Raw genomic sequence first — 57671 nt, forward strand, 5'->3', positions numbered from 1 at the left:
ATGGTGCGATCGTCACGCAGGCGTTCCATCAGCAGGTTTACACCCTGCGCACCGATGGTTTCAGAGTGAATTCTTACCGTTGAAAGCGCCGGGTAAACAAAGCGCGCGGTAGGGATATCGTTGACGCTTATCAGAGCCAGTTGCTCTGGTACTTTAATACCGTGTTCGTGCAGAGCGCGTAGAACACCAATCGCAATAGAGTCGGTCGCCACAAACAAGGCTGGTGGGTAATCGCTTGATGATGCAAGCATTTTCATCGCGCACTGGTATCCGGCCTGGCTACTAAAGTCCCCATAGTAAACATCCTGCGGCTGAACAACTTTTTTACTACGCCCATAATCAACAAACGCCTGTTCGCGCTGATCGGCATACTGCGGGTCATCCCGGCCACCGATAAAACCGATACGCAGGTAACCACGTGAAATAAAGAAGTCTATCACCTTCTGGCTGATTTTCGCTAAATCAACGCTTACGCAGTCAAACCGTGGATCGTTAGTTACCCCATCGAGATACACCAACGGCAAATCCTGCTGCTCCAGCACCGCCTGTGTTGCAGGCTGGGGTTTACCAATTACCAGTAAACCGTCGGCTGCCACCAAGGGGCGATCGCCTTTGAAGTCGTAACAGGAAACCAGCGTAATACCCAGTTTTTCGCATTGAGTTTCAATGCCATAACGCATAGCCAGGTAATAGGGATCGTTGATTTCCAGCTCTTGCCCATGAGTATAAAGAGCCGCAAAGGTAAGACGCTGACCGGCCTGACGTTTGGCACTGGGGACTTTGTATTCCAGCCGCTCTGCCGCTTCGAGAATTTTCTGACGGGTCTGACTCTTCACGCTCAGTGTGGGATCGTCATTCAGGACCCGTGAAACCGTAGCCACAGATACCTGAGCCGCATGAGCGATTTCCTTCAATGTAGCCATAAGATCCCAATAATCAAGAGGTGAAAACAATAGCTTAATGGCATTGCGACTACGTGTATAGCCCTACTCGCATTGTGATCCACTTATCGCTTTACCGATTTAAGTATATATTTTAGTAAATATTTAACTAGTATAAGCGGCATTCCACGGATCGATAACCGCAATAACAACAAGGAGTGGATTGTATGGTTAAGATTTTATCTATGGCACCGCTGCTAACACTGTTCGCACCCGCAGGGGCATTGCTGGCAGCAGAAAGCGTTGTTCCGGCAGAACGCCAGACTCCGCAACCACCTTCGCTTACAGCAGATACTAGTAACACCGCCTTTCGTTTTTATGGCGAGATGGGCCTGGGTGGCAGCGTTTACCTTAACGGCGACGACAAGCATAAATACAGCGACGGGACTTATATCGAAGGCGGCCTTGAGGTCAAACACGGTAACTGGTTTGGTCTGCTATATGGGGAAGGCTGGACGGTTCAGGCAGACAATAATGGTAATGCCTGGGTTCCCGATCACAGCTGGGGCGGTTTTGAAGGTGGGATTAACCGTTTTTATGGCGGCTATCGTACCGATAAAGGCACCGAGTTTATTTTAAGTGCCCGTAACGATTCATCGCTGGACGATTTGCAATGGTGGGGAGATTTCACGCCGGAGTATGGCTATGTCATCCCCAATACCCGTGATTTAACCTACGCCGCTAAGATACAAAACCTGACTGGGAAGCTACGTTACAGTGTCACAGCAGCTCCAGAGAGCCGTGTCGACGAGAGCAAAGCGTGGTTGCACTTCGGCAAATATGACCGCTATTCAGATAAATATACCTATCAGGCGATGATCAACGGCTACCTCCAGTACGACATTCTTGATGATTTAACCATGTTGAGCGGGTTGGAAGTGACCGACGGCACCGGGCAGATGTATCTGCTGGGTTTACAGGGTAAACACCTCGCAGGACGAGTCTGGCACCATACCGGCAAAGGCGATGGTTATAACCCTGGTAGTGAGAGCGGGATGATGATCAGCGGCATGGTTGAACCTGCTAAAGGACTTTATCTTTCAACCGCCTGGAGCTACGCGCAGCATCTGTTAGATAACGCCGAAGACCAGACCACCTCTTACGCACAGTTTGGTATCTGGTACGAATACTTTGGTGGAAAACTCGCCACTGCACTCGACAGCCGTTTTTATCTTCATAACGACACCACGAACGCCAGCAATTCGATATTCGTGATGCAATATTTCTACTGGTAAGGATACTTCATGAAAACAATTTTCCGTCTTGCCCCGCTCGCGATGCTGCTTGTGCTCGCGGGTTGCCATTCAACAAAGCACGACACCACCACGTTAATGGCCAATGATTTCCAGAACGTTATCGATCGCACCGGTGCACCACACGCGATGCTTGATTACGATTTCGACGAACATCAACGATTTAATCCGCTTTTTGATGATGGTGCCTGGCATGGGCATTTGCTGCCAGCAAGTAGCGAAGGAATGGGTGGTTTCCCAGGCCCTGCTTTGCTGACCGAAGAGTACATCAACTTTATGGCGAATAATTTCGACCGCCTGAGCGTGTACCAGAATGGTAAAAAAATCGCATTTACAATGAAGGCATACAGCATTCCTGGGGCATTGATACAGACACTCACCTCCCCTGGTGTCACTGTGAAAATGACGTTGCGCTTTGTGACATCACGCACCTCCTTGTTGGAAACAGAAATCACCACTGACGCACCGCTGGAGCTAGTTTGGGATGGCGAATTACTGGAGAAGTATCATCTTCAGGAGCAAAAACCTCAGTCTGATGAAACCATTGAGCAGGCGTTTCCGGGCTACACCCGCACGCTACATGCCACATCAGATGGTCTGAATGTCACTTTTGGCAAAGTGCGTGCCGACTCAAACCTGATGACATCTGGCCAATCACAGTACCAAATCCATAAAACGCTGCCGATGCGCACCCAAATTGACGGCCACCGCTTTATTGCAAAAGCCAATATTGAAAGCTCGATCACCCTCTACACCACTTATTCTCATTTATTGACGGCTACTGAAGTACAAAAAGAACAAAGTAAAATCGCCGATATTCTCAAGCATCCTCAAACCTACCAGACAGCATCCGAGCAGCGCTGGGAAGGTTATTTGGAATCCGGGCTAAAAAACCCTGCCGCGACGGCGGCGCAAACCCGAGTGGCAGTAAAAGCTATCGAAACGCTGAATGGAAACTGGCGTGGCGGGTGCGATGAAATTTGACTCCGTCACACCTTCTGTAACTGGACGCTGGTTTTCCGGTAACCAAACCTGGCCGTGGGATACCTGGAAGCAGGCTTACGCTATGGCACATTTTAATCCTGACGTGGCAAAAGATAACATTCGCGCAGTCTTCGCCTGGCAGATTCCAACCGATGACCCATTACGCCCATGGGATGCAGGCTTTGTTCCAGATTTGATTGCCTATAACACCAACCCAGAACGTGGCGGTGATGGTAGCAACTGGAATGAACGCAATACCAAGCCAAGCCTTGCCGCCTGGTCTGTGATGGAAGTCTACAAAGCCACGGGGGATAAAGCCTGGCTTGAGGAAATGTATCCGCATCTGGCGGCTTATCATGACTGGTGGTTACGTAACCGTGACCACAACAGAAATGGTGTACCTGAGTATGGTGCCACTCGTGACAAAGCCCACAACACCGCAAAGGGTGAAATGATCTTTACCGTCAAACGCGGCAGCAAAGAGCAAAAAATGGTAGGGCTTGAGAACTACAACCAAGTTTTGCGTAGCGGGAAATATGACAGCATTGATATTCCGGCTCAGGTTGCTGCTTCGTGGGAGTCCGGGCGTGATGACGCTGCCGTATTTGGCTTTATCGACCCTGACCAACTGCAACGTTATCTGGATAAAGGCGGCAAACGCGAAGACTGGCAGGTGCTGTTTGCTGAAAACCGCGACTCAAGTGGGCGCCTTGTCGGTTTTTCACTTTTGCAGGAGTCAGTTGACCAGGCCAGTTACATGTACAGCGACAGCAGTTATCTGGCTGAAATGGCGAAAATTCTCGGCAAACCGCAAGATGAACAACGCTTTAGCCAGCACGCTAAGAAACTGGCCAGCTATATCAACACCTGTATGTTTGACGATGCCACGGGCTTCTATTACGACATTCGGATTGAAGATAAACCTTTGGCCAATGGCTGTGCCGGCAAACCAATCGTTGCGCGGGGCAAGGGACCGGAAGGATGGTCACCGTTATTTAATGGTGCTGCAACTCAATCCCATGCTGATGCCGTCGTGAAGGTCATGGAAGATCCAAAAGAGTTTAATACTTACGTGCCACTCGGGACCGCGGCACTGACGAATCCGGCATTTGGCGCTGATATTTATTGGCGTGGACGAGTGTGGGTGGATCAATTCTACTTTGGGCTAAAAGGAATGGAACGGTATGGCTATCGCGCCGATGCCGTGGAGATGGCTAATCGTTTCTTTGCCCACGCCAATGGCCTGATGAGCGATGGTCCTATTCGCGAGAACTATAATCCGCTTAATGGCGCGCAACAGGGGGCACCGAATTTCTCCTGGAGCGCCGCACATCTCTACATGTTATATAACGATTTCTTCACGCAAAAGTAGCAAACGTAAAACGGCCCCAAATGGGGCCGTTACAAAATAGGTAAAGACCTATCCTCTAAATAATTGGAGTTGCATCAAGGCGGCAAACTCAGGAATCCCCAGGAGCTTACTGGGGTGAGTGAGTGCAGCCAACGCCGAGACGACTTCAAGTATGACGAGGATAGTTAGCGACGAACCATACGGTAAATAACCAAAACAATAATCGCACCTGCTACTGCGACAAGGAAACTTGGCAAGTTAAAGCCCGTGACGCTGCCGCCGATATGAAGAAATGTTGCAATCCATCCACCAACGACAGCACCAATAATCCCTAAAATACAGGTCAGGATAAACCCGCCGCCGTCTTTACCAGGCATAATTAATTTTGCGATAACACCAGCTATCAAACCGAAAATAATCCAGGCCAGAATACCCATGTTGAACATCCTCTTCATTATTGTGTGTGGTAACAAGCCAGAATCCACATCAGTTTCGTCGCGGGTTCTGTCTGTCGGTACGCTAAGTATAATCAAATGTTAGGAAAATGTGACTAGCATCACTAAGTTATTGAATTTATCCGCATCGCGCCTTGAGATTTATCTTAAGTTTTTTACATTATTGCCGATAAGATTGCTTACCGCTTTCAAAAAACCACAACATGGACCTGGCCTTGAGTAACTATAACGAGCAGTTTCTGAAACAAAGTCCTCTGGCAGTATTAGGCGTGTTACGTGATCTCCATAAAAACCAAGTCCCGGTTCGTCTGAGTTGGCCATCGGGGCAATTTATCAGCAAAATCCTTGAGGTTACGGCGACTGGTTTGATCGTGGATTTTGGAAGCCAGGGGCATGAAAATCAGGCGGCGCAAAAAGCGACCAACATACAGTTCATTGCTGAGACTGAAGGGGCAAAGGTAGAATTTATAATGCCTAAGATGCAGGTAATAAGTTACCTGAACTTACCGGCATTCCACGCCCCGCTACCTCCCGCTTTGTGGTTCGTACAACGCCGGGAATACTTTCGCATCAGTGCCCCACTTCAGCCCTATTACCTCTGCAATACCACGCTCTCTAATGGCTCGCCATTCCAGTTCAGGCTATGTGATTTGTCATTAGGGGGAATGGGCGCACTGGTTGATGGGCCTCTGCCAGAAGGGTTGAGTACAGGAATGCGTTTCTCACAGGTGGAAATAGATTTAGTGCAGTGGGGTAAGTTTCACTTTGATATGCAGCTGATAACGCTTTCGGAACGAAAAGTCATCGACGGTAAAAATCAGACCATCAGCACCCCTCGCCTGAGTTTCCGCTTCCTGAATGTGAACCCGGCCGTTGAGCGCGAACTACAGCGCATTATTTTTTCGCTGGAACGATCGGCGCGTGAAAAAGCAGAACGAGTGAAGTAAACAGTTTAAGACAGACACTAAAAAATTCGAGTTGCATAAAGGCGAAAGGCCGCAGACCCCAGACGCATAGAAAACGATGTGACTGGGATGTGCGGTTGTGCTTTAAAAATGACTTGTTACATGGCGTTTAAAGCCCGCGACACCTTATATAGATAGCGCGGTGCCTGAGGTGCCGGGTGGTTCTTCGCAATGTAATCGTAAAACTCGTCAGGGCTCAGGTCATTAATCTCGTTAATGGCCTTTTTGCGATCCGATGAGAAGGTTCGGAGCAGAGCCCCTGCACCGTTAGCATAAGAGGCCAGCAACGCATATTGCATAGTTTGCGGATCTTCAATACCAGCCAGAATGCCATGTTCCAGAATGCTTAAATAAGCCGTGCCAATCGAAATATTACGGGCCGGGTCTTTGAGCTCGCTGGTTGACGGCTCGCCGCCCCATCCCAGGTGGCGATACACATCGCGGCCAGCGGTTGAGGCTTTAATCTGCATCAGACCAACCGCGTTGGACTTGCTGACGAGCGTAGGATTACCGCCTGATTCCACAGCAATAATCGCCGTAACCACTCGTGGACTTACTCCCCACTCTTTTGCGGCCTGATCGGTTATTGGCATCCAGGTTAATGCACGTTGTACCGGTTTTGTAGGGTCCCACTCGGGCTGTTTGGTGGTATGGCTTGAACAGCCTGCTAAAAACAAAACCAATACAATGAGCCATCTGATATTCACGCATCTATCCTTATAAAGTTACCCGGAATATTGAAATCTGTGGGGTAAACAACATTGATTCATCGCCGCCTGGCGGATGACAACCACCTTTGATAACGGCATGATAACCAATTCACTTTCAGCAAGGAAATGCCATGTCCACGATTCGTTTGATTGCTCCTTCAGGTTTCTGTGTTAATCAGGCTGCTGCTGCGCGCGGTATCGAACGCCTGAAAGCCGCGGGACACCGAGTGGAAAACCAATCCGTCGTTACCCGGCGCTTTCAGCGTTTCGCCGGAACTGACGATCAACGACTTGCTGATATTCAGGATTTATCCGCACTCCCGAATGAATGCGATATCGTTCTGGCGGTGCGCGGTGGTTATGGTGCATCCCGTTTGCTTGAAAATATTGACTATTCGAGCCTTGGGCACGCGTTCCACGAACGTACACCGATTATTTGCGGGCATAGCGATTTTACCGCAATCCAGTTAGCCCTCTTATCCCAGACAGGTGCCATTACCTTTAGCGGGCCGATGCTTGCGGGTAATTTTGGTGCCGATGAGTTAAACAGCTTTACCTGGCAGCATTTCTGGCAGGCAATTACTGAGCCGCAATTTACCCTCACCTGGCAAAGCTCAACGCCTGCATGTTCGGCAAGTGGGACGCTGTGGGGCGGCAATCTCGCGATGCTGGTATCAATGATTGGCTCGCCGTGGCTCAACGTGATTGATGGTGGCATTTTAGTGGTCGAAGATATTAACGAGCACCCTTTCCGCGTGGAGCGACTGCTATTGCAACTCCACCACGCCGGAATTTTAGCTCGCCAGAAAGCCCTGATTCTCGGAAGTTTCAACGGAGCAACGTTAAGTGACTACGACGGCGGTTACGATTTCGATGAAATGTGTCGCATGTTAGAGCAGCGGTTATCCATTCCCGTGCTGCGCGGTTTACCGTTTGGTCATGAACCAGAAACTGTCACTCTGCCATTGGGCGCTTTCGGCGAACTACAGCATGACGGGCAAACCGCCAGTCTCACCGTCAGCGGTCATCCGGTAATGAGACAAAATAAGTAGAATTTGCCCCTCAGAAAGCACAATGAATCAATGCTTTCCGTGTTAAAATTTGCTTCACGAATAGATACACACGCAAAGGAGAAAGATAATTTTGGACGCAGGGGCGATAGTCAGTCTGTTTATTTTAGGTTCCGTATTGGTAACTTGTAGCATCTTATTGAGTTCTTTTTCCTCGCGTCTTGGTATCCCCATCCTGGTTATATTCCTCGCTATTGGTATGTTGGCGGGGATCGATGGCATTGGCGGCATTCCGTTTGATAATTATCCTTTCGCTTATTTAATCAGTAACTTGGCACTGGCGGTGATTCTGCTTGATGGCGGCATGCGCACCCAAGCAAGCTCCTTTCGCGTAGCGCTTGGCCCGGCACTTTCGCTTGCTACAGTTGGTGTACTTATCACCTCAGGCTTGACTGGCATGGCTGCAGCCTGGCTGTTTAATCTCAATGTCATCGAAGGCTTGCTGATTGGCGCGATAGTCGGCTCAACGGATGCGGCAGCCGTGTTCTCGTTGCTCGGCGGCAAAGGGCTGAACGAACGTGTTGGTTCAACGCTTGAGATTGAATCAGGTAGTAACGACCCGATGGCGGTGTTTCTGACCATCACGCTGATTGAGATGATTCAGCATGGGCAAACCGGCCTGAGCTGGATGTTCCTGGTGGATATTATCCAACAGTTTGGTTTGGGCATTTTGCTTGGCCTCGGCGGCGGTTATCTGCTGCTGCAAATGATTAACCGCATTACGCTACCACAAGGTTTGTATCCGCTGCTGGCATTAAGCGGCGGGATTATGGTGTTTGGCATCACCACCGCATTAAACGGCAGCGGTATTCTGGCGGTCTATTTGTGTGGCTTCCTACTCGGAAACCGCCCTATTCGCAGCCGCTTTGGTATTCTACAAAACTTTGATGGTCTGGCGTGGTTTGCACAAATCGGCATGTTCCTGGTGCTGGGCTTACTGGTCAATCCAACCGATCTGTTGCCGATTGCTATTCCGGCGCTGTTGCTGTCTATCTGGATGATATTCTTTGCTCGTCCATTGTCTGTTTTCCTCGGCTTGCTGCCGTTCCGTGGTTTTAACCTGCGCGAACGTGTGTTTATCAGTTGGGTTGGCCTGCGTGGCGCAGTGCCAATCATCCTTGCCGTATTCCCGATGATGGCGGGCCTTGAAAATGCACGCCTGTTCTTTAATGTCGCCTTCTTCGTGGTCCTGGTGTCGCTGTTATTACAAGGCACGTCGCTCGGTTGGGCGGCGAAAAAAGCCAAAGTTGTGGTTCCGCCTGTCGGCTGGCCGGTATCCCGCGTTGGCCTGGATATTCATCCGGAAAACCCTTGGGAGCAGTTCGTTTATCAGCTTAGCGAAGACAAATGGTGCATCGGTGCCTCTTTGCGGGATCTGAAAATGCCGAAAGACACACGAATTGCCGCCCTGTTCCGTGACAATGTTCTGATGCAACCAGGCGACCGTACACGTTTGCAAGTGGGTGATGTGCTCTGTGTTATTGGACGTGAGCGCGACTTACCGGCTCTGGGTAAGATGTTTAGCCAGTCGCCACCAGTGGCACTCGACCAACGCTTCTTCGGTGATTTTATTCTCGAAGCCAGCGCCCAGTTTGGCGATGTCGCGACCATTTACGGCCTTGAACTTGATGACAACGTCAATACTCAACAAACATTGGGTGAGTTTGTGGTGGGCATGTTAGGCGGTGCGCCGGTGGTTGGTGACCAGGTAGAGTTCGCGGGCATGATTTGGACTGTCGCCGAGAAAGAAGATAACCAGGTGCGTAAGATTGGTGTGCGCGTCGAGAGTGAAGAGACTGAGTAATAAAACGATATGGCGGGTAAGGTAACTTACCCGCATATCAATACCGATGTGCAAAAGAGCGTTAATGCAACAACAGTCAGGATGTTGTAACTACAGGCACACGTGGTGCCAGAGCGCACATTAATTCGTACCCCACCGTGCCGGCTGCATGGGCCACATCATCAATTTTCACTTCATTGCCCCATAACTCGACCGGGCTACCAATACCGGTGTGCGGACATGGGGTGAGATCTACCGCCAACATATCCATGGAAATAGCCCCTACGGTATGCGTTAGCACACCATCAACACGCACTGGCGTACCATCTGGCGCATGGCGTGGGTAACCATCGGCATAACCACAGGCAACAATACCAATACGCTGCTCGGTATTTGTCCGGTAACGACTGCCATAACCCACCGCATCGCCCGGTTTAAGGTTCTGTACGCCAATAATCTCACTTTGCAGGCTCATCACTGGCTGCAGGCCGCTGGTGGCAACGTCGCACCATTGCCCGCTCGGTGATGCGCCGTACAGCACAATCCCTGGACGTACCCAATCGAAATGCGCTTCCGGGTGCCAGAGTGTTGCCGCCGAATTGGAGAGCGAGCGCGGGCAATCTAAACCTTCAGCCGCCTGATCTACCCGCTTCATTGGTTCAACAATGCCATCAGGTTGTTCTGCATCAGCAAAGTGTGCCATCAACGTAAGTTGACCGACATTCGGGATAACACGCAGTTGCTGCCAGATAGAATGCACGCGGTCCGGGCTGAACCCGAGTCGGTTCATTCCACTATTCATCTTCAGGTAAACATCCAGCGGCGCATTGAGTTTGGCATTAGCTAAAGCTTTTACCTGCCAGTTGCTGTGCAGGCTGGTGGTCAAACGATACTGGTCAAATAGCGGCAACTCGTCGGCGTGGAAGAAGCCCTCCAGCATTAAAATCGGCCCTTTCCAGCCTTGCTCACGCAGCAGGATCGCCTCTTCAATATTAAGCATCGCGAAACCATCGGTTTGCCTTAACGACGACCAGATACGTTCAATTCCATGACCATAAGCATTCGCTTTAACCACCGACCAGACACGCGAATGAGGAGCGGCCTGGCGAACAACATTTAAATTGTTACGTAGCGCGCTGAGATTCAGCGTCGCAACAACAGGACGGGACATTGTCCTCTCCTTGTTAGAATTTAATTATGGGCGTTATGCAGACGCGGTGATCCTGTCGGCCTGAACCCCGGGGAATAACGTGCAACCGAGAGGTCATCAAATGGAATCGCAGGCGTTCTCCCGGAAATTAAATCACTTAACATCTGGCCGGAACCGCAGGCCATCGTCCAGCCTAATGTCCCGTGCCCGGTGTTAAGCCATAGATTTTTGAACGGTGTACGCCCAACAATTGGCGTACCGTCTGGCGTCATTGGGCGCAGACCCGTCCAGAATGTGGCTTGCTCAACATGCCCTCCGCGCGGGTACAAATCACGAACAACCATTTCCAGGGTTTCGCGACGTGGTTGCAGCAATTCCGTATTGAAGCCGACAATTTCTGCCATTCCGCCAACGCGAATACGTTGATCAAAACGCGTGATAGCAATTTTGTATGTCTCATCGAGAATAGTCGAAACCGGTGCGCCTTGCTCATCCGCAATGGGGATTGTCAGCGAATAACCTTTGAGTGGATAAACAGGAATATCAACGATATTTTTCAATAGGCCAGTGGAATATGAGCCGAAAGCAACGACGTAAGCATCGGCCTTCACGACCTCTTTGCCGCACTGCACGCCGTAAATACTTTGGCCTTCGTACAACAGACGATCAACCGAAGTATTAAAGCGGAACTCAACACCGGCTTCTGCCGCCATCTGAGCCAGGTTTTGCGTAAACAGCTGGCAGTCGCCAGTTTCATCATTCGGTAAGCGCAAGCCGCCCGTGAGCTTATGAGCTACATCAGCCAACGCGGGTTCAACTTCGGCTAAACGGCTTGCCTCCAGCAATTGATATGGCACACCCGCATCTTCGAGTACTGCTATATCTTTGGCCGCATTTTCATACTGCTGGGCGGTGCGGAAAAGTTGTAGCGTGCCACCCTGGCGGCCTTCGTACTGGATATTGGTGGTGTGGCGCAATTCCTTCAGGCAATCACGGCTGTATTCCGCAAGGCGCACCATGCGACCTTTGTTTTCCATATAGTGGCGCATATCGCAATTGCGCAGCATTTGCAGCATCCACTTAAGCTGAAATTGCGTGCCATCAAGGCTAATAGCGAGCGGTGCATGGCGCTGGAACATCCATTTAATCGCTTTAAGCGGCACACCAGGAGCCGCCCATGGGGCAGCGTAGCCCGGTGAAATTTGCCCGGCATTCGCCGCGCTGGTTTCCTGAGCAGGACCCGGCTCCCTGTCGATAACAGTGACATCATGCCCTGCCTGGCGTAAATACCAGGCGCTGCTGACACCCACTACACCACTACCCAGCACCACAACTCGCATATCCATTCCACCATTTAGCTAAAAGAATAATCTTCTGATTACAAATTGATAACTCAGATGAAAATGTTATTCAACATATGGCTTTGTTATAGTGACTTTCCTCACATCCTGGCCTGTTATAGCAGGATAGTGATAATTAGAATCTCCTGCGCATGAAAATATTCTCAACAAAATATTATGCTGACTATCAGAGAATTAACGGGGCATTGGAATATGTAAATCGCGTGGAAAAAATTTTGCTTGCGGCAGCTAAGTTTCAGGAGTTGTCTATTCTTGAAAGTGAGGCTTTCCATCCAGAGAGAGTCGCCAACAATGAGGGCGCGCTGATGGCTATTGTTACCGATTCCGCCACAAAGGATTCTAAACGTCTAAGTGATGGACCTGACTGGACGTTCGAACTACTTGATGTCTACCTCGCAGAGATAGACCGTGTTGCCAAACTCTATCGGCTGGACACCTATCCTCATCAAATTGAAGTGATTACCTCCGAACAAATGATGGATGCCTATTCGAGCGTTGGGATGCCGATTAACTATCCACATTGGTCGTTTGGTAAGAAATTCATTGAAACGGAGCGGCTGTACAAACATGGACAACAGGGGCTGGCCTACGAGATAGTGATCAACTCCAACCCGTGCATCGCTTATCTGATGGAAGAAAACACTATTACGATGCAGGCTCTGGTGATCGCCCATGCCTGCTATGGTCATAACTCATTCTTCAAAAACAACTATCTGTTCCGCAGTTGGACCGATGCCAGTTCGATTATCGATTACCTGATATTCGCCCGTAAATACATTACCGAATGTGAAGAGCGTTATGGTGTGGACGAAGTGGAGCGCCTGCTCGACTCCTGCCATGCGCTGATGAACTATGGCGTTGACCGTTATAAACGCCCACAAAAAATTTCGTTGCAGGAAGAGACGGCGCGGCAGAAAAGCCGTGAGGAGTATCTGCAAAGCCAGGTAAACACGTTGTGGCGTACCCTACCACGTCGTGAAGAAGAAAAAACGGTTGCCGAAGCGCGTCGTTACCCTTCTGAACCCCAAGAAAACCTGCTCTATTTTATGGAGAAGAATGCGCCGTTGTTGGAATCCTGGCAGCGCGAGATTTTGCGCATTGTGCGTAAGGTCAGCCAGTATTTCTATCCACAAAAACAGACCCAGGTTATGAATGAAGGCTGGGCGACGTTCTGGCACTACACCATCCTTAACCATCTGTATGATGAAGGAAAAGTGACTGACCGCTTTATGCTGGAGTTCCTGCATAGCCATACCAATGTGGTATTCCAGCCTCCGTACAATAGCCCTTGGTACAGCGGCATCAACCCGTATGCACTCGGTTTTGCCATGTTCCAGGACATCAAGCGAATTTGCCAGTCGCCAACGGAAGAAGACCGCTATTGGTTCCCGGATATTGCAGGTAAAGATTGGTTAGAAACACTGCATTTTGCGATGCGTGATTTCAAAGACGAGAGCTTTATCAGCCAGTTCCTGTCGCCAAAACTGATGCGTGATTTCCGCCTGTTTACGGTGCTGGACGACGACCGCAATAACTATTTGGAAATTGCAGCAATTCACAATGAAGAGGGTTATCGCAAGATTCGTGCTGAGCTTTCTGCACAGTACAATCTCAGTAACCTTGAACCTAATATTCAGGTCTGGAACGTTGATTTACGCGGCGACCGCTCGCTGACGTTGCGCTATATCCCGCATAACCGTGCTCCGCTAGATAAAGGTCGTCGTGAAGTTCTCAAACATGTACATCGTTTATGGGGCTTTGACGTAACGCTTGAACAGCAAAACGAAGATGGCAGCGTTGAGTTACTAGAACGTTGCCCGCCACGACTCAATAGCTTGTAAGCATAAAAAAACGCTTCCCAAAGGAAGCGTTTTTCATTTTACAGATGGTGATGACATGGCCAGATTAACGGGTGTGCATTGCCAAATCACCCGGTAGGTTTTTCTGCATCCGATGCCAGATTTCACCACTTTCACGCCCGTAGGTACGAACAGTATCAAATACCTGATCGTGCAAACCTTGTTGGCAAATTTCCGCCAGACGATGGTAGAAACCTAACGCCAGACTGCGCGCCTCCGGACTTGAGAAGTAGTGACGCCCGATGCGGGTATACAACCCTTTCATTCCATTGAGGATCAGCCCGTAAATCGGGTTACCGGAAGCAAAAGCCAGACCACGGAAAATGTTGTAATCAAGCTTAGCGAACGCATCAGCGTGATCTTCAACGCTGTTTGCGGTAGCCAACACTTCTTGCGCTTTATCCGGATGCTGGCGAACAGCAGTACGAATAAAGATAGTGGAAATGTTAGTTCGCACTGACAGCAGGTTATCAATTAACTGCGGCACGCTGTCATGATCGAGACGCGCCAAAGTTTCCAGAATGTTTAAACCGGAGGTTTCCCAGAAGTTATTCACTTTGGTCGGCTTGCCATGCTGAATCGTTAACCAGCCATCACGCGCCAGGCGCTGAAGCACCTCGCGCAATGTGGTACGGGTCACACCGATTAGCTCGGATAACTCACGCTCAGCAGGAAGAATTGTTCCCGGGGCAAAGCGGTTATTCCAGATACTTTCGATGATGTATTCTTCCGCGAAACCCGCCGGGCTCTGCGCCTTAATGACCATAGTATGCTTTCCATTACACAGGTTTTGCTAAAGAGACTCATCATACCAGATGCCATGCGGCGCAGGTAGCAGCGAGGTGCGCCAAATTTGGAATCATGGTTTAATTTTTCAGACCATCGCACAACCAAAGTATATTCCTATACCTTGATTGATATCTTATGCGCGGGTAACCTGAAACAACTCAATTGACGCAACTTTATCTTTATCCGAAATATTTCTGTTTTAAGTTTTGGGGAGAAAAGATCAAATCTCCGGCACTTTGACATATTACGGATAAGTGGAGCATGAAAATTCTACGATGGAAATGTCTACCGGGCGTGCGCTTTTTCGCAACTTTTTAGGTCAGTCACCTAATTGGTACAAGCTGACTTTACTGACTTTTTTAGTCATAAATCCTTTAATATTCTGGTTTGTTAGTCCATTCGTTGCAGGCTGGATGTTGGTTGCCGAGTTTATATTCACTCTGGCAATGGCTCTGAAATGTTATCCGCTGCTTCCAGGCGGGCTACTGACTATTGAAGCCGTGTTCATTGGAATGACAACGCCAGACCATGTACGCGCAGAAATTGCATCAAATCTTGAAGTTTTGCTGCTACTGATATTTATGGTTGCGGGCATCTATTTCATGAAACAGCTTCTGCTGCTGCTATTTACTAAGCTCCTGCTAGGCATCCGCTCAAAGATATTGCTTTCCCTCGCTTTTTGTATCGCAGCCGCATTTTTATCGGCCTTCCTCGATGCTCTTACCGTGGTCGCTGTCGTTATCAGCGTGGCGGTTGGCTTCTATGACATCTACCACCGCGTTGCGTCGACTGGCGATCTTGAAGATGGTATTCAGGATGACACCCAACTTGATTCCGACACTCGCAGCACACTCGAGCAATTCCGCGCTTTTCTGCGCAGCCTGATGATGCATGCCGGTGTGGGCACCGCGTTGGGTGGTGTGATGACAATGGTCGGCGAGCCGCAAAACCTGATTATTGCGAAAAATGCTGGCTGGCACTTTGGCGATTTCTTCTTACGTATGGCTCCGGTGACCATTCCGGTTCTAATCTGCGGCTTACTCACTTGCGTGTTGCTCGAGTCCACCAAAATGCTCGGTTACGGTGAGAAACTGCCAGAAAAGGTGCGTGGGATTTTGCAGGACTATGACACTAAAAGTGCGCAAAAACGCACCCGTCAGGATAGTGTAAAACTGATCGTTCAGGCACTGATTGGTATCTGGCTGGTGATTGCTCTGGCACTCCATTTAGCCGAGGTAGGGTTAATTGGCCTTTCAGTGATCATTTTTGCCACCTCATTGTGTGGTGTGACTGATGAGCACCAGATAGGTAAAGCTTTTACCGAAGCGCTGCCGTTTACCGCACTGCTTACCGTGTTCTTTGCGGTCGTCGCCGTGATAATTGACCAGCATCTGTTTACGCCTGTTATTCAGTTTGTTTTGCAGGCCGAACCACATTCGCAACTGGCGCTGTTCTACTTGTTTAACGGCATCCTTTCATCGATTTCCGATAACGTGTTTGTCGGCACCGTTTATATCAACGAAGCGAAAACTGCACTCACCAACGGCATTATTGACCTCAAGCAGTTTGAGTTCCTGGCAGTGGCGATTAACACCGGCACTAACTTGCCGTCAGTTGCGACACCAAATGGCCAGGCAGCCTTCTTATTCCTGCTCACTTCCGCACTGGCTCCGCTGATTCGTCTTTCTTATGGCCGTATGGTGCTGATGGCTCTACCGTATACGCTGGTATTGACCATCGTTGGATTATTAGGTGTTGAATTTACGCTGGTGCCAGCAACCGAATGGATGCTGCATGCCGGCTGGATTTCCTCACCGGTGATGAACGCCATACCGCATTAAGTTATTCTTACGGGCGGTATAGCGCCCGTTTACCTTATTTGTCTGAATAACATTCAATTAGCGTGTTATTTTGATGTGCGTACTGGCGCAGAAATCGAATTCGTTTACACTGCCGACTCAACGCATGTTGCAGGGATACTGATTATGTTGCGATATTTAAACCAATGTTCCCTTGGGCGCGGTGCCTGGCTTCTTCTGGCATTAACAGCCTTTGCCCTGGAAATGGTGGCATTGTGGTTTCAGCACGTCATGATGCTGAAACCTTGTGTTATGTGCATTTACGAGCGCTGCGCACTGTTTGGCATTATGGGTGCAGGGATTGTCGGTGCCATTGCGCCAAAAACTCCGTTGCGTTACGCCGGAATTGCGCTTTGGATCTACAGTGCAGGGAAAGGTCTGCAATTAGCGTGGGAACACACCATGCTTCAGCTTCACCCTTCCCCGTTTGTGACTTGTGACTTTGCCGCACGTTTCCCAAACTGGCTGCCGCTAGATAAGTGGATGCCGTCAGTATTTGTGGCAACAGGTGATTGTTCTGTACGTCAGTGGGAATTTTTGTCGCTGGATATGGTGCAGTGGTTAGTGGGGATTTTTGCTGTCTTCCTACTGATTGCCGTCTTGGTGTTAGTTGCTCAACCTTTCAAACCAAAACGTCGCGATCTGTTCGGCCGCTAAGTTCGAAATTCAGATACACAAAAACCCGCCTTGGCGGGTTTTTTATTATTAGTGGTCGCGACGATAAAGCGTCCACTGATCTATTCGCTCGCCACTTGGCAATATGCAATCGCCACCTTCACCCAGATCGGTTTTCACCGTTCTCAACTCACCGCCTTTGTCTTTGCAGTAAACTGACGCCGGGTTCGGCATGCCGATAACCTGCGGCGGTTTAGGTGCCACGGGTTCAGGCGATGAACAGCCACTGAGGATGAGTGCCCCAATTAGTAATGTTATTTTTTTCATTATTCCTCCGTTATGGAGGCTGAATGTTAACAGTGCAGAAGTGGGGAAAGCAAAACCAGCGCAATTCGCTCTTAGCGAGCAGCTACACTATATTGATGAATCGCACTCATCGGACGATGAAGAAGATGCATCCCTGATTTACAGAAGATACAAACAGCGCCATGGGGATTTGTTTCTCGGACATCGTAAGGGGAGGTGCGATACTGTGAACCGCCACATGACGGACACTTAAATGTTAAGTACTGGATAAAAACCTACTTTTATTTGTTATTGAAAGAACACCGTATCATAAAGATTTCGTTTTGTACGATTTATTTTTGTGTTCTTTCTCGAAGCTGGTGGTTTAGTCTGCCCACTCAGGTTTGTTTAATATATGATCTTGCCAGTCAGTCACTTCAGACTCTTTCACTGCAATATGGCGCACAGAAATGCGTTCACCATGCATTGCGGCTTTTGAACCTGTCAACAAGGGATGCCATACCGGCAAGTCCTTGCCTTCAGCTAAGAGACGGTACGCGCACGAATGCGGTAACCACTCAAAGGTTGGCAAGTTATCACGAGTCAATTTGATACAGTCCGGCTCATACTCAAAGCGGCGTTCGTAATTTTTACACTGACAAGTTTTGATGTTTAATTGCTTACAGGCGACATTGGTGAAGTAAATTTCATCCGAGTCTTCATCCATCAATTTATGCAGACAACACTGGCCGCAGCCGTCACAAAGTGATTCCCACTCAGTGTCACTCATTTCGTCAAGAGTTTTGCGCTGCCAGAACGGTGCTGTAGTCATGATGTTTGTCCGGTAATAAAAAACAAGCGCACCTTATAAACAGTCTGAGCCGCAGATGCAAGTTTTGCCGCCCTCAGGCGGCAAATTGATTATAGAACGCGTGTGGTCAAGTTGCGGTCTGCGAAGCTGACTTCGAGTTCGTCGCCACTCACAAGCGGCCCCACACCTTCCGGTGTTCCGGTCAGGATCACATCACCGGCTCGTAAGGTGAAAAAGCGGCTCATATAAGCAATCAAAGGCACGATTTTATGGATCATGTCTGAAGTACTGCCCTGCTGGCGAACTTCGCCATTGATCTTTAATGCAATAGGCGTATTTTGCGCATCGCAGTTAAACTCGCTGGCTGGAATAAACCCAGAAATCGGGCAGGAATTGTCAAACCCCTTCGCTTTTTCCCAGGGTTGGCCCGCTTTTTTTAATTTCCCCTGCAAGTCACGAAGCGTCAGATCAAGTGCTATACCATATCCTGCAATGGCCTTAGTAACATGCTCATCTGTTGCCTGTCTCAGCGTAGATCCAATCAGAATCGCAAGCTCAACTTCATGATGCAGCGAACCCAAACCATGTGGTAGAACCAGTGGCTGGCGAATATCACACAATGCACTTTCAGGCTTAATAAACAACACCGGCTCTTCCGGCGTTGCACTGCCCATCTCTTTGATATGTTTTGCGTAGTTACTGCCTACACACACTACTTTGCTGACCGGAAAATCCAGCAGCGCACCCTGCCAGTTATGATGCTGATACATGCCTTTCCTCTGCGTCGTTGTGTTAATTACCTTTGATACTAGTGAAAAAAATCGCGGCTGAATACTGATGAGTATCAGTTATCGTACGATAGCGTCAGCCATCGTCGCGATGCTTATCGCAAAGTAGTAAGAACGATTCCAGTGCATGATGGTGCGAAAGTTATTGTAGACAAGGAACGAGCGCCCCAGGTTGTCATCGGGTGTGATAATCCAGGCTTTTTGCGAAGGTGGAGGTGGTGTGGTTGCGTCTTTTAACGTGATTCCTAATTTTTGCCATTGGCTAACTGTTTTACCCTGCTCTGTTTTGGTTCCGGCAAGCGTGCTATCGAAACCTTCGGGAAGCGTGACTTCTCTGCCCCATTCTCCGCCCGCCTTCCAGCCTTCAGTCTCAAGATAATTAGCGGTTGAAGCAAAAACGTCACTGGTGTTAGTCCAGATATCGACTTTCCCATCACCATCACCATCCGCGCCATAGCGCAAATAGGAACTTGGCATAAATTGGCTTTGCCCCATTGCCCCCGCCCATGAACCTTTCAGCTCTTGCACGGTGATATGGCTCTGGTCGAGAATTTTTAATGCAGCCATCAACTCTTTGGTAAAGAATGCTTCACGCCGCCCTTCAAATGCCAGTGTTGCCAGTGCAGAAACAATGTCCTCTTTACCCTGGATTTCGCCAAAATGGCTTTCCATCGCCCACAGAGCAACGATGTACTGACTTTGAACGCCAGTACGGGTGCTGATAGCTTCTAATTCATTTCGGTGCTGCTGATACTGCGCGCGCGCTTGTTCAATCTTTTGTGGCGTAATCACCCGAGACAGGTATTCATCCAACATAATTTTCTTTTCGAGCTGGCTCTGGTCGGATTTGATGACCCGATCAACAAAATGAATGCTAGCGAATGCGTTGCTGATAGTACTGTCGCCAATTCCCTGAAGGCGGGCTTGCTCTTTTAGTGTCTCAACAAAAGCTGGAAATTCGGCGGGGTTTCGCCCTTGCTGCGCAAGCGTTGTAGGTGCAGGCGTACTCTCAGGCTGCGTCGCAACTGAGGGATTAACAATGGATTGCGCCTGTTCGTCAGAAGATAAAGCGCTAAAACTGGTCAACATAAAGGTGATGACGGTTAAACAAATTGCTGGAGTGTTCATCTTTTTCCCCGCGGTTATTTGTTCTAAATATCATCTACCTTTATGTTCAGGAAAGATTTGGCAGTAGTCTGAAACTTATTTTTTCGGACTGTTTTCGAGATGCATTTTTAACAAACTTTCAGGTGGTGGTGGCAATTGTAAATAATAGCCAACATCTTTGAGAGCTTGTTTTACTTTATCAAAATCAGCATTAGCCAGTTTTTTACTCCCATCAAGCGGTAATACCATTGCCAATTGTGGGGTACCAAAACCTTTCATCAATTCTTCAGGTACGCGTGAGAAATCGTCTTTTTTTTCGACATAAAGATAAGTTTGGTCACGTTTACTACTTCTGTAGATCACACAAAACATTTTTTTTACTCTATTTTAGCCAGATGGTGGCTTGCCTGAATATATCTGTGACTATAACATGCCAGATGTACTTCGGAATATCGTCCCACACAGGTGGGGATTAAAACTGAATTGAGTAAGGCCAGGATGTCAAACACGCCAATCGAGTTAAAAGGCAGCAGTTTTACCTTATCAGTGCTTCATATACATGATGCACAACCCGAAGTCATTCTCCAGGCCCTTCAGGACAAAGTATCCCAGGCTCCGGCCTTTCTGAAAAATGCACCAGTGGTGGTGAATGTTGCCAGCCTCGATGGTTCAGTTAACTGGAAGAAAGTCCAGCAAGCGGTAGTTTCTTCCGGTTTGCGAGTAGTCGGTATAAGTGGTTGTAAAGACGAAGCTTTGAAGAGGGAAATTGAACTCGCTGGCTTGCCACTGCTGACTGAAGGGAAAGAAAAGAATTCGCGTTCCAGGGCCACTCCCGCTGAGGTTGCGGCACCAGTAGAACCAATTGTTAGCCCGATCACAAAAACGCGTTTGATTGATGCCCCGGTTCGTTCCGGTCAGCGCATTTATGCGCCAAACTGTGATTTGATTATCACCAATCACGTCAGTGCCGGTGCAGAACTTATAGCAGATGGTAATATTCATGTTTACGGCATGATGCGTGGCCGTGCTCTGGCGGGCGCCAGTGGCGATCGTGATGCACAAATATTCTGTACTAATCTTGCTGCTGAGCTGGTCTCAATAGCGGGAGAATACTGGCTAAGTGAACAAATACCAGCCAATTATTATGGGAAAGCGGCGCGCCTGAGTTTGGCGAGTGGTGCTCTCTCCGTTCAATCTTTGAATTAAGCCCTTTTAACAAGGAATTCCTTTATGGCACGCATTATTGTTGTTACGTCGGGTAAAGGGGGCGTCGGTAAGACCACGTCCAGCGCGGCCATCGCTACGGGTTTGGCCCAGAAGGGAAGAAAAACCGTCGTTATCGATTTTGATATTGGCCTGCGTAACCTGGATTTAATCATGGGTTGCGAGCGCCGCGTGGTATACGACTTCGTTAACGTTATTCAAGGCGACGCCACATTAAATCAGGCGTTGATCCGAGATAAGCGCACCGAACAACTCTACATTCTTCCAGCATCGCAGACCCGCGATAAAGATGCCCTTACCCGCGAAGGTGTGGCGAAGGTACTCGAAGATCTGAAAAATATGGACTTTGAGTTTATCGTTTGCGATTCACCTGCGGGTATCGAAACAGGCGCATTAATGGCGCTCTATTTTGCTGATGAAGCAATTATCACGACTAACCCTGAAGTTTCATCAGTGCGCGATTCAGACCGCATTCTCGGCATTCTTTCTTCAAAATCACGCCGTGCCGAAAACGGTGAATCGCCAATTAAAGAACACCTTCTGTTAACTCGCTACAACCCGGGCCGTGTAAACCGCGGCGACATGCTGAGCATGGAAGATGTGCTGGAAATCCTGCGCATTCCTCTGGTTGGTGTGATTCCTGAAGATCAATCTGTGCTGCGTGCTTCAAACCAGGGTGAGCCGGTCATTCTTGACCAGGAGGCTGACGCTGGTAAAGCTTATGCAGATACTGTTGAGCGCCTGCTTGGCGAAGATCGCCCTTTCCGCTTCATTGAAGAAGAGAAGAAAGGCTTCCTCAAACGCCTGTTCGGAGGATAAGTTATGGCATTACTAGACTTTTTTCTCTCACGGAAAAAGAACACCGCCAACATTGCAAAAGAACGTCTGCAAATTATCGTCGCAGAGCGTCGCCGTGGTGATAGTGAACCTCATTATTTGCCGCAGCTAAAACGCGATATTCTGGAAGTCATTTGCAAATATGTAAAAATCGATCCTGAGATGTTAACAGTCGTTCTCGATCAAAAGGATGACGATATTTCTGTTCTGGAGCTTAACGTCACGTTGCCAGAAACTCAGGAAGCAACAACCAAATCCGCGTAATACATTTTACGTAATAAGCCTCCTGGAATTACTCCGGAGGCTTATTTATTTTTACGAACTGACAATGTTTAAATGCGGACTATTCTTAAAGGTTAATGGATATATTCTATTACCATTTAGCAAAACACTGTGATTATTCACAGTAACCTTCCGCAAATATTAAAAATCAGCCAGCAACGTTTTTAAAGCTTCACCCATTACACGTCCACGCCAGCCACTGATTAATTCCGGCTGTGTAGTCTGGGTTTTTAATTGCCAGTGCCAATTCAGCAACTGGTTAATTTGTCGGCGTGAAGCGAGTAACTCTGCACTCAAACCACAAGTTTCACTCACCTGCTGAACCAACGCTTTGATAGCTTTAAATACGCGGCGATATCCCGGCATATCAATCAGATTACTCAGCGGTTCAGGTAGTTCATCATCAGATAACGCCTGTGCTTCAACAACCAATGCCAACAACGTTTTACCATGAAAACGAATTTCACTGCCGCTCAGGCCAAGGTGTTCAAGTTCACCTAACGATCCCGGCATATAGCGTGCAACCTGCCAGAGGTGTTCTTCGCGTACGACGAAGTTAACCGCCATATCACGCTCACGCGCTTTACGCAGACGCCACGATGCCAGTTTCTTCAGGCAAGCCAACTGGCGCGTTCTTAACTGCCATGCGTTACCAATTTCACGCCAGGCTTCTTCAGGATCGAGAACATCCTGACGACGGGAGGCCATTAGGTTGCATTCATCCAGAGCGGCTTCCATCCAGCCCGCAGCTTGTGTCTCTTCCATCAACTTGTGTGCAATTGGCAACAGATAGAGCACATCAGCGGCAGCATAATCACACTGACGCTCAGTCAGAGGACGTGCCAGCCAGTCGGTGCGCGATTCACTTTTATCCAGTGCAATACCGGTAAACGACTCAACAATGGTGGCAAAGCCACAGGAGAGTGGGCGCCCACTAAATGCGGCCAGAATCTGTGTGTCGATAAACGGGTCGGGCAACATGCCGAACGCATTGAGGAACACTTCCAGGTCTTCGCTGCCAGCGTGCAGGAACTTAATCACCGCAGTGTCTTGCAACAACGTTTTGAATGGCGACCAATCAGAAATCGTCAGCGGGTCGATAAGCGAAGCGGTTTCACCGTCGTACAGCTGGATCAAACCCAGTTGCGGGTAGTATGTCCGGGTACGAACAAATTCAGTATCCAGCGCAACAGCCGGAAATTGACGTGCAGCCTCACAAACGGTAGCCAGGCCTTCGTCGGTAGTAATCATTTGGTAAGTCAAATTCAGTTCTCTTAGGTTTGCGCCCATAAAAAACGCCGGCAGAACCGGCGTTAGGGCGACTGACTCGGAGTTCAGGCGTTATTGTTGCCTTTACTGACCGATTCGTCACGTAGTTCTCGTCGTAATATTTTGCCCACGTTTGATTTTGGCAGCTCTTCGCGGAACTCCACCAGCTTAGGCACTTTGTAACCAGTAAGCTGACGACGGCAAAAAACAATCAGCGCTTCTTCGGTGAGTGATGCATCTTTTTTCACGACGAAGATTTTTACCGCTTCGCCGGAAGCACCGCTCGGAACACCAACGGCTGCAACTTCGAGCACACCGCTATGTTGCATAACGACGTCTTCAATTTCGTTCGGATAGACGTTAAAGCCTGAGACCAGAATCATATCTTTTTTGCGATCGACAATGCGCATAAAGCCTTCGTCGTCCATCACCGCAATATCACCGGTACGCAACCAACCGTCTTGCAGAATTTCATCCGTTGCATCCGGACGCTGCCAGTAACCCAGCATCACCTGCGGGCCTTTCACGCACAGTTCACCCGGTTCGCCAGCAGGGACCTCTTCACCTTCATCGTCGATGAGTTTTACTTCGGTGGACGGTACTGGTAAACCGATACTGCCGCTGTGGTAATCCATATCGTGAGGATTGGCGCTCACTAATGGGGCACACTCGGTCAGACCGTAACCTTCAAGCAAGAAGCGTCCTGTTAGTTTTTCCCAACGCTCGGCTACCACTTGCTGTACAGGCATACCGCCACCCGCGGAAAGGTGCAGGCTTGAAAAATCAAGCTGCTGGAATTCTTTGTTGTTGAGCAACGCATTAAACAGCGTGTTTACGCCAGTCATGGCGGTAAACGGATACTTTGCAAGTTCCTTCACCAGCCCCGGAATATCACGCGGGTTAGTGATCAGCAGGTTCTGTCCGCCAAGTTCAATAAATAGCAGGCAGTTCATGGTTAACGCAAAGATGTGATAAAGCGGCAATGCCGTCACCACCAGCTCTTTGCGTTCGTACAACAGCGGGCTATATGCGGCTCTAACTTGTTCAAGATTCGCCAACATATTGCGGTGCGTCAGCATCGCACCTTTGGCAACCCCGGTCGTCCCGCCGGTATATTGCAGGAATGCGAGATCATCGTTGATTATTTCAGGCTTGATGTACTGAAGACGGTAGCCGTGTTGCAAAGCACTACGGAATGAAATGGCATCAGGAAGATGGTATTTCGGCACCAGACGTTTGACGTACTTAACAACAAAGTTAACCAACGTGCCTTTTGCCGCAGAGAGCTGATCGCCCATACGCGTCAAAATAACGTGCTTAACCTGGGTTTTATCAACCACTTTTTCCAGGGTGTGAGCGAAGTTCGAAACTATCACAATCGCACTGGCACCACTGTCATTAAGCTGATGCTCAAGCTCACGCGGTGTGTACAGTGGGTTAACATTCACCACCACCATACCCGCGCGCAGAATACCAAACAGCGCGACCGGATACTGCAACAGGTTCGGCATCATCAACCCTACACGGTCGCCCTTTTGCAGGCCCAGACCCTGTTGTAAATATGCAGCAAACGCACGGCTCCGCTCTTCCAGTTTACGGAACGTCATCACTTCGCCCATGTTCATGAATGCAGGCTGATCGGCATAACGTGCCGTTGCTTGCTCAAACATATCAACCAGGGACTGATAACGGTCAGGATTTATCTCAGCCGCAACATCGGCTGGGTAGCGGTTAAGCCAAACCTTCTTCAAGGATCCACCTCTGAATTTAATATTCGTCGTCATCACAACCCCAATATATAAACATGCCGTTAACATAATATTAACTCAGCGTACCAGTTTATTAATTAGACTGATTTAAGGTTGCGAAGCGCATCACTAATTATTTTTATTCCATGATAAAACGAAGAGGCAGCGGACATGCCGCTGCCTCTTCGTTTCAGTAAAGCAATTTGTTACTCAGTTACGATGGTCTGCACCTGTGCAGGGCCTGGATTATACCATCCGCCGCCCCACATACCGCCATAGCCGTAACGACCACGATAAGGATACGGCCCGCCCCAGAACCACGGGTCTATCGGTTGTGGTGGCATTACCACTTGTTGAGTGACACGCCAGCGTTTATAGCCATTCACCTGCATCACCATAAACTTGTACGCACTCTCACCCACTTTACCTTCAACTACACCAGTAATTGGGCCAACCACGGTAATCAATTGACCACGGAAGTCTACAGGGTCGAGGAAACCATTCACATCTGCGTAAATACGCCCTTTGGAAGGCTCACCTAACTCTGGACGCGCACCTTCATCGAGATTAACGGTGGCAATTTCCAGCCGTGTTCTGCCCTGCTTGTTATCAATATTCACCACTCGCCCGCCGAAGCGTGCTTCTTGCCCGATATAGAGCTGTGGTGCATTCATCACCCGGACTAAATCTTGTTGAGGCATGGCGCTGGTGCCTTTTATGGCATCAGGTATGCTGACACAACCGCTAAGCACAATGACTGCCGCGATGGCTAAAACCCGGGTAACAATCCTGACATGTAAACCAGCCATATCCTTTCTCCTTAACGCAATTTCGCTTCACGAAAACGTCGGGAACTACTCTCTGCCAGGCAATTTCTTCCAGGTCACTTCATTACGCAGATAAACCGGTTCGGCATGTTCAACCGCAACTGTCTGTCCGGCATTTAATGCCTGAATCGCCAAAGGCAACATATCTTCCGCCGCAGGCAAGGTGACTTCTCCATCACGGATTATCAGTTCACTGTCCTGCGCCATATCCGGCCAGGCCTGCCAACCCGTTCCAACAGTAGCCCACTCACCCTGTAGTTGTTTCAACCGCGCAGCAACCGCTTCAGGTTTTAATACCGCTTCAGTTTCTTCACCGTGCCAGACACCATTTTCATCACGCTGATATTCAGCCCAATAAACCTCTCCCATACGCGCGTCAATTGCGGCCAGCACACGGGTAGCGCCCGTCACACGCCATGCACCTTGCGCCATGGTGGCAAGTGTTGATATGCCAATCATCGGCAATTCAGCACCCAAGGCCAGTCCTTGCGCAATACCAATACCTATGCGCACGCCGGTAAAACTACCAGGACCACGGCCATAAGCAAGGGCGTTCAATGCGGTCAGACCAACGCCCCCTTCATTGAGAATATCGCGGACAAGCGGCAATATGCGTTGGGTATGTTCACGTGGGCAGAGTTCGAAACGGGCACAGGAAGTCCCCTCGTTATACAGGGCAACCGAACAAGCTTCTGTCGCGGTGTCGATGGCTAAAATTCGCATGATTTGCCAACCTCTGGCGGTAAAAAGTGGGGTCAAAAATCGGCGCGCATCATACCATAGTCTGGCACAAATTACTGCGCCGGACCGAAGTTAAGGAACTCAACTGCCCGATTTATATCCCGCGTTCGCGGCGTCGGTGGCAGGCTATTGAGGAACACGGCACCATATGGGCGCATCACCAGGCGGTTATCGCAAATCACTAACACACCACGGTCATCGACATCGCGAATTAAGCGGCCGACGCCCTGTTTTAAGGTGATAACAGCATCAGGAAGTTGCACATCCTCAAAGGGATCGCCGCCACGCAGACGACAATCTTCCATGCGTGCTTTCAGTAACGGATCGTCAGGTGAGGTAAACGGCAGCTTGTCGATAATCACCAGGGAGAGCGCATCACCGCGCACATCAACGCCTTCCCAGAAGCTGCTGGTTGCCACCAGCAAGGCATTACCCGCATCAACAAACTGCTGCAACAACTGACCTTTGCTGGTTTCACCTTGCAGTAAAACTGGCAGCGTCATTGTGGCGCGAAATTGTTCGGCTAAATCACGCATCATTGAGTGAGATGTGCACAGCATAAAGCAACGACCATTGTTGGCTTCAATTAGTGGCTTGAGCATTTTGGCAAGATGCCTGCCTGCTGCTGGTTGATTGGGTGTTGGTAGTCCACGTGGCACACACAATAATGCCTGGCTGGCGTAATCAAACGGACTGGCTAGTAACAACGTATCTGCGTTAGCGATCCCCAGGCGTTCAGTAAAGTGGCTAAGTTGATCATTTACTGAAAGCGTTGCCGAGGTGAAGATCCAGGTTCCTGCTTTTTGGCTGATAACTTCCTGGAATTTATCGGCCACCGACAACGGAGTCAGAGCAAGCGTGAAGTTACGCGCATTGCATTCATACCAGTAGCTATAGCCTGGCGTATCAACCTCTTTGAGTCGCTTGATACGCCCACGCAGAATTACCGCCCGCTCAAATGCGGCATCCAGTAATGCGGAGCGGCCAAGTGAAAGTTTTGCGACGTCGTAGCAAAGTTCAAGCGCATCATCGAGTAGCAGCAAGGCCCGTTGAATTGACGGTTCAGCCAGTAATTCGCGTAAGTTACCGCGATAACCGGGATCGCCCATTTGCAGACGAAAATCTTGTGTGCTCTGCGCCAGACGGTCCGCGCTTTTTTGCAATTGCTGCGCATCACGCACTTCAGTGCGATAGGCAATAGAGATGTCTTTAGCAATATCGAGCAACTGGCGGCTTGAGACTGACTGGCCGAAATATTGGCTGGCGATATCGGGGATTTGGTGTGCTTCATCGAAAATCATCACTTCGGCCTCGGGAATAAGTTCACCGAAACCGCCCTCTTTCACCACCATATCGGCCAGAAAGAGATGGTGGTTCACTACCACCACATCCGAATCCATGGCTTTTTTACGCGCTTTAACTACGAAACAATCTTTGTAGAGCGGGCAGTCTTGCCCAAGACAGTTATCGTTGGTACTGGTGACCATTGGCCAAACGGCTGAGTCTTCAGCAACACTTGCGCAGGTGCTGATATCTCCATCAACGGTTTCAATCGCCCAGCCACGCAGTTTAACGATATCGCTTAACGTCTGGACTTGAAGATCACCACCCGCCAGCGCATTTTGCTCCAGGCGCTCAAGACACAAATAGTTAGATCGCCCTTTAAGCAGCGCCAACCGCCCTTTGAAATCGAGTGCTTTTGCAACGGTGGGTAAATCACGGGAAAAAAGCTGATCTTGCAAAGCTTTTGAACCGGTCGAGATAATGACTTTTTTGCCTGAACGCAGAGCTGGGGCCAAGTAAGCGTAGGTTTTACCGGTGCCAGTTCCAGCTTCCACCACCAGCTCACGCTCGGAAGTAATAGCTTTAGTGACGGCTTGCGCCATCTGCCGTTGCGGTTCACGCGGTTTAAAACCTTTTATCGCCGTGGCGAGTTGGCCATCTGCTGCAAAATCGTCTGTCACAATACCCCCTGGGTTTATTGACAGTGATTATGTCAGTGTGAGCGGTGTTAATCCAGCAAGCCTGTGGAAGCCACCTGCGGATTGTGGCAGGCTGTCACGCAATATAAGTGAGCTGAAAAGGAAACAGTGATGAGTATTGTGCGTATAAAACCTGAAGCACGTTGGTCAGATGCGGTGATTCATAACAACACCTTGTACTACACCGGTGTGCCGGAAAATCTGGATGCGGATGCTTACGAACAAACCGCAAACACCCTTGCGCAGATTGACGCAATGCTGCTCGAACAAGGTAGCGATAAGAGTAAGATCCTCGACGCCACGATCTTCCTGCCAGAAAGTACTGACTTTGCCGCGATGAATAAGGCCTGGGATGAGTGGGTAGTCGCGGGCCATGCGCCGGTACGTTGTACCGTGCAGGCAAAATTGATGAATCCGCGTTACAAAGTAGAAATTAAGATTATCGCAGCAGTCTGAAACTACGCGGGCTGCGGCCCGCGTTACTTATCGTCGTCGTTTTCTTCGTAATGATCGACGTAGTGTTCTTCTTCGTCATCATCGTTAGCGGTGTCTTCGTCGTTTTCTGCGTCGCCGACATCATCATCCTCAAAACGGACTGCGACCATTTCACCGGTGTGATTGGCACGAATCTCTGCGGCCACTAAAGTAATAGCTTCGCCACTACTCATGCCGTTAGCCATCAGTTCCTGAATTCGCTCAACGGCTTTTTGCTGTTGCTCGTGGGATAATGAGGGTAATCCTGAAATCATTTTCGACTCCTGTTACATTGCCTGGGTTAATTATTTCACGCTGCTTTCATTGATTCCAGAGGGTTTCCAGGTAAGCAGGATGATCTGTCTCTTTTTTAGTTGTGGTTTATGACGTTGCAAACTCTAACTTTTCGCACTTTGCCATGGCATCCGAATGCCGTTCAACACACTTTCAAAGCTATTGCACTGCAACCATGGGCAATGCTGCTGCATTCCGGTTTTGCTGAACATCCCCATAATCGCTTTGATATTCTGGTGGCCGAGCCGCGTGCAACCTTAGTAACCCGTGGCGCTCAAACGACAATCTGCGTGGAAGGAGTCAGCTCGACCCATCATAGCGACCCACTACAACTGTTGCAGCAAACGCTGGATAGTTTTGGCTACCAATCAGCAACTCACCCGGAATTACCTTTCTTAGGCGGTGCGTTGGGGTTATTTGGTTATGATCTGGGTCGTCATTTCGAAAAAGTACCAGAAATTGCACAGGCCGATCTCAACACTGCGGACATGGCAATTGGCATTTATGACTGGGCTTTGATTGCCGACCATAAACTAAAAAAGCTCACGCTTATTTGCTGGGGTGAATGTTCTGCACGACTTAACTGGCTGGAAGCGCAAAAAGTTCCGGTTGTTGAGCCATTCCGCCTGACAAGCGCGTGGCGCTCCAGTATGACACGCGAGCAGTATGGACTTAAATTCCGGCAGGTACAGGAATATCTCAAAAGCGGCGATTGTTACCAGGTCAATCTCGCGCAGCGCTTTAACGCCTGTTACGAAGGTGATGAGTGGCAAGCATTCGAGCAACTGAATGCCGCTAATCGAGCACCATTTAGCGCCTTTATTCGTCTACCTGAAAGCGTAATTCTTAGCCTGTCTCCTGAGCGTTTTATTTTGCTCGAAGGCAAGAATATCCAAACACGCCCGATTAAGGGGACTTTGCCGCGCCTTGCCGATCCGATTGCCGATGCGCAGCAAGCTGAAAAACTCGCCAACTCGCCAAAGGATCGGGCCGAAAATTTGATGATTGTCGATCTGCTGCGTAATGACATTGGCAGGGTTGCCGTGCCAGGCAGCGTAAAAGTGCCGGAACTGTTTGTAGTCGAGCCCTTCCCGGCAGTTCATCACCTCGTCAGTACGATCACCGCACAGTTGCCACAACATCTACAGGCAACAGATTTGCTGCGTGCATGTTTCCCGGGTGGTTCTATTACCGGAGCACCAAAAGTACGCGCTATGGAAATCATCGAAGAACTGGAGCCGCAACGGCGCAATGCGTGGTGTGGCAGCATTGGTTATCTGAGCTTCTGCGGCAATATGGACACCAGTATTACCATCAGGACACTCACCGCCGAGGGTGGCAAACTGTACTGCTCTGCAGGTGGTGGCATAGTTGCCGATAGTGTTGAATCTGCGGAATATCAGGAAACCTTTGATAAAGTTAATCGTATTCTGCCGCAATTAGAGAGTTGATGAATGTCTGGTTCCTCCTTGACCATGAACGATTTTTTATCGCGTTTTCAACTGCTACAACCGCCAGCAACGCGTTTGAGTGGTAATAAACGCCAGGCCGCCGTATTGATCCCTATCGTCCGCCGCCCGCAACCCGGATTGCTGCTGACACAGCGTTCAGCCATGATGCGCAAACATGCTGGACAAGTGGCCTTCCCCGGTGGGGCGGTTGATGACACGGATGAGTCGTTAATTGCGGCCGCACTGCGCGAAGCCTGGGAAGAAGTCGCCATTTCTCCTGACAGTGTCGAAGTGATTGGTACTTTGCCACCGGTTGATAGCGTTACAGGATTTCAGGTCACGCCGGTTGTAGGCATTATTCCGCCCAACTTGCCCTACCATGCCAGCGAGGATGAAGTCGCGGCTGTATTTGAAATGCCATTGATGGAGGCCCTTACACTTGGCCGTTACCATCCGCTGGATATTCACCGTCGTGGCAACGCCCACAGAGTTTGGCTTTCCTGGTATCAGCACTATTTTGTCTGGGGCATGACGGCCGGAATCATCCGTGAATTAGCCTTGCAGATAAGTGTGGAACCCTGATCACTCTTTAATCCTGTAAAAACGGCTATATTTAGCAGAGTGTCTTGCTGAGGGTTTATTCCCTTATTTGCATCATGGGTAAAAGAAATGGTGAATGACTCTGGACTTATCCCCCGACAACCGCCTTTTCAGGCCGGATTAGTCAAGTTATAGTTAACCATTAGTTTAATTCATGTGAATAGTTTACTACAGTGAGCAATAAATTTTTAAACTAGCTGACTGCGATTTTGCAGCAGCAAATTTTATTTATCTGGTGCCTTGGAAGGAGTTTTGTGTGATTAGCATATTCGACATGTTCAAAGTCGGCATTGGGCCATCCAGTTCCCATACCGTCGGTCCAATGAAGGCCGGTAAGTTGTTTGTCGATGATCTGGTCGAAAAAGGATTACTGGAAACTACGACGCGTATCGCTGTCGATGTTTACGGTTCCCTGTCGCTGACAGGTAAAGGGCACCATACCGACATCGCTATCATTATGGGTCTTGCAGGGAACGAACCCGCGACAGTTGATATTGATTCTATCCCGGCGTTTATTCGTGATGTAGAAACCCGCAGCCGTTTGTGGTTGGCTCAGGGTCGCCATGAAGTCGATTTCCCGAAAGACTCCGGCATGTGTTTCCGTAACGATAATTTGTCGCTACATGAGAACGGCATGACCATTCATGCGTTCAGCGGCGAGCAAGAGATCTACACCAAAACCTATTATTCCATCGGCGGCGGTTTTATCGTTGATGAAGAGCATTTCGGCAAAGAAGCGGTCGACGAGATCGTCGTGCCTTACTCGTTCAACTCTGCCGAAGAGATGCTTAAGCACTGCAAAGAAACGGGCATGTCACTGTCTGGCGTGATTATGCAAAACGAACTGGCTTTGCATAGCCGCAAAGAAATCGAAGAGTATTTTGCCAACGTGTGGCAAACCATGCGTGCGTGTATTGACCGTGGCGTGAATACCGAAGGTGTTCTACCTGGCCCATTGCGTGTGCCGCGCCGTGCATCGGCATTGCGCCGTATGTTGGTTTCCAGCGATAAACTGTCAAACGACCCAATGATCGTGGTCGATTGGGTGAATATGTTTGCGCTGGCGGTTAACGAAGAAAACGCTGCTGGTGGGCGCGTGGTAACTGCACCTACTAACGGTGCCTGCGGTATCGTTCCTGCTGTTCTTGCTTACTATGACCACTTTATCGAGTCAGTCAGTCCGGATACATATATCCGCTACTTCCTCGCATCAGGTGCAATTGGTGCGCTCTACAAGATGAATGCGTCTATATCTGGTGCAGAAGTCGGCTGTCAGGGTGAAGTAGGCGTGGCCTGTTCTATGGCTGCCGCAGGTCTTGCTGAAATTTTAGGCGCAAGCCCAGAGCAAGTTTGTGTTGCCGCGGAAATTGGTATGGAACATAACCTGGGTTTAACCTGTGACCCGGTTGCAGGCCAGGTTCAGGTGCCGTGTATCGAACGTAATGCCATCGCTTCCGTGAAGGCTATCAACGCCACTCGTATGGCGATGCGCCGTACCAGTGAACCGCGAGTGTCTCTCGATAAGGTTATCGAAACCATGTACGAGACAGGCAAAGACATGAACGCCAAATACCGTGAAACTTCACGTGGCGGCCTGGCAATCAAAGTACAGTGTGACTAATCCCTTCTGGCCCTCTGCAAAGAGGGCCAACCTACTCTGCCAAACCTACCACGGATAATTTTGACACTGCTGACGCAGCGCTAATAAAAATTGCCGCGCAGTTGCTGTCAAGTCCGACTTCTGTGACCAAATAACGCAATACTGTGCCGACGGCAGCGTCGTTATAGGTAATACGGTCAGCCGGTCTTGTAAGAATAATGGTGTGCTCATCGCTCGGGCGACTATCGTCAAATAATCCGAATGCAGCACCATATTAAGCCCACAAATCACTGAATCTGTTCGAATCGGTGCTTCATGCATCTGGCCATAAAACTCATTGAGTTCATCTTGCAGCTGTTGGTAATAACCGATATTTGCTTCCGGTAATAACCATTTCGCCCTACGTAATTGGGCAAGTGATGTCGCCTGTGCTAAGGGATGCTCACGCCGGGCAATCACGCAGAATGGTGCGCTAAACAGCGGCTCAACAATGACATCTTCTGGCACTTTGGCAGGATTGATTGTCCCAATAGCCAGATCGAGCTCTCCTTGCTGCAATAGCGGCAGCAGTGTTGTCAGTTGCCCTTCTTTGATATGCAAACTTGCTTGCGGCAAGCGTGATTTAAAACTGTCGGCTACGGCCGGAAAAACACTTAACGCAATCAATGATGAAAAGCCAATGGTCAGTTTGCCTTGGGAAAAGTGGTTAATTTGTTCCACTTCCTCGGCCGCACGCTGTAGTTCCTCCAGAATCCACTCAGCCCGACGGGAAAATGCCTCTCCTGCCTCGGTTAAGGTGATACCTTCGTTTCCACGTAGAAATAGTTGCGCTGATAAAATTTGCTCCAGCTCTCGTAATGTCCTGCTCACCGCTGGCTGAGATTGCCCCATTACTCGCGCAGCTCCACGAATGCTGCGGCTGCGCACCACTTGTCTGAAGACATGTAACTGCTGCATTTTCGGCAAATACTTCATGCGTACCCCTATCAAGAAAAAGCATCACCCTAAACAAAATTGCATCTTTTGCGAGAATACCCGCACTGCTTATATAGCTATCAGAGTTATCCATATGAACGCTGCAACCAACGGGGCGATTCGCTCCTGGAACGGAATTCCGCATAAGGGTCCGCACGATGAAAAAAAATCACTCCTTGATGATTTTCCTGTTATTTCTGGGCTATGTCATTGTCTATATAGATAAAACGGTGATGGACTTCGCATTATTGCCTATCGAAAAAGAGTTTGGAGTCTCCACACAGCAACTGGGGTATATCACCGGCATTTTCTTCCTCTCTTACTCACTGTTTCAGATACCCGCAGGCTGGCTAAATGACCGCATTGGTTTTCGTAGCATGCTGGTTGCTTCACTCTGCCTGCTTGGTGGATTTGCGCTTTGTTTCGGTGTTCTGGGGTTAAGCTTTGGTATGTTGATAGTCTTCCGCTTCCTGGCGGGAATCGGACATTCTGGATATCCATGCTCCTGCGCCAAAGCGGTGGTCAGTAATTTTAGCGTTGAAAAACGGACATTCGCCCAATCAATCCTGCTCTCATCCGCTGGCCTTGCAATGACCATTGGTCCAATGGTGGCAGTCAGTGCATTAACGCATATTGGCTGGCGTGGCTCGTTTGCCGGGCTCGGTTTGATGGCATGTGCGGTCGCGATTGTTATTTTTATGCTGGTGCAAAAACCTGCCGCTGCACCGAAATCAGCATCGTCCGTCAGTTATCGCACGTTACTGAAAAGCCCGACGGTAATTCTGCTGTTTGTTGCGATTTTCTGCATCAACATTCCAAGCTACGGGCTGATGGCCTGGCTGCCTAAATTCCTGGTGCAGCAACGTCATATGCCGCTTGAAATCTCCGGGTTGGTAATTGCAGCGGGTGGGCTGGGGATCTGGATTTCCTCTCTGGGAACCGGCTGGCTGGTCGGCAAATATTTCCAGGGGAGTGAGCCTGGGGTGATTGTCATTTGCTCACTCATTAGCTCGCTGTGTATTTTTGCGATTTATCACACGGGTTCGCCTGTCGCCGCCAGCGTCTTTCTGTTCCTGGGACAGGTGTTTTTGATGGGTAGTTTTGTCACCGTCTTCACTCTGCCGATGAAACGTCTCCCTGTCGAAACCATGGGTGCCGCGATGGGGCTTATCAACACTGGTGGCACATTGGGCGGTTTTGTTTCACCTATTGTGATGGGGTATTTAATTGGCGTTAGCCAGGACTACTACACCACTTTCATTTTCCTCGCGTTAGCTATGGTCTGTGCAGCACTTGCCGTCATACCGCTGTTGACGAAGAAATCTGCTTTAAAACCTATTACTGATTAACGGAGACATTATGACCTTCAATATCGATATTCTGACTGACGAAGTGGCCCATGACGTGTCTCGCTGGCGCCAACATATTCATGCCAACCCGGACCTCTCTTTTCAGGAACAAGCCACGGCTGATTATATCGCCGCAGAGTTAGCAAGCTTTGGGCCGCTTGAGTTGCGTCGTCTTACACCAAATAGCGTTGTGGCCGAATTAAAGGGAAAACTCCCCGGCCCAGTATGGGCGCTACGTGCGGATATTGACGCCCTACCGATTCAGGAAGAGAGCGGCGAAGCTTTCTCCTCATGTAAACCTGGTGTGATGCATGCCTGCGGGCATGACGCCCATGCGGCGATGTTAATGGGTGCGGCAAAAGTGCTGTGTCATTTTCAGGACAAGCTTAAAGGCTCGGTACGTTTTATTTTCCAACATGCGGAAGAAGTGCCACCGGGTGGCGCTCAAGAGCTGGTAAATTTGGGTGTGTTGCAAGATGTCGAATACATCTTTGGCCTGCATGTGATGCCAGATAAGCCCACGCAAACCTTGTCATTGAAAGAAGGCGTATTCAGCGCATCAAGCGATAACTTCGATATTGTGATAACCGGGAAAGGCGGTCATGGCTCAATGCCGCACTTGTGTATTGACCCAATTGTTATCGGTGCAGAAATTGTCAGCGCATTGCAGCAAATTGTTGCCCGCAAACTCGACCCTCTGCACGCGCCAGTATTAACCATCGCAACCTTCCAGTCGGGTGAAAGCTACAATGTCATCCCGAATAGAGCCCATCTTGCGGGTACGTTGCGTACACACAACCAAAAAGTGCGTGAACAGGTTCCTCAACTCATGCAACAAGTGATTTCTGGGATTGTTGCCGCTCACGGAGCAAGTTTTGATATTCAGTGGCAAGCGGGTTATGCCGTCGGGAATAATCATGCTTCTGCCTGCGAGATTGCGCGCAAAGTTATCGAAGAAAATTTCCCTCCTCAAACGTTGCACACGGTAACAACACCTTTATTTGGTAGCGAAGATTTCTCTTCGTATCAGCAACATGTTCCGGGATGCTTTATTTTCGTCGGCTGTAGAAATCCCGACAAAGGTGCCGTTTGGAATGTTCATAATCCTCACTTCCTGCTGGATGAAGATGCAATGAAAGTGGGGGTTAAAACGCACCTGAGTTTGATAAGCCAAATGTTTGTTTAAATATTCACTAGAATAGCAAGCGTCGTGTCTGCGACGCTTGCACGTAATACTCCATTAGCTTTCATCTAAAAGTATGATTTTGCCTTCGGATATCCAATCCCCCACTACACTTGGAATGTTCTGTGTGCCGATTTCGGTCGCGGTTCTAAACAAGGTGGTCGCGGATGCAAACGGCACAACGCATATTAAGAGATTATCGCCGCAGACGTTTGACTGTCTGCGTTGCGTTAGCCGTATTAGTCCTGCTGCTGACACTCAGTGCGCGCTATATTGCCGATCGTGATTCGAATGAACAACGTATGCAGGCATTTAACCAACGGGCTGTCAGTTCACTTGAAAACGTCCTGATACCGCTTGATTTAGCAAGTAAAGATGCGATGCAGTTAATGGGGTTATCATGTGAAGCCGCGCAACTGAGAATGCGGGAATTAGTGGCTCGTATGCAAACAGTACGTGATATTGGCCTAATTAAGGATGATATCTTTTATTGCTCAAGTATTTTTGGCCCGCGTTCAATACCCATTGATCTGGTGCAGCCCCGGTTGCCATCATCATTGCCACTCTTATTCCTCTCGATAGACCATACGCTACTTAAAGGCACGCCGATTCTTCTATCCTGGCATCCTCTGCGCAATAGTCGGCATGACGGTGTCATGCAAATTATTAATATTGAGTTGCTATCGGGATTTATGCTTGAACCCAGACGCCCCTGGGTCTCCCGTGCGATGTTAAATGTCGCCGATTCGCATTATGAATATGGGAAAGGGTTACTACCCCGAATTACTGTTGACGACGGGCAAGTCAGCCATGAACTGGAATCCGATATATTTCCTTTTTCCGTTACCATTATTGGCCCATCCTCCAGTCAGCTGGCATTACAAAATATGCCAACGCAACTGCCGCTGGCACTAATTCTCAGCATGTTGATTGGCTATATAACGTGGCTTGCCACCGCGAACCGAATGAGTTTTTCCTGGGAAATTAATCTTGGGCTTGCATTACATGAGTTCGAAGTTTTTTGTCAGCCTCTGGTCAGCTCACGTAATCTTCAATGTGTTGGCGTGGAGTTACTTTTGCGGTGGAATAATCCCCGCCAGGGTTGGATTTCACCTGATGTATTTATCCCACTTGCCGAACAGCAAAATTTGATAGCGCCATTAACACGTTTTGTGCTTTCGGAAACAGTACGTAATCTTGATATCTTTCCGAAATCCCCTGATTTCAATATTGGGATCAATATCGCAGCTAGCCATTTCCATAATGGGGAAGTTATCGAAGATTTACGCCACTACTGGTTTCCAGTCCACCCCATCCAGAAACTTACCCTTGAACTTACGGAGCGTGATGCCTTACCAGATGTCGATCTTCGGGTGATACGCGATTTACATCGCATGGGGGTCGATTTAGCCATTGACGATTTCGGTACAGGCCAAAGTTCACTGGCTTATCTAGAAACATTAAATCCTGACGTGCTGAAAATCGATAAGTCGTTTACTGCAGCGATTGGGACCGACGCGGTCAATTCGACAGTGACTGATATTATTATTGCGCTGGCGCAGCGGCTAGATATTGGTTTAGTTGCGGAAGGTGTTGAAACGCCGCAGCAAGCAGAGTACCTGCGTAACCACGGCGTAAATGTACTACAAGGATTTTTGTATGCGCGGCCAATGCCTTTGAAGGAGTTTCCACGCTGGCTAGGGAGCAGCACGCCGCCCCCACGCAGGAATGGTCACGTTATTCCCATTATCCCGCTACGCTAATTTACTCTTCCTCGTCTTCATGTTCAGAGCGTTCTTTTACCACACGAACCAAGTCCACACGGTAATCGTTGGCCTTCACAATCTGGATGCGTAACGGAGCCAGTTCAATAACATCGCCCACTTTAGGGATTTGGCCATTCACCGCGATAACCAAACCGGCGATAGAGGCAATATCTTCCTCATCGTTCACCAGATTGTTGATATCAAGATGCTGCTGAATCGCATGCAGGTCGGTTGAACCTTTAACTAACCAACCATCGCCATCACGCACGATTTCGGGTGTTTCGTCGGCATCAGGGAATTCACCGGCGATAGCTTCCAGAACATCCAGCGGCGTTACCAGGCCTTGAACCACGCCAAACTCGTTATTCACGATAACGAAACTACCGCGAGCACGACGAAGCACACCCAGCAAGTTAATCGGGTCCAGTGTTTCCGGAACCACAATTGCAGGTGAACGTGCAGCAATAGAAACCACATCACCACCATTTTCCAGTGCTACCAGTAACTCTTTGGCACGCACAATACCGATGATTTCATCAAGCTCACCATGACAAACCGGGAACAAGCTATGCGGAGATTCCAGCAGCTGCTCACGAATTTCAGCAGTGGTTTTATCGGCATCAACCCATGATATTTCACCACGCGGCGTCATAATGCTGCGTAGCGAACGAGATGCCAGTGTCAGCACACCATTAATCATGTAACGCTCTTCTTCAGCAAAAGATTCTGCTTCAATTGGCGTGATGGTTTTGTTGTCTTCGTTAGACGAACGCTGTTGGCGTTTACCATTCATCAAACGCAAAATCGCATCAGCCGTACGGGCACGTAACGGCACATTCGACTGATGGCGAATAAAGTTACGGCGCGCAATCTGGTTGAAAAATTCGATGATTATCGAGAAACCAATTGCCGCATACAGGTAACCTTTCGGAATATGGAAACCAAAGCCTTCTGCGACCAGGCTCAGACCAATCATTAACAAGAAGCTCAGGCACAGCACGACGACCGTAGGATGTTGGTTAACAAAATTCGTCAACGGTTTGGACGCCAACAACATCACACCCATCGCGATAACTACCGCCGCCATCATCACTGGCAGGTGATTTACCATGCCCACCGCGGTAATAACCGCATCCAGTGAAAACACCGCATCCAATATAACAATCTGTAAAACCACAACCCAGAAACTGGCGTAACCTTTGCCATGCCCATCATCATGCTGGCGGTTTTCCAGCCGCTCATGTAGTTCCGTCGTTGCCTTAAACAGCAAGAACAGGCCACCAAATAACATAATGAGGTCGCGCCCGGAGAACGTCATTTCGCCAACGCTGAACAGCGGTTGCGTTAGCGTCACCATCCATGAAATTAACGACAATAAGCCCAGTCGCATCACCAAAGCCAAGGATAAACCGATAAGTCGTGCTTTATCTCGTTGTTTTGGTGGAAGTTTGTCTGCAAGGATGGCAATAAAGACCAGGTTATCAATACCCAGCACTATTTCCAGCACAATCAGCGTCAGTAAACCCACCCATATTTGGGGATCCATTAAGAGTTCCATGACAAGCTCCTGCTTTGGGAATAACTCATCGGCATCGCGCGCAAGGCGGACGCAAAGAGGCAAATTGAGGTATTAACGGGGCGTGAAACGCCAATATGAAGGACTGAGTTTTCAGACCTGAAATTGAAAAGACGTCGGTGACGGTCCATACGGTGGGCTACTGCCCTTTACTCCTTAGTAATTAAACGAGATGCAAACAATATCAGAGCAAAATACCCTTTTGCAAAGATTTACCTGATTTTGCAATTTTACTGTCATTGACCTCGTTCATTATTTGCCCAGCGAATCATTAAGTTGTTAGCAAACCTAAATTACGGATCTTCATCACATAAAATATTTTTTTCACTGACTAAAATAAATCCGTCTTAAGTTACACATCTTTACTCATACCGTTATCTGAATCGATTCGCTTAAGAAACGGATAATCTACAAAACACCTATTAAGGGTGTGGCTATACCAACACAGGAGGTAGCAAGTGACTATTGCTATTGTCATAGGCACGCATGGCTGGGCAGCAGAACAATTGCTGAAAACCGCAGAAATGCTATTGGGCGAACAAGAAAATGTTGGCTGGATAGATTTCGTTCCCGGTGAAAACGCCGAAACTCTAATCGAGAAGTACAACGCTCAACTGGCAAACCTGAACACCGACAAAGGTGTGCTGTTTCTCGTCGATACCTGGGGTGGTAGCCCGTTTAACGCAGCCAGCCGTATTGTCGTCGATAAAGAGCATTACGAGGTCGTCGCCGGGGTCAATATTCCGATGCTAGTTGAGACCTTGATGGCTCGTGATGATAACCCTTCATTTGATGAGTTAGTGGCAATCGCTGTTGAAACAGGTCGTGAAGGGGTTAAAGCCCTGAAAGCTAAACCTGTTGAAAAAGCTGTACCTGTTGCGCCTGTTGCTGCACCTAAAGCCGCAGCACCGCTCAAGCCAATGGGTCCGAAGGACTACATGAATATCGGTCTGGCGCGTATCGATGACCGTTTAATTCATGGCCAGGTCGCAACCCGCTGGACCAAAGAAACCAACGTAACACGCATTATTGTTGTCAGTGATGAAGTGGCAGCCGATACCGTACGCAAAACACTGTTGACGCAAGTTGCTCCTCCTGGTGTGACGGCACACGTCGTTGACGTCGCTAAAATGATCCGCGTGTGGAATAACCCGAAATATGCAGGCGACCGTGTGATGCTGCTGTTCACCAACCCAACCGATGTTGAACGCGTCGTGGAAGGTGGAGTGGACATTAAGTCAGTCAATATCGGTGGTATGGCGTTCCGCCAGGGTAAAACCCAGGTTAACAACGCGATTTCTGTCGATGAAAAAGATATTGAAGCCTTTAAGAAACTTAACGAGCGCGGCATTGAGCTCGAAGCCCGTAAAGTTTCAACCGATCAAAAATTGAAAATGATGGATCTGATCGCGAAGGTGAAAAGCTAATTACTAATGTGATTTGCTTAATTCTACGTTTTGCTCAGTTTTCACACATAAGTCATACGTTTAAGGAGAAGTACAATGGAGATTACCACTCTTCAGATTGTGCTGGTGTTTGTCGTAGCCTGTATTGCCGGTATGGAGTCGGTGCTCGATGAATTTCAGTTCCACCGTCCGTTGGTCGCCTGTACCTTAATCGGTCTGGTACTCGGTGATATGAAAACCGGTATTATTATCGGTGGTACGCTTGAAATGATCGCGCTGGGTTGGATGAACATCGGTGCGGCAGTTGCTCCCGATGCCGCACTTGCGTCAATTATCTCAACCATACTGGTTATAGCCGGGCATCAAGGCATCGGTTCTGGTATCGCTCTGGCCATTCCACTGGCAGCAGCAGGCCAAGTACTGACCATTATCGTTCGTACTATTACCGTGGGCTTCCAGCACGCAGCAGATAAGGCCGCCGAAAATGGCAACCTCTCGGCGCTCTCCTGGATTCACGTTTCCTCCCTGTTCTTGCAAGCAATGCGTATCGCAATTCCTGCCGTTATCGTCGCAGTTTCCGTCGGTACAAGCGAAGTACAGAACATGCTGAATGCCATTCCTGAAGTGGTAACCAGCGGTCTGAACATCGCCGGTGGCATGATTGTTGTTGTGGGTTATGCGATGGTCATCAACATGATGCGCGCAGGCTACCTGATGCCATTCTTCTATCTGGGCTTCGTTACCGCGGCTTTCACCAACTTCAACCTGGTAGCACTGGGTGTGATTGGTGCTGTGATGGCAATTTTGTACATCCAGTTGAGCCCGAAATACAACCGTTCCGCAGGTGCTCCAGCCTCTGCTGCCGGTGCTAACGATCTCGATAACGAATTAGATTAATAGGTGAGCGAAATGGTTGATACCACCAAAACAACGACTACCGAGAAGAAACTCACCCCAGGTGATATTCGTGGCGTGTTCCTGCGTTCAAACCTCTTCCAGGGTTCCTGGAACTTCGAACGTATGCAAGCGTTGGGCTTCTGCTTCTCCATGATTCCGGCAATTAAACGCCTGTATCCTGAAAATAACGATGCTCGTAAACAAGCAATTAAGCGTCACCTGGAATTCTTTAACACCCATCCATACGTTGCGGCTCCTGTATTGGGCGTTACGCTTGCGATGGAAGAACAGCGTGCAAACGGTGCAGAAATTGACGATGGTGCCATTAACGGTATCAAAGTTGGTTTGATGGGGCCGCTGGCTGGTGTAGGCGACCCTATCTTCTGGGGTACCGTACGTCCAGTATTCGCAGCACTTGGTGCTGGTATCGCAATGAGCGGTAGCCTGCTTGGCCCACTGTTGTTCTTCATCCTGTTTAACGCCGTGCGTTTGCTGACTCGTTATTACGGCGTCGCTTACGGTTACCGTAAAGGGATCGATATCGTTAAGGATATGGGCGGCGGCTTCCTGCAAAAACTGACTGAGGGGGCGTCAATTCTCGGCCTGTTTGTCATGGGGGCGCTGGTTAACAAGTGGACACACGTTAATATACCGCTAGTCGTGTCGAAGATTACCGACCAGACTGGCGCTGTGAAAGTGACCACCGTTCAAACTATTCTTGATCAGTTGATGCCGGGCCTTGTGCCACTGCTGTTAACGTTTGCTTGTATGTGGCTGCTGCGTAAGAAAGTCAACGCGCTGTGGATCATCATGGGCTTCTTCGTTATTGGTATTGTCGGTTATGCTATCGGCCTGCTAGGCCTGTAATTAGTTTGTTATACGAACCGGGGCACTTGCCCCGGTTTTTTATTGTTTAGAGTGAAGGTAGTGTTATGACTTTGACGGATGTAGTTCTGCTGGTATTTATTGTGCTGTTGCTTGCCTGGGCGGTTTACGATGAGTTCATCATGGATAAGCTCAAAGGCAAAACCCTGCTGAAAGTTCCCCTTCTGCGCCGCAACCGTATCGACGGAACCATTTTCTTCGGGTTGGTTGCTATCCTCATCTACAACAACGTCACCTCTGGCGGCGCCCCGGTCACCACCTGGTTATTATCTGCGCTGGCACTCATTGCTATTTATATTTCGTGGATTAGACAACCTAAATTACTGTTTAAAACAGAGGGCTTCTTCTTTGCGAACGCGTGGGTTTTATATTCCCGAATTAAAGAGATGAATTTATCTGAGGATGGTGTTCTGGTTTTACAATTAGAACAACGCCGCTTGCTCATCCGAGTGAAAAACATTGATGACCTGGAGAGGATTTATAAGTTAATGGTTGTTACTCAATAAGTTAGAAACATAGCAAAGTCTATATTTTTATATTTTTTGTACAATCTATAAAATATAGCCGCTGCTATTTCGCACAATTAGTGTGCTCTTATTTTAACGATTAGGTCATCAATTAAAGTTAATGAAAATCGTTATCATTTAAGCATTAAGAATAATAGCTTCAATTATTGTTTTATCTTTAAAGAATATGTTAAGGTTGCGCCCGTCGTTGGGGAGTAGCCGATTTTCGCGATTGCGAAAATGTACATGTCAACATACTCGTTACTTGTTTAAGCAAGATTTATAACGTGGCATGTACGACTCAAATACTGAGTAGGCGAGACCATAGGCACGTAACCATCATTTAAGTTGGGGATGGTTGACGTGTATATGGATATTCCCAACTGAGGCATTTGCATGAATCTCTCCGCTACTATTATTCTCGCTTTTGGCATGTCGATGGATGCTTTTGCTGCATCAATCGGGAAAGGTGCCTCTCTCCATAAACCTAAGTTTTCTGAAGCGTTACGAACCGGGCTTATCTTTGGCGTCATCGAAACCATCACCCCGCTTATCGGCTGGTGCCTGGGTCTTCTGGCAAGCAAGGTCGTGCTGGAATGGAATCATTGGGTTGCATTTATCCTGCTGGTGTTTCTCGGCATTCGTATGATTTATGAAGGTGTGCGCGGTAACGATGACGAAGAAGCGCCAAAGCTTCAACGTCATGGATTTTGGCTATTAGTCACCACGGCTATCGCCACCAGCCTTGATGCCATGGCGGTCGGTGTCGGCCTCGCATTCCTGCAAGTCAATATTATTGAAACCGCTCTGGCTATTGGTTGCGCGACCATGATTATGTCCACGCTAGGTATGATGCTGGGCCGGTTTATCGGCCCTCTGCTCGGTAAGCGCGCCGAGATCCTCGGCGGTGTGGTGCTAATTGGGATTGGTTGTCAGATTCTTTATAGCCACTTCAGCACATTAAACTGATGATTCGCGTCGCCAGACGCGAATGACAAAATCTGTCTCGCAAGTGAATGCCGTTTCAGCCGTCAAAGCCTGCCACACTTCCGGGCGGGCACGCCAGGCGAACGGCGTCATTTGCAATAGTGCAACCGCTTCATTTCCCTGTAACGTCATCGGCCAGCCAATGCTCTGCGTCTGTTCTGCTACAAAACCGGGTAAAGATTCAGACTCGGTACTGTGCAGCACCACGTTGTCATAAATTAAACCTTTCAGCTGCATTAAATGGCGTGGGCCAGGCGTGGCAGTGATGACGATGCCGCCAGGTTTCACCACCCGCGCCAACTCTTCAGCTTTGCACGGGGCAAAAATGCGCACCACGGCATCCAGACTATTATCATCAAACGGCAAACGGTGGCTCGATGCCACACAGAACTGCACCTGCGGATAGCGCTTTGCCCCATAGCGAATCGCTACTTTTGCAACATCTAATCCCCAGGTCATTCCTTCATTTTTTGCGACAATTTGTGCAAAACCCGCCGTGTAATACCCTTCCCCGCAGCCAATATCCAACAAAGTAACCGGGGCAGCCTGTTCTAAAATAAGGCAGATAGCATCGCGCAGCGGCTGATAATGCCCGGCATCAAGGAATGTTCTGCGGGCCTGCATCATTTCGCTGCTATCGCCCGGGTCTTTTGAACGCTTATGCTGAACTGGCAGCAAATTCACATATCCCTCTTTTGCCTTATCGAATTGGTGGCCTTGCGGGCAAACAAAGCTCTTCCCCTCGGGAGCAAGCGGTGCATGACAAAGCGGGCAAAGATAAGACATAAGAACTCCAGGCAATCGTAAAGGGCGCAAGTGTACCGCTTACGCTCCGCTTCGAAAAGCCACTAACCTGCAGGACCCTCGACAACAGCCTTATTTAACACCGTTAAATTGGTATCTCCCTGTGGCAAACCATCAGGTTCGATATTCTCCAGTCGCAGCACATCGCTCATTATCTGGCTGAAGACCGGTGCCGAAACTGCACCGCCGTAGTAGGCACCATTTTCCGGGTCGTTAATTACCACCGCCAGCGCAAAGCGCGGATTACTCGCAGGAGCGACACCTGCGGTGTAGGCAATGTATTTGTCGATGTATTTGCCATCATCGCCAATTTTCTTGGCCGTTCCGGTTTTAATGGCAACTCGATAGCCGCGCACCGCGGCTTTAATCCCACCGCCGCCAGGCAATGCCACACTTTCCATCATATGTTCAACCTGATGGGCAATGGTTTCAGACATCACCCTTTGCCCAACTACTGGCGGATCAACACGGGTAATAGAAAGTGGGCGGGCAATACCATAGCTACCGATAGTGGCGTAAACATGCGCCAGTTGCAGAGGTGTGACCATCAAACCATAACCAAAGGAAAATGTGGCGCGATCCAACTCTCCCCAGAACTTACGGTGCGGTAACAGGCCACTGCTCTCCCCTGTCAACCCCAATCCTGTTGGCATCCCAAAACCGAAGTTCTTATAGGTATCCAACAATTTTTGGATTGGCATCGCCAGAGAAAGCCGTGAAACCCCTGTGTCGCTCGATTTTTGCAGGATTCCGGTCAACGTAAGCTGCGGGTAGTAACCCACATCGCGTATACGGTGACCATCGATTGTGTAAGGATGGGTATCCACCACGCTATCTGGTTGGACAATCCCCTGCTGAAGTGCGGTCATAACTACCATCGGTTTAACAGTTGAACCTGGCTCAAATGTGTCGCTAATTGCCCGATTACGGAAATCGTTCAGCGTGGCACCGTCACGATTATTTGGATTAAACGTCGGGCAACTCGCCATCGCTAATACTTCGCCAGTATTCACATCAAGAATAACTGCTGCGGCAGATTCAGCTTTATTCCAGGAGACAGCATTACTCAGTGCGTCTTCCGTGACCGTTTGCAGTCGTTCATCAATGCTTAGCATGAGGTTGTGAGCAGGGTTTGCTGCAGTTTCCGTGATATTTTCTATGACGTGCCCATGCCTGTCTTTACGAACCAGTCTCTCGCCCGCTTTACCCGTCAACTGGCGATTGAAGCTTTTCTCAATACCTTCAATACCTTGATCATCAATGTTGGTAAAGCCGAGCAAGTTTGCTGCAACATGGCCTGCGGGATAAAACCGACGTGATTCATCACGTAATGAAATTCCTGGCAGTTTCAGGCTCTCGATGTATTGCGCTTGTTGCGGATCAATTTGGCGGGCGAGGTAAATGAAGCGATCGGCTGGATTACGGCGAATGCGGGCGGCAATTTCATTAAGTGGCATATGTAAGGTTGTTGCCAGAGCCTGCCAGCGGCTACTAATTTGCACGCCACCTTTTTCCATTACTGTTTTCGGGTCAGCCCAGATTGCTTTTACCGGGACGCTCACCGCAAAAGGTCTGCCATTGCGGTCTTCTATCATTCCACGCGGTACGACGATGGGTTCTTCACGTAATGAACGCATGTCTTCCTGCTTAACCAGATTTTCGGGTGAGATGATTTGCAACCAGGCAACACGCCCCAGTAAGAACACCAGACACATAAAGATAGCGATGCAAAGAAGAGCAAAACGCCACTGAATAAAATTACCCACGATTCCAGGGGCGGTTTTTCTCACATTCAATCCTTAACGACAACTAAGCGATTGAAAATTTAAACATAATGGGGAAATTAACCAGACAGGAACAGTGCTACAAGATGCGCTGCTTTGCTACAAGACATAACTGAGAGAGCTTTCCAGAAACACATAGAAAAATAATGGTCAACATTCAGACATGAAAAAGCCCCGCTACAAGAGCGAGGCTTTCATCAAAATTTGGCGTTATTCGCGCCAGGTCTAATTCAGACGAATTAGATAGCAGTTACGTTAACCGCTGCAGGGCCTTTCTGGCCGTCCTGGATTTCGAACTCAACGTTCTGGCCTTCAGCCAGAGTTTTGAAGCCGTTACCCTGGATTGCAGAGAAGTGTACGAACACATCTTTGCTGCCGTCAGCAGGAGTAATGAAGCCAAAACCTTTAGACTCGTTGAACCACTTAACTTGACCTTTAATCTTTGCCATTTTGCAAAATTCCTTAGATTGTTTTCTTTGCCCGGAGGCATAACTTAGCTAAAACAGAGACATTACTGCATGAGGCACTAATATAAGGCTCGGCAGAGAAGCGGTATTCAACGACAACGTGTTTACTCAGAACTTCTTTACTGAAAATGCCACACATAAACAGAACTGTACCTCGTTTAACCCAACGTGTTATCACATACAACGCAATCAATGGCAAGCCATTTTTCGGCGTGTATCGATCTGTCGCAAAAATTCTGAAACTCATATTGTAATGAAAATGAAATGCACAATTTGTGCATAGATTAACAGTAAACAATGATGATTCCGTGCATTCATATGACGACCACAGACAACGTTTTTACCATAGCCCAAAGATATCTTTTCGTCCAGGCGAAGTGTGAAAAAGTCGATATCACCGGGATTATGCTTATGATTTTTTTAGCATAGCTATGCAAAAAATGAACAATCTCACATTGCTACTAAAACAATATAACTGGTATAAGAAATAGCGAAAATGGAAAAATGAATAAAGCTTGAGCAGTTGTCTGTTTATATTGCACCAAAAGAATGAAAGTTTAATCAACCCATGCTTCATGATGAGGCAATAAAAACGTTTCGCTATATTTTCGATGTAATAAAGTAACCAAAAGATAGCTCGTAATAGCGTCTTAAAAATTTTTAATAATGTTTAAGTCTTAATTTTAAATAAGTGTGAACTTTGACCAATACACAACGGCGAAAAGAGTCGCCCATCCTCACCTTCATCATCAAGTGCGGTTAGTAGCTCTTGCGGTGGCATGTCCAGTGATTCATCAGCCAGATCAAATACCCCCCAATGGATAGGAACCGTAAAAGGCCTGCCCAACTGCTGCCAAAGCTTAACCGCCTGCTGCGGATCCATATGATGGCTACTCATGAACCAGCGCGGGGAATAAGCACCTATTGGTATCAATGCCGCATCCAGGGAGCCTCTGAACAAAGCAATATCAGCAAGTCCTGCTGTATAGCCTGTATCACCGCTAAACCATATCCTTAAGTGACTACTTTCGATAATCCACCCGCACCACAAACTCCGGTTACGATCCCAGAATGAACGCATGCTCCAGTGCTGTGCCGGCACCGCTGTAAAAGTCATTCCTTGCAGGGTAAAGCTCTGCCACCAGTCAAGCTCAGTTACATGGCGTATACCACGACGGGTAAACCACTGCTTTAAGCCCAGCGGGACAAAGAAATGAGTGTCGGGGAAACGACGGACAATCTGTCGAATGGTGGAACGGTCCAGATGATCGTAATGATTATGTGAAATCAAAACAGCATCAAGTTGATGCAATTCATTGATATGAATTGGGGATGGAGTCTTGCGCTTAGGGCCTGCAAACGATAATGGGGAAGCTCGCTGGGACAACACGGGGTCGGTAAGTAAATACAGGCCATTGATACGCAACAATACCGTTGCATGCCCTAACCACCACAGCCGGTCATCTTCGCCCTGGAGTTCAGCCTTTTGCCACCAACGTTCAGTGAAGGCGGCATAACCATTACTCGGAGGATGGGGCAATCCCTGCGCTTTTCGCTCTTTACGCCAACGTTCAACATCACCCGGTTTTCGTAAGCTTGACTCCAGATTACGAAAACCGTCAATTTGGTGATGAAATTTTAGGGGATCAAACCAAGGATTTTTCCACCGCATGGTCACTCCACAGCAACACAAACAGGTTAATCAGGATTAGCGCTCAGCGACCAGACGAATAAAATCATCTTCCACTTCGTCATCTTCCTTTGCTACTTCTGGTGCTTCCTTGACTACTTCAGGCTCGTTCGCTTCACACAAACGTCGTAACAGAGCAGTCTGCCGCTTTTGCTGATCCAGCAACTCTTCAAGAAGCTCGATCTGTTCACTGGTGCGGCTACTTGCACGGTTAACAAAGAACCACATTACGAGGCCGATAACCAGTACCACCAGGGAAACTGTCAGGGACACGATATTCAACGCGCCAACACTTAATTCGTTCATATTACCACCTCAGCAAAACGCGCTATTCTACACCTGCCGGGTCTTAAGGTAAGCACTATGTGGATAAAAACACACTACCAGGGAATAAATTTATTAATTGTACAAATGCCGCTGAAAAATTGTACATCCTGATCGCACATTACATTGACCATTTGGGTCCATAGCAGCATGCAGACGAAAAAAACCGCAATCAGAATAAGCCATCTGTACTTTCTCACTACACTCTCCACCTCTTTCCTATTTATTGTAAAGTCTGACATAGACAGCCTAAACGACACATAACTCTCACGTATATTATTTAAGAATCATCACATTGCTACTACAGTGCAATCCGCTACGCTTAGAAGTCTAATTACTTAATAATAAGAGGCACCTATGCGTATTGTGATCCGCACTATTATTGTAATAGCGCTTTTGTGGATCGGTTTACTCCTCTCTGGATATGGAGTTTTGATTGGAAGTCATGAAAATGCTGCAGGTATGGGGCTTCAATGCAAATACCTAACTGCTCGAAATGTCACCACCGCACAATTTGTTCATACCAGTAGTGGAATTATCGGACTTAGCGATTGCCCAGTATTGCGTAAAAGTGATGAAGTTATCGATACCGGTAACTAGGAACATATAAAGAAAACGCCGCTAAATAGCGGCGTTTTCTCTTTCATCAGAATGGATATTCGTGATAACCCATTTGTTCAGAAATAGTTCGCGCTGCGTCATGAAGCATCGCTACATATTCATGGAGCCTGTCTTCAGAAAAACGAAGTGTCGGGAATGAAATACTCAAACCGGCAATAACAACTCCAAATCGGTCAAAAACAGGTACGCCGATGCAGCGTAAACCTTCTTCCTGTTCTTGGTTATCTTCACCGTAACCCTGCTCACGCACGGTATCCAGAACGTCCAACAATTCGTCGGTACTCATGATAGTGCGCTCAGTGCTGCGGTTATATTCCACATCAGCAAGGATTTCACGCACTTCATTGCGATCGCGCCACGCCAGAAGCACTTTACCAATCGCGGTGCTGTACAATGGGTTACGACGACCGATGCGCGAGTACATGCGCAGGTTGTACATAGAGTCAATCTTATGGATATAGACAATACTGTCTTCATCCAACGCACCCAAGTGGATGGTTTCTTTCGTCAAACGCGATAGTTCTCGCATTTGAATGTCTGCGCTACGAATCAAATCAACGTTCTGCAATGCACGCGCACCCAGCTCAAACAGCTTTAGGGTTAGCGAGTATTTTTCAGATTCGCCTTCCTGAGCAACATAACCCAGGGATTTCATAGTCTGCAAAAAGCGATAGACGGTGCTTTTTGACATCATTACGCGTTGCGATAATTCAGTAATACCAATTTCGCGTTCTTCGCCAAGCGCCTGTAAAATGCCAAAAACTTTCAGGACAGAAGAGACAGAATCAGGTTGTTTATCCAGATCTGCGATAGCCATTAAATCACCTCGATCGCATTTGTTTTATAAAAATCAGAACTGGTTTTTAGTATAAGTTGACTACCATGTCATCGCAATGAATCTATTCTATTTCGTTACAAATCTGCGACATATCCCTTAAATTTAGTGCTATTATTATTGCTCTTCGAATAAATCACCCATGAAGTTAAATTTCCCTTATGGATAAAACCCTTGCTGATGGGCTGCCAATACCGCAGCGCTATGGTGCTATTTTGGCCATTGCGTTGGGTATCACAATGGCAGTTCTGGATGGCGTGATCGCAAACGTAGCACTTCCAACTATTGCCCGAGAACTAAACGCCAGTCCGGCAGAATCCATCTGGATAGTGAACAGCTATCAAATCGCGATAATTATTTCGTTACTGTCGATGTCATTCTTAGGCGATATTTTTGGTTATCGCCGGGTATATCAGTGCGGGCTGATTCTGTTTTGCATGACATCACTATTCTGTGCGCTGTCGAATTCATTGCCCATGTTGACGTTTGCTCGTGTGCTTCAGGGCTTTGGCGGTGCCGCATTAATGAGCGTCAATACTGCTCTCATCAGGCTTATCTACCCGCAAAGACATCTCGGCCGCGGAATGGGAATTAACTCGTTTATTGTCGCCGTATCCTCAGCTGCCGGGCCAACTATTGCCGCCGCTATTCTTTCTGTCGCGTCTTGGAAATGGCTGTTTTTGATTAATGTGCCAATTGGTATTCTCGCGCTATTGCTAGCAATTCGTTTTCTACCTCCCAATCAACAAAAATCACAGGGCCAACGCTTTGATATCCCCAGCGCGATTATGAATGCCTTGACGTTCGGTCTGTTGATCTCGGCAATTAGTGGTTTTGCCCAAGGGCAGTCAGGGTGGCTGATCATTTCCGAGCTCGTTGCATTAGCTGTGATTGGCTTCTTCTTTATTCGTCGCCAACTGAAACTGCCCTTCCCTCTGTTACCCGTGGATTTATTGCGTATTCCTGTATTTTCATTATCTATGGGAACGTCCGTTTGTTCCTTCGCCGCTCAAATGCTAGCGATGGTTTCACTTCCCTTCTTCCTGCAATCAACATTAGGACGCAGCGAAGTCGAAACGGGTCTGCTTCTCACACCGTGGCCAATTGCAACAATGATAATGGCTCCGGTTGCAGGTCATTTGATTGGGCGAGTACATGCAGGGCTGCTGGGTGGGCTCGGGCTTGTTATTATGGCATTCGGTTTATTTGCTTTAGCGCTGTTACCACACAACCCTACCGATATCGATATCATCTGGCGCATGCTTTTGTGCGGTGCTGGGTTCGGTTTGTTCCAGTCACCTAATAACCACACCATTATTTCTTCAGCGCCGCGTAACCGCAGCGGCGGTGCTAGTGGCATGTTAGGCACGGCTCGTTTATTAGGACAGAGTTGCGGTGCAGCCCTGGTGGCTTTGATGTTCAACCTTTTCGCGATTCACGGAACGCATGCCTCGCTTTTACTGGCAGGGAGTTTTGCAACCATCGCCGCCATTGTCAGCAGTTTACGCATGTCCCAACCTACGACTTCGCAGGCATAAAAAAAGCGTGCCAGCGATGGCACGCTTTTTTACCACCTTTTACGACTACTTCAGGTATTCGCCGTTACGCAGCGCTTCAATACGTTTATCCAACGGTGGGTGAGTCATGAACAATTCACTCATAGACTTCGCCTTACCATTGATACAAAACGCCATCATGCTGCTAGCTTCTTGCGGTTCATAGCTGGTTTTCAGGCGCTGCAGTGCGGCAATCATTTTTTCACGACCGACCAATTTTGCAGATCCGGCATCAGCATGGAATTCACGGTGACGTGAGAACCACATTGTGATGATGCTCGCCAGAATACCAAATACCAGTTCCAGAACAGTCGCAATGGCAAAATAGACAAACGGGTTGCCGTTGTTGCTCTCACCTTCATCCCGATTACCAGACAAGAAGCCAGAAGCGACTTGCGCGATGATACGAGAAATAAAGATTACGAAGGTGTTCACCACGCCCTGAATCAGCGTCATGGTTACCATGTCGCCATTCGCGATATGGCTGATTTCGTGTGCGATAACCGCTTCTGCTTCATCACGGCTCATGTTCTGCAGAAGACCGGTGCTAACAGCAACAAGCGATGCATTACGACGAGCGCCAGTGGCAAACGCATTAATATCTGGCGCATGGTAAATAGCCACCTGCGGCATGGCGATACCTGCTTGCTGAGACTGTTGGCGCACTGTTTCCATCAGCCAGCGCTCTGTTTCATTGCGCGGTTGCTCAATCACTTCCCCGCCCACTGAACGCAATGCCATCCATTTGGACATCAGTAATGAGATGATTGAACCACCAAAGCCAAACAACACCGCCATGATCATCAGACCCTGCACGCTGCTCGACTGGATCCCCGTCAGGCTTAGCACTAGCCCGAAAACGACCATGACTGCAAGGTTGGTCAACAGGAAAAGCCCGATACGCATCATAATTTTCTTTTTACCTCGGTTAAAAATACGCATTCTGCGTTACCCCACATCGTAGGGGCAAGCTTGCTATTTTCAAGCATTCATCGTTGCCAAGTGGTTAATAATACATAACTTTACATTTAAGAAGAGGTTGATTTACGCGGCTTGATAGAGGTAAAAAAAACGGGCACAAAATTTTGTGCCCGTTGGAGGAGTTACTTAGCAGGAGCGGGTTGCTCAGCTGGTTTATCTTGCTGCATTTTTGCAAAATCCAGCGCGATATGAACCGTTTCATCGAGATAAGGATCAGGTTCCTGATAATCCTTCGGCAGGTCGTCGAGTTTCTTCAACGGTGCTTTTCCTTCTCGTTTATAGCGGTCATTAATCCGCTCCAGACGCGTAGCATCATCTTCCTGGTTCTCTTTCTCGCGCTGAGCAAGATTCAGGGAGACAATATTGCGCTTATCTTTCAGGGCATTGAAGCGAGCAATATCCTTCATGATGTACTGGAACTCAGGATCGGCTGCTATTCTATCCTGGTGCAGTTTAAGCAATTGCGGCTCAAACTGAGTCAGATCGCCTGACTTAACGTAAGTAGCGGCGTTGATGCTATCCCAAGGGAGCGCATTATCTTCAAACTTCTCGCCAGTCTCAGTCTCTTCAGTACCAGTAGGCATCATGATGTCTGGCGTTACACCTTTACGCTGAGTACTTCCGCCATTAATGCGGTAGAACTTCTGGATGGTGTATTGCACAGAACCAAGCGCAGGCCACTCCGGACGCAGCATCTGATCATAGATACGATTCAAAGAACGGTACTGTTGAACAGTGCCTTTACCGAAGGTAGGCTCACCCACAATCAGTGCACGCCCATAATCTTGCATTGCTGCTGCAAAGATTTCAGAAGCCGAAGCACTAAAGCGGTCAACCATCACCACCAGCGGACCTTTGTAGTAGACAACGCCGTCAGTATCGCTATCTTCACGCACTTTACCGTTGTTATCACGTACCTGAACAACTGGGCCACTTGGGATAAACAGGCCAGAAAGTGAGACAGCCTCGGTCAATGCACCGCCACCGTTCGAGCGTAAATCGATGATCACGCCTTTCACGTTCTGTTTTTCCATCTTCTGAAGCTGGACTTTGACATCATCTGTCAGACCAACGTAGAAGCCTGGGATATCCAGCACACCCACTTTATCTTTACCGACCGTTTTAATCGTCAATTTGACGGCGCGATCTTCAAGACGAATGCGTTCACGGGTTAAGGTAACCACACGTGTTTTAGTACCCTTACCTGCCGGTAAGATTTCCAGACGAACCTTGCTACCTTTAGGCCCTTTGATCAGCGCAACGACATCGTCAAGACGCCAGCCAATCACATCAACCATAGGTTTCCCTGTTTGGCCGACACCAACAATACGGTCACCAACGGTAATCGTTTTGCTTTTCGCAGCAGGACCACCCGCTACCATCGAGTTGATAACCGTGTAGTCATCGTCCATTTGCAGCACAGCACCAATACCTTCCAGAGATAAACTCATTTCGGTATTGAATTGTTCTGTGTTGCGTGGCGATAAGTAATTGGTATGCGGGTCGATTTCGTGGGCAAAGGCTGTCATCGCAAGAGAGAAAACATCTTCGCTATTGGATTGAGCCAGACGGCGAATGGCGAACTGATAACGCTTGGTCAGCGTTTCACGAATTTCCTGATCGGTCTTACCGGTCAGCTTCAGGCTCAGTTCGTCAAATTTAACTTTACTGTCCCACAGGGAATTTAACTCTGTAACGTTTGCAGGCCACGGCGATTTGCTGCGGTCAACATTAAAGGTATCGTTACCCGTGAAATTCATAGGTTTTTCCAGCACCTTCAACGCGTATTGATAACGTTCAAAACGACGTTGTTGGGCCAGATTGTAGAGATCGTAAAATACGTCCAGTTTACCGGTGCGCAATTCATCGCCAATCTGTTTTTTCCGCGACACAAACTGCTCAACGTCACTGGCTAGCAGCACGTTGTGGCTATAGTCGAGGAGGTTTAGATAGCGATCGAAAATTTTTGCGGAAAAATTTTCATCCAGGTCAAACTGACGATAGTGCGAGCGAGTGAAGCGTGAAGTTACACGCTCACTCACCGTTGCATGCTGTGTCTCTTCCTTTAACTGCGGGATTTGAGAAGCTTGCGTGATATTTTCGACGGCCAGTGCGCTACCTGCAAGAAACAACAGACTAGCGACAGCCGTACGCTTAAAGAATTTGTTCATGCCCGGGTCTGGCCTCCGTTTCAGAACTGCAAGTGTTCTGCGCGTACGATCATTGCCATACCAGAAGTCAGCTGTACACGGACGCCATCTTTGGTAATTTCCAGTACTGTGGCATCCATCGCGTTATTACCCGCTTTGACTTTGATTGCCTGACCCACCTGCAAAGCAGAAATGTCTGTAACCGGAGTGCGTTTTTCTTCACGCGGAGCTTGCGGCGCCGGTTTTTCTACACGAGGTTTACGTTCTGTAGCTTCTGGACGACGCGGAGCAGGACGAGGCTTGCGTTCGCGACGAGGTTTATCGGTAACGGTTTCGCCGTTAGCAATAGCCGCTTCACGTTTTTTCGCTTGCTGCTCTGCACGCTGTGCCTGAACACGAGCTTTTGCTTCTTCAAGCTGCTTGCGAGCATGCTCTACGTGCTGCTCATCGAGTTCACCACAAGGGTTACCGTCGAGATCAACACGGATTGCGCCGACTTTGATACCGTACAGGTAACGCCAGCTTGAAGTATAAAGACGTAACGCGGAGCGAAGTTGAGTTTTACTGAGACTCATCTCCCCTTCAACGCGCGCGACCAAATCCTGGAAGATACCAATCTTCAGGGGGCGGGCTTCACCTTCAGCGCTAAAGCACTGTGGGAAACGCTCTGCCAAAAAGGCGATGACTTCTTTGCTACTATTCAACTTAGGTTGATTTTCCATGAAATTTCCTGATTACAACGGAGTTGCCAACAATCCGCAGGCATGAACAGGCGACATTATAATGACGCTATCAGCAAATGCCACGTTATCCGTTGTTTATCATGCTAACGAGTGAAGAATTTTTTAAAATCCGTGTCGGCAAGCGTCAGCGAAAGCTGCGTCACCAGTTGAGATAAGCCGAGTTGGTCTTCAGGTGTGAAGCGCCCAAACTCCGTGCTATCAATGTCCAGAACACCTATTAGCTCGCCATTTACCGTAAGTGGCAGGACAATTTCGGAGTTGCTGGCAGCGTCACAAGCGATGTGACCATCAAAAGCATGCACATCTTCGACGCGCTGGATGCTTTTAGTGGAAGCCGCAGTACCGCAAACACCTTTTCCTACCGGGATACGAACGCAAGCAATCTTGCCCTGGAAAGGTCCCAGAACCAGAGTCTCGTCTTCTAATAGGTAAAAGCCTGCCCAGTTAACACCGTCGAGACGTTCGAACAGCAACGCGCTGGTATTTGCCAACGTCGCCAAAAAACTTGTTTCACCTGCCATTAACGCACTGAAATCGCGGTTCAAGTCCGCGTAAAATTGTTCTTTGTTCATTGATTAACCATAGTATGTTGTCTTACTCAACTGCATAGCATAGTAAAATAAGCATTAAATGCCTTATGCCACAAGGTGTATCATTCAATGAATTACTATACGCTTAACGAATATTTCATAACCCATTGAGATACCCCATGCGCCAGCGG

General features: G+C 48.6%; 55 protein-coding genes, 3 pseudogenes and 1 riboswitch (1 of these 59 running past the window's edge). Of the genes and pseudogenes, 25 read left to right on the forward strand and 33 right to left on the reverse strand.

What is annotated here, in order from left to right; translation table 11 throughout:
- Positions 1-923 carry the 5' portion of a transcriptional regulator EbgR gene (gene ebgR / locus M977_RS01770; RefSeq protein ID WP_064511829.1) on the reverse strand. 61 nt of this gene lie to the left of the window's left edge, so 923 of the gene's 984 nt are visible here — the first part of the coding sequence; it begins with the start codon at positions 921-923; the stop codon falls past the left edge of the window.
- A 212-nt stretch (positions 924-1135) separates the two neighbouring features.
- Here ebgR and ygjJ point away from each other — a divergent pair, with 212 nt between their 5' ends.
- Positions 1136-2176, forward strand: coding sequence for a protein YgjJ (gene ygjJ / locus M977_RS01775; RefSeq protein WP_425339033.1), 1041 nt, complete (start codon positions 1136-1138; stop codon positions 2174-2176).
- 9 nt (positions 2177-2185) lie between these two features.
- Positions 2186-4550: pseudogene (gene ygjK, locus M977_RS01780) on the forward strand (alpha-glucosidase).
- A 164-nt stretch (positions 4551-4714) separates the two neighbouring features.
- Here the strand turns inward: ygjK and M977_RS01785 are convergent.
- On the reverse strand, positions 4715-4966 hold the full coding sequence (locus M977_RS01785; RefSeq protein WP_064511831.1) for a GlsB/YeaQ/YmgE family stress response membrane protein: 252 nt from the start codon (positions 4964-4966) through the stop codon (positions 4715-4717).
- A gap of 233 nt (positions 4967-5199) precedes the next feature.
- On the opposite strand from M977_RS01785, the gene ycgR reads away from it, so the two are divergent.
- Positions 5200-5931, forward strand: coding sequence for a flagellar brake protein YcgR (gene ycgR, locus M977_RS01790; RefSeq protein ID WP_064511890.1), 732 nt, complete (start codon positions 5200-5202; stop codon positions 5929-5931).
- Positions 5932-6047: 116 nt separating this feature from the next.
- On the opposite strand, the gene emtA is transcribed toward ycgR, so the two are convergent.
- Positions 6048-6656 (reverse strand): membrane-bound lytic murein transglycosylase EmtA, encoded by a 609-nt coding sequence (gene emtA / locus M977_RS01795; RefSeq protein WP_034455250.1) that lies wholly within the window; start codon positions 6654-6656, stop codon positions 6048-6050.
- A gap of 134 nt (positions 6657-6790) precedes the next feature.
- On the opposite strand from emtA, the gene ldcA reads away from it, so the two are divergent.
- Entirely contained in the window at positions 6791-7711 is a 921-nt protein-coding gene (gene ldcA, locus M977_RS01800; RefSeq protein WP_064511832.1) for a muramoyltetrapeptide carboxypeptidase, read from the forward strand.
- Between the two features lie 91 nt (positions 7712-7802).
- Positions 7803-9515: pseudogene (locus M977_RS01805) on the forward strand (potassium/proton antiporter); the annotation flags it as partial.
- On the opposite strand, the pseudogene M977_RS26065 reads toward M977_RS01805, so the two are convergent.
- The 3 genes and pseudogenes from M977_RS26065 to M977_RS01815 form a co-directional block, all read right to left on the reverse strand.
- Positions 9468-9569, reverse strand: a pseudogene (locus M977_RS26065) (hypothetical protein); the annotation flags it as partial. The pseudogenes M977_RS01805 and M977_RS26065 overlap by 48 nt on opposite strands.
- Positions 9570-9609: 40 nt before the next feature.
- On the reverse strand, positions 9610-10683 hold the full coding sequence (gene dadX, locus M977_RS01810; RefSeq protein WP_064511834.1) for a catabolic alanine racemase DadX: 1074 nt from the start codon (positions 10681-10683) through the stop codon (positions 9610-9612).
- A 20-nt stretch (positions 10684-10703) separates the two neighbouring features.
- Positions 10704-12002 (reverse strand): D-amino acid dehydrogenase, encoded by a 1299-nt coding sequence (locus M977_RS01815; protein ID WP_064511835.1) that lies wholly within the window; start codon positions 12000-12002, stop codon positions 10704-10706.
- A 326-nt stretch (positions 12003-12328) separates the two neighbouring features.
- Here M977_RS01815 and M977_RS01820 point away from each other — a divergent pair, with 326 nt between their 5' ends.
- Positions 12329-13864 carry a SpoVR family protein gene (locus tag M977_RS01820; protein WP_064511891.1) on the forward strand — a complete coding sequence of 512 codons (1536 nt, stop codon included), beginning with the start codon at positions 12329-12331 and terminating at the stop codon, positions 13862-13864.
- 64 nt (positions 13865-13928) lie between these two features.
- Here the strand turns inward: M977_RS01820 and fadR are convergent, their stop codons facing one another.
- Positions 13929-14648: a fatty acid metabolism transcriptional regulator FadR gene (fadR, locus tag M977_RS01825; protein WP_064511836.1), complete on the reverse strand. Its 720-nt coding sequence runs from the start codon at positions 14646-14648 to the stop codon at positions 13929-13931.
- 298 nt (positions 14649-14946) lie between these two features.
- On the opposite strand from fadR, the gene nhaB reads away from it, so the two are divergent.
- Both nhaB and dsbB read left to right on the forward strand, forming a co-directional pair.
- Positions 14947-16512 carry a Na(+)/H(+) antiporter NhaB gene (gene nhaB, locus M977_RS01830; protein ID WP_064511837.1) on the forward strand — a complete coding sequence of 522 codons (1566 nt, stop codon included), beginning with the start codon at positions 14947-14949 and terminating at the stop codon, positions 16510-16512.
- Positions 16513-16656: 144 nt separating this feature from the next.
- The gene (dsbB, locus tag M977_RS01835; RefSeq protein WP_064511838.1) at positions 16657-17187 is read left to right on the forward strand and encodes a disulfide bond formation protein DsbB; all 531 of its coding nucleotides are present in this window, start codon (positions 16657-16659) and stop codon (positions 17185-17187) included.
- A gap of 48 nt (positions 17188-17235) precedes the next feature.
- Here the strand turns inward: dsbB and M977_RS01840 are convergent, their stop codons facing one another.
- The 6 genes from M977_RS01840 to M977_RS01860 all read right to left on the reverse strand — a co-directional run bounded on the left by M977_RS01840 (position 17236) and on the right by M977_RS01860 (position 20508).
- Complete coding sequence (locus tag M977_RS01840) at positions 17236-17472, reverse strand: putative hemolysin (RefSeq protein ID WP_064511839.1); 237 nt, start codon at positions 17470-17472, stop codon at positions 17236-17238.
- Between the two features lie 71 nt (positions 17473-17543).
- Positions 17544-17720 carry a cold shock small protein YmcF gene (gene ymcF, locus M977_RS25775; protein WP_134183199.1) on the reverse strand — a complete coding sequence of 59 codons (177 nt, stop codon included), beginning with the start codon at positions 17718-17720 and terminating at the stop codon, positions 17544-17546.
- Between the two features lie 95 nt (positions 17721-17815).
- Complete coding sequence (locus M977_RS01845) at positions 17816-18262, reverse strand: YcgN family cysteine cluster protein (protein ID WP_064511840.1); 447 nt, start codon at positions 18260-18262, stop codon at positions 17816-17818.
- A gap of 89 nt (positions 18263-18351) precedes the next feature.
- Positions 18352-19011: a fumarylacetoacetate hydrolase family protein gene (locus M977_RS01850; RefSeq protein ID WP_064511841.1), complete on the reverse strand. Its 660-nt coding sequence runs from the start codon at positions 19009-19011 to the stop codon at positions 18352-18354.
- A 78-nt stretch (positions 19012-19089) separates the two neighbouring features.
- The gene (locus M977_RS01855) at positions 19090-20157 is read right to left on the reverse strand and encodes a lytic murein transglycosylase (protein ID WP_064511842.1); all 1068 of its coding nucleotides are present in this window, start codon (positions 20155-20157) and stop codon (positions 19090-19092) included.
- Between the two features lie 75 nt (positions 20158-20232).
- Positions 20233-20508 carry a YcgL domain-containing protein gene (locus M977_RS01860; protein ID WP_034455230.1) on the reverse strand — a complete coding sequence of 92 codons (276 nt, stop codon included), beginning with the start codon at positions 20506-20508 and terminating at the stop codon, positions 20233-20235.
- Positions 20509-20634: 126 nt separating this feature from the next.
- Between M977_RS01860 and minC the strand changes: the two genes are divergently transcribed.
- The 3 genes from minC to minE are packed head-to-tail and all read left to right on the forward strand — an operon-like array spanning position 20635 to position 22461.
- The gene (gene minC / locus M977_RS01865) at positions 20635-21342 is read left to right on the forward strand and encodes a septum site-determining protein MinC (RefSeq protein ID WP_064511843.1); all 708 of its coding nucleotides are present in this window, start codon (positions 20635-20637) and stop codon (positions 21340-21342) included.
- Positions 21343-21366: 24 nt separating this feature from the next.
- Positions 21367-22179 carry a septum site-determining protein MinD gene (gene minD / locus M977_RS01870; protein ID WP_064511844.1) on the forward strand — a complete coding sequence of 271 codons (813 nt, stop codon included), beginning with the start codon at positions 21367-21369 and terminating at the stop codon, positions 22177-22179.
- 3 nt (positions 22180-22182) lie between these two features.
- Positions 22183-22461: a cell division topological specificity factor MinE gene (minE, locus tag M977_RS01875; protein ID WP_034455225.1), complete on the forward strand. Its 279-nt coding sequence runs from the start codon at positions 22183-22185 to the stop codon at positions 22459-22461.
- A gap of 159 nt (positions 22462-22620) precedes the next feature.
- On the opposite strand, the gene rnd is transcribed toward minE, so the two are convergent.
- The 5 genes from rnd to yoaA form a co-directional block, all read right to left on the reverse strand.
- Entirely contained in the window at positions 22621-23742 is a 1122-nt protein-coding gene (gene rnd / locus M977_RS01880) for a ribonuclease D (protein WP_209438595.1), read from the reverse strand.
- Between the two features lie 71 nt (positions 23743-23813).
- Positions 23814-25499 (reverse strand): long-chain-fatty-acid--CoA ligase FadD, encoded by a 1686-nt coding sequence (gene fadD, locus M977_RS01885; RefSeq protein WP_157092022.1) that lies wholly within the window; start codon positions 25497-25499, stop codon positions 23814-23816.
- A 203-nt stretch (positions 25500-25702) separates the two neighbouring features.
- Positions 25703-26305: a Slp family lipoprotein gene (locus M977_RS01890; protein WP_064511847.1), complete on the reverse strand. Its 603-nt coding sequence runs from the start codon at positions 26303-26305 to the stop codon at positions 25703-25705.
- A gap of 45 nt (positions 26306-26350) precedes the next feature.
- A complete protein-coding gene (gene tsaB / locus M977_RS01895; RefSeq protein ID WP_064511848.1) occupies positions 26351-27046 on the reverse strand; it encodes a tRNA (adenosine(37)-N6)-threonylcarbamoyltransferase complex dimerization subunit type 1 TsaB in 696 nt (231 codons plus the stop codon).
- A 71-nt stretch (positions 27047-27117) separates the two neighbouring features.
- The gene (gene yoaA, locus M977_RS01900) at positions 27118-29028 is read right to left on the reverse strand and encodes a DNA repair helicase YoaA (RefSeq protein ID WP_064511849.1); all 1911 of its coding nucleotides are present in this window, start codon (positions 29026-29028) and stop codon (positions 27118-27120) included.
- A 129-nt stretch (positions 29029-29157) separates the two neighbouring features.
- Between yoaA and M977_RS01905 the strand changes: the two genes are divergently transcribed.
- Positions 29158-29502 carry a RidA family protein gene (locus tag M977_RS01905; protein ID WP_064511850.1) on the forward strand — a complete coding sequence of 115 codons (345 nt, stop codon included), beginning with the start codon at positions 29158-29160 and terminating at the stop codon, positions 29500-29502.
- 23 nt (positions 29503-29525) lie between these two features.
- Here the strand turns inward: M977_RS01905 and M977_RS01910 are convergent, their stop codons facing one another.
- A complete protein-coding gene (locus M977_RS01910) occupies positions 29526-29795 on the reverse strand; it encodes a YoaH family protein (protein ID WP_064511851.1) in 270 nt (89 codons plus the stop codon).
- Positions 29796-29909: 114 nt separating this feature from the next.
- Between M977_RS01910 and pabB the strand changes: the two genes are divergently transcribed.
- The 3 genes from pabB to sdaA all read left to right on the forward strand — a co-directional run bounded on the left by pabB (position 29910) and on the right by sdaA (position 33486).
- Positions 29910-31265 carry an aminodeoxychorismate synthase component 1 gene (gene pabB, locus M977_RS01915; protein ID WP_245163472.1) on the forward strand — a complete coding sequence of 452 codons (1356 nt, stop codon included), beginning with the start codon at positions 29910-29912 and terminating at the stop codon, positions 31263-31265.
- A 3-nt stretch (positions 31266-31268) separates the two neighbouring features.
- On the forward strand, positions 31269-31847 hold the full coding sequence (locus M977_RS01920; protein WP_064511853.1) for a CoA pyrophosphatase: 579 nt from the start codon (positions 31269-31271) through the stop codon (positions 31845-31847).
- A gap of 274 nt (positions 31848-32121) precedes the next feature.
- Complete coding sequence (gene sdaA / locus M977_RS01925; protein ID WP_064511854.1) at positions 32122-33486, forward strand: L-serine ammonia-lyase; 1365 nt, start codon at positions 32122-32124, stop codon at positions 33484-33486.
- Between the two features lie 45 nt (positions 33487-33531).
- Here the strand turns inward: sdaA and M977_RS01930 are convergent, their stop codons facing one another.
- Positions 33532-34440, reverse strand: a complete 909-nt coding sequence (locus M977_RS01930) for a LysR substrate-binding domain-containing protein (protein WP_064511855.1) — start codon at positions 34438-34440, stop codon at positions 33532-33534.
- Between the two features lie 158 nt (positions 34441-34598).
- On the opposite strand from M977_RS01930, the gene M977_RS01935 reads away from it, so the two are divergent.
- The 3 genes from M977_RS01935 (at position 34599) to M977_RS01945 (ending at position 38735) form a co-directional block, all read left to right on the forward strand.
- Entirely contained in the window at positions 34599-35789 is a 1191-nt protein-coding gene (locus M977_RS01935) for an MFS transporter (RefSeq protein WP_064511856.1), read from the forward strand.
- A 10-nt stretch (positions 35790-35799) separates the two neighbouring features.
- On the forward strand, positions 35800-36975 hold the full coding sequence (locus M977_RS01940; RefSeq protein ID WP_064511857.1) for an amidohydrolase: 1176 nt from the start codon (positions 35800-35802) through the stop codon (positions 36973-36975).
- A 164-nt stretch (positions 36976-37139) separates the two neighbouring features.
- Positions 37140-38735, forward strand: coding sequence for an EAL domain-containing protein (locus tag M977_RS01945; protein WP_064511858.1), 1596 nt, complete (start codon positions 37140-37142; stop codon positions 38733-38735).
- 1 nt (position 38736) lies between these two features.
- Here the strand turns inward: M977_RS01945 and yoaE are convergent, their stop codons facing one another.
- Positions 38737-40296 (reverse strand): CNNM family cation transport protein YoaE, encoded by a 1560-nt coding sequence (gene yoaE / locus M977_RS01950; protein WP_064511859.1) that lies wholly within the window; start codon positions 40294-40296, stop codon positions 38737-38739.
- A 476-nt stretch (positions 40297-40772) separates the two neighbouring features.
- Between yoaE and manX the strand changes: the two genes are divergently transcribed.
- The 5 genes from manX to mntP all read left to right on the forward strand — a co-directional run bounded on the left by manX (position 40773) and on the right by mntP (position 44977).
- Positions 40773-41741, forward strand: a complete 969-nt coding sequence (gene manX / locus M977_RS01955; protein ID WP_064511860.1) for a PTS mannose transporter subunit IIAB — start codon at positions 40773-40775, stop codon at positions 41739-41741.
- A 75-nt stretch (positions 41742-41816) separates the two neighbouring features.
- Positions 41817-42617: a PTS mannose/fructose/sorbose transporter subunit IIC gene (locus M977_RS01960; protein ID WP_064511861.1), complete on the forward strand. Its 801-nt coding sequence runs from the start codon at positions 41817-41819 to the stop codon at positions 42615-42617.
- Positions 42618-42629: 12 nt separating this feature from the next.
- Positions 42630-43484 carry a PTS mannose transporter subunit IID gene (locus M977_RS01965; RefSeq protein ID WP_034495941.1) on the forward strand — a complete coding sequence of 285 codons (855 nt, stop codon included), beginning with the start codon at positions 42630-42632 and terminating at the stop codon, positions 43482-43484.
- Positions 43485-43549: 65 nt separating this feature from the next.
- Entirely contained in the window at positions 43550-44008 is a 459-nt protein-coding gene (locus tag M977_RS01970; protein WP_064511862.1) for a DUF986 family protein, read from the forward strand.
- A gap of 198 nt (positions 44009-44206) precedes the next feature.
- A riboswitch (yybP-ykoY riboswitch) is annotated at positions 44207-44394 on the forward strand.
- A gap of 10 nt (positions 44395-44404) precedes the next feature.
- Entirely contained in the window at positions 44405-44977 is a 573-nt protein-coding gene (gene mntP, locus M977_RS01975) for a manganese efflux pump MntP (RefSeq protein ID WP_064511863.1), read from the forward strand.
- Here mntP and rlmA read toward each other — a convergent pair.
- The 7 genes from rlmA to mgrB all read right to left on the reverse strand — a co-directional run bounded on the left by rlmA (position 44969) and on the right by mgrB (position 50264).
- On the reverse strand, positions 44969-45781 hold the full coding sequence (gene rlmA / locus M977_RS01980) for a 23S rRNA (guanine(745)-N(1))-methyltransferase (RefSeq protein WP_064511864.1): 813 nt from the start codon (positions 45779-45781) through the stop codon (positions 44969-44971). The two genes, mntP and rlmA, sit on opposite strands and share 9 nt — an antisense overlap.
- A 62-nt stretch (positions 45782-45843) precedes the next feature.
- Positions 45844-47589 (reverse strand): peptidoglycan glycosyltransferase FtsI, encoded by a 1746-nt coding sequence (gene ftsI, locus M977_RS01985; RefSeq protein ID WP_064511865.1) that lies wholly within the window; start codon positions 47587-47589, stop codon positions 45844-45846.
- 233 nt (positions 47590-47822) lie between these two features.
- Positions 47823-48032, reverse strand: coding sequence for a transcription antiterminator/RNA stability regulator CspE (cspE, locus tag M977_RS01990; RefSeq protein ID WP_001062678.1), 210 nt, complete (start codon positions 48030-48032; stop codon positions 47823-47825).
- A gap of 13 nt (positions 48033-48045) precedes the next feature.
- Positions 48046-48189, reverse strand: coding sequence for a DUF2627 domain-containing protein (locus M977_RS24155; RefSeq protein WP_072009398.1), 144 nt, complete (start codon positions 48187-48189; stop codon positions 48046-48048).
- A gap of 531 nt (positions 48190-48720) precedes the next feature.
- Positions 48721-49722, reverse strand: coding sequence for an MBL fold metallo-hydrolase (locus tag M977_RS01995; RefSeq protein ID WP_064511866.1), 1002 nt, complete (start codon positions 49720-49722; stop codon positions 48721-48723).
- A gap of 36 nt (positions 49723-49758) precedes the next feature.
- Positions 49759-50046, reverse strand: coding sequence for a YebO family protein (locus tag M977_RS02000; RefSeq protein ID WP_064511867.1), 288 nt, complete (start codon positions 50044-50046; stop codon positions 49759-49761).
- A gap of 74 nt (positions 50047-50120) precedes the next feature.
- Complete coding sequence (gene mgrB, locus M977_RS24160) at positions 50121-50264, reverse strand: PhoP/PhoQ regulatory lipoprotein MgrB (RefSeq protein ID WP_074391970.1); 144 nt, start codon at positions 50262-50264, stop codon at positions 50121-50123.
- A gap of 157 nt (positions 50265-50421) precedes the next feature.
- Here mgrB and M977_RS02005 point away from each other — a divergent pair, with 157 nt between their 5' ends.
- Positions 50422-50664: a YobH family protein gene (locus M977_RS02005; protein WP_034455179.1), complete on the forward strand. Its 243-nt coding sequence runs from the start codon at positions 50422-50424 to the stop codon at positions 50662-50664.
- A gap of 46 nt (positions 50665-50710) precedes the next feature.
- Here M977_RS02005 and kdgR read toward each other — a convergent pair whose 3' ends face one another.
- Positions 50711-51502: a DNA-binding transcriptional regulator KdgR gene (gene kdgR / locus M977_RS02010; RefSeq protein WP_034455177.1), complete on the reverse strand. Its 792-nt coding sequence runs from the start codon at positions 51500-51502 to the stop codon at positions 50711-50713.
- A 179-nt stretch (positions 51503-51681) separates the two neighbouring features.
- Here kdgR and M977_RS02015 point away from each other — a divergent pair, with 179 nt between their 5' ends.
- Positions 51682-53058 carry an MFS transporter gene (locus M977_RS02015; protein WP_064511868.1) on the forward strand — a complete coding sequence of 459 codons (1377 nt, stop codon included), beginning with the start codon at positions 51682-51684 and terminating at the stop codon, positions 53056-53058.
- A gap of 45 nt (positions 53059-53103) precedes the next feature.
- Here M977_RS02015 and htpX read toward each other — a convergent pair whose 3' ends face one another.
- The 4 genes from htpX to M977_RS02035 all read right to left on the reverse strand — a co-directional run bounded on the left by htpX (position 53104) and on the right by M977_RS02035 (position 57522).
- Positions 53104-53985 (reverse strand): protease HtpX, encoded by an 882-nt coding sequence (gene htpX, locus M977_RS02020; protein WP_034457026.1) that lies wholly within the window; start codon positions 53983-53985, stop codon positions 53104-53106.
- Positions 53986-54179: 194 nt separating this feature from the next.
- Entirely contained in the window at positions 54180-56228 is a 2049-nt protein-coding gene (gene prc / locus M977_RS02025; RefSeq protein WP_064511869.1) for a carboxy terminal-processing peptidase, read from the reverse strand.
- Positions 56229-56248: 20 nt separating this feature from the next.
- Entirely contained in the window at positions 56249-56929 is a 681-nt protein-coding gene (gene proQ, locus M977_RS02030) for an RNA chaperone ProQ (RefSeq protein WP_034455172.1), read from the reverse strand.
- A gap of 104 nt (positions 56930-57033) precedes the next feature.
- A complete protein-coding gene (locus M977_RS02035) occupies positions 57034-57522 on the reverse strand; it encodes a GAF domain-containing protein (protein WP_064511870.1) in 489 nt (162 codons plus the stop codon).
- Between the last annotated feature and the right edge of the window lie 149 nt (positions 57523-57671).

Origin of the sequence: Buttiauxella gaviniae ATCC 51604, assembly GCF_001654835.1 — a bacterium.
GTDB lineage: Bacteria > Pseudomonadota > Gammaproteobacteria > Enterobacterales > Enterobacteriaceae > Buttiauxella > Buttiauxella gaviniae.

Bases quoted from the DNA above. Each gene is read 5' to 3' on its own strand.
- M977_RS01785 (WP_064511831.1), bottom strand. From the start codon at position 4,966: ATGGGTATTCTGGCCTGGATTATTTTCGGTTTGATAGCTGGTGTTATC.
- ldcA (WP_064511832.1), top strand. From the start codon at position 6,791: ATGTCCACGATTCGTTTGATTGCTCCTTCAGGTTTCTGTGTTAATCAG.
- dadX (WP_064511834.1), bottom strand. From the start codon at position 10,683: ATGTCCCGTCCTGTTGTTGCGACGCTGAATCTCAGCGCGCTACGTAAC.
- M977_RS01815 (WP_064511835.1), bottom strand. From the start codon at position 12,002: ATGCGAGTTGTGGTGCTGGGTAGTGGTGTAGTGGGTGTCAGCAGCGCC.
- M977_RS01820 (WP_064511891.1), top strand. From the start codon at position 12,329: ATGGCTATTGTTACCGATTCCGCCACAAAGGATTCTAAACGTCTAAGT.
- fadR (WP_064511836.1), bottom strand. From the start codon at position 14,648: ATGGTCATTAAGGCGCAGAGCCCGGCGGGTTTCGCGGAAGAATACATC.
- nhaB (WP_064511837.1), top strand. From the start codon at position 14,947: ATGGAAATGTCTACCGGGCGTGCGCTTTTTCGCAACTTTTTAGGTCAG.
- dsbB (WP_064511838.1), top strand. From the start codon at position 16,657: ATGTTGCGATATTTAAACCAATGTTCCCTTGGGCGCGGTGCCTGGCTT.
- M977_RS01840 (WP_064511839.1), bottom strand. From the start codon at position 17,472: ATGAAAAAAATAACATTACTAATTGGGGCACTCATCCTCAGTGGCTGT.
- M977_RS01845 (WP_064511840.1), bottom strand. From the start codon at position 18,262: ATGACTACAGCACCGTTCTGGCAGCGCAAAACTCTTGACGAAATGAGT.
- M977_RS01850 (WP_064511841.1), bottom strand. From the start codon at position 19,011: ATGTATCAGCATCATAACTGGCAGGGTGCGCTGCTGGATTTTCCGGTC.
- M977_RS01855 (WP_064511842.1), bottom strand. From the start codon at position 20,157: ATGAACACTCCAGCAATTTGTTTAACCGTCATCACCTTTATGTTGACC.
- M977_RS01860 (WP_034455230.1), bottom strand. From the start codon at position 20,508: ATGTTTTGTGTGATCTACAGAAGTAGTAAACGTGACCAAACTTATCTT.
- minC (WP_064511843.1), top strand. From the start codon at position 20,635: ATGTCAAACACGCCAATCGAGTTAAAAGGCAGCAGTTTTACCTTATCA.
- minD (WP_064511844.1), top strand. From the start codon at position 21,367: ATGGCACGCATTATTGTTGTTACGTCGGGTAAAGGGGGCGTCGGTAAG.
- minE (WP_034455225.1), top strand. From the start codon at position 22,183: ATGGCATTACTAGACTTTTTTCTCTCACGGAAAAAGAACACCGCCAAC.
- M977_RS01890 (WP_064511847.1), bottom strand. From the start codon at position 26,305: ATGGCTGGTTTACATGTCAGGATTGTTACCCGGGTTTTAGCCATCGCG.
- tsaB (WP_064511848.1), bottom strand. From the start codon at position 27,046: ATGCGAATTTTAGCCATCGACACCGCGACAGAAGCTTGTTCGGTTGCC.
- M977_RS01905 (WP_064511850.1), top strand. From the start codon at position 29,158: ATGAGTATTGTGCGTATAAAACCTGAAGCACGTTGGTCAGATGCGGTG.
- M977_RS01910 (WP_064511851.1), bottom strand. From the start codon at position 29,795: ATGATTTCAGGATTACCCTCATTATCCCACGAGCAACAGCAAAAAGCC.
- M977_RS01920 (WP_064511853.1), top strand. From the start codon at position 31,269: ATGTCTGGTTCCTCCTTGACCATGAACGATTTTTTATCGCGTTTTCAA.
- M977_RS01930 (WP_064511855.1), bottom strand. From the start codon at position 34,440: ATGAAGTATTTGCCGAAAATGCAGCAGTTACATGTCTTCAGACAAGTG.
- M977_RS01935 (WP_064511856.1), top strand. From the start codon at position 34,599: ATGAAAAAAAATCACTCCTTGATGATTTTCCTGTTATTTCTGGGCTAT.
- M977_RS01940 (WP_064511857.1), top strand. From the start codon at position 35,800: ATGACCTTCAATATCGATATTCTGACTGACGAAGTGGCCCATGACGTG.
- M977_RS01945 (WP_064511858.1), top strand. From the start codon at position 37,140: ATGCAAACGGCACAACGCATATTAAGAGATTATCGCCGCAGACGTTTG.
- yoaE (WP_064511859.1), bottom strand. From the start codon at position 40,296: ATGGAACTCTTAATGGATCCCCAAATATGGGTGGGTTTACTGACGCTG.
- M977_RS01960 (WP_064511861.1), top strand. From the start codon at position 41,817: ATGGAGATTACCACTCTTCAGATTGTGCTGGTGTTTGTCGTAGCCTGT.
- M977_RS01965 (WP_034495941.1), top strand. From the start codon at position 42,630: ATGGTTGATACCACCAAAACAACGACTACCGAGAAGAAACTCACCCCA.
- M977_RS01970 (WP_064511862.1), top strand. From the start codon at position 43,550: ATGACTTTGACGGATGTAGTTCTGCTGGTATTTATTGTGCTGTTGCTT.
- mntP (WP_064511863.1), top strand. From the start codon at position 44,405: ATGAATCTCTCCGCTACTATTATTCTCGCTTTTGGCATGTCGATGGAT.
- rlmA (WP_064511864.1), bottom strand. From the start codon at position 45,781: ATGTCTTATCTTTGCCCGCTTTGTCATGCACCGCTTGCTCCCGAGGGG.
- cspE (WP_001062678.1), bottom strand. From the start codon at position 48,032: ATGGCAAAGATTAAAGGTCAAGTTAAGTGGTTCAACGAGTCTAAAGGT.
- M977_RS24155 (WP_072009398.1), bottom strand. From the start codon at position 48,189: ATGTGTGGCATTTTCAGTAAAGAAGTTCTGAGTAAACACGTTGTCGTT.
- M977_RS01995 (WP_064511866.1), bottom strand. From the start codon at position 49,722: ATGCGGTGGAAAAATCCTTGGTTTGATCCCCTAAAATTTCATCACCAA.
- M977_RS02000 (WP_064511867.1), bottom strand. From the start codon at position 50,046: ATGAACGAATTAAGTGTTGGCGCGTTGAATATCGTGTCCCTGACAGTT.
- M977_RS02005 (WP_034455179.1), top strand. From the start codon at position 50,422: ATGCGTATTGTGATCCGCACTATTATTGTAATAGCGCTTTTGTGGATC.
- kdgR (WP_034455177.1), bottom strand. From the start codon at position 51,502: ATGGCTATCGCAGATCTGGATAAACAACCTGATTCTGTCTCTTCTGTC.
- M977_RS02015 (WP_064511868.1), top strand. From the start codon at position 51,682: ATGGATAAAACCCTTGCTGATGGGCTGCCAATACCGCAGCGCTATGGT.
- htpX (WP_034457026.1), bottom strand. From the start codon at position 53,985: ATGATGCGTATCGGGCTTTTCCTGTTGACCAACCTTGCAGTCATGGTC.
- prc (WP_064511869.1), bottom strand. From the start codon at position 56,228: ATGAACAAATTCTTTAAGCGTACGGCTGTCGCTAGTCTGTTGTTTCTT.
- proQ (WP_034455172.1), bottom strand. From the start codon at position 56,929: ATGGAAAATCAACCTAAGTTGAATAGTAGCAAAGAAGTCATCGCCTTT.
- M977_RS02035 (WP_064511870.1), bottom strand. From the start codon at position 57,522: ATGAACAAAGAACAATTTTACGCGGACTTGAACCGCGATTTCAGTGCG.